The sequence below is a fragment of the Mycobacterium sp. ST-F2 genome (assembly GCF_001905655.1).
Lineage (GTDB): Bacteria > Actinomycetota > Actinomycetes > Mycobacteriales > Mycobacteriaceae > Mycobacterium.
This window is the reverse complement of record NZ_JMHT01000053.1, coordinates 1-57,671: the sequence shown is the minus strand read 5'-3', so window position 1 is coordinate 57,671 and position 57,671 is coordinate 1. Positions and strand designations below refer to the sequence as shown.

The 57,671-nt window shown below is 67.2% G+C and carries 48 protein-coding genes, 2 tRNA genes and 1 pseudogene (1 of these 51 running past the window's edge); 12 read left to right on the top strand and 39 right to left on the bottom strand.

The genetic code is table 11. The features are described 5' to 3' along the window. The 3 genes from EB75_RS18950 to EB75_RS18940 all read left to right on the top strand — a co-directional run. A protein-coding gene (locus EB75_RS18950) for a helix-turn-helix transcriptional regulator (RefSeq protein ID WP_073696868.1) crosses the window boundary here: on the top strand, window positions 1-648 show its end. The gene continues 1,953 nt to the left of window position 1, outside the view; the window shows 648 of its 2,601 coding nt (coding positions 1,954-2,601); its start codon lies off the left edge, out of view; it ends in the stop codon at window positions 646-648. A 70-nt stretch (window positions 649-718) separates the two neighbouring features. Then, window positions 719-916 (top strand): hypothetical protein, encoded by a 198-nt coding sequence (locus EB75_RS18945; RefSeq protein ID WP_073696867.1) that lies wholly within the window; start codon window positions 719-721, stop codon window positions 914-916. After that, a complete protein-coding gene (locus EB75_RS18940; protein WP_073696866.1) occupies window positions 913-2,145 on the top strand; it encodes a cytochrome P450 in 1,233 nt (410 codons plus the stop codon). Before EB75_RS18945 ends, EB75_RS18940 begins: the two co-directional genes overlap by 4 nt. Here EB75_RS18940 and EB75_RS18935 read toward each other — a convergent pair. From EB75_RS18935 to EB75_RS18900, 8 genes are all read right to left on the bottom strand, one after another. Then, a complete protein-coding gene (locus EB75_RS18935; protein WP_073696865.1) occupies window positions 2,142-2,978 on the bottom strand; it encodes a DegV family protein in 837 nt (278 codons plus the stop codon). The two genes, EB75_RS18940 and EB75_RS18935, sit on opposite strands and share 4 nt — an antisense overlap. Before the next feature lie 2 nt (window positions 2,979-2,980). Further along, window positions 2,981-3,724, bottom strand: a complete 744-nt coding sequence (gene octT, locus EB75_RS18930; RefSeq protein ID WP_073696864.1) for a diglucosylglycerate octanoyltransferase — start codon at window positions 3,722-3,724, stop codon at window positions 2,981-2,983. Next, a complete protein-coding gene (gene gpgP / locus EB75_RS18925) occupies window positions 3,714-4,382 on the bottom strand; it encodes a glucosyl-3-phosphoglycerate phosphatase (protein ID WP_073696863.1) in 669 nt (222 codons plus the stop codon). Before gpgP ends, octT begins: the two co-directional genes overlap by 11 nt. Beyond that, window positions 4,379-4,801 carry a ribosome silencing factor gene (gene rsfS / locus EB75_RS18920; protein WP_073696862.1) on the bottom strand — a complete coding sequence of 141 codons (423 nt, stop codon included), beginning with the start codon at window positions 4,799-4,801 and terminating at the stop codon, window positions 4,379-4,381. The genes gpgP and rsfS overlap by 4 nt, the downstream gene beginning before the upstream one ends. After that, window positions 4,798-5,412, bottom strand: a complete 615-nt coding sequence (nadD, locus tag EB75_RS18915; protein ID WP_286150249.1) for a nicotinate-nucleotide adenylyltransferase — start codon at window positions 5,410-5,412, stop codon at window positions 4,798-4,800. Before nadD ends, rsfS begins: the two co-directional genes overlap by 4 nt. A 70-nt stretch (window positions 5,413-5,482) precedes the next feature. Continuing rightward, window positions 5,483-6,925, bottom strand: coding sequence for a vWA domain-containing protein (locus EB75_RS18910; protein ID WP_073696861.1), 1,443 nt, complete (start codon window positions 6,923-6,925; stop codon window positions 5,483-5,485). A gap of 6 nt (window positions 6,926-6,931) precedes the next feature. Then, on the bottom strand, window positions 6,932-7,822 hold the full coding sequence (locus tag EB75_RS18905; RefSeq protein ID WP_073696860.1) for an AAA family ATPase: 891 nt from the start codon (window positions 7,820-7,822) through the stop codon (window positions 6,932-6,934). A gap of 12 nt (window positions 7,823-7,834) precedes the next feature. Further along, window positions 7,835-9,082 (bottom strand): glutamate-5-semialdehyde dehydrogenase, encoded by a 1,248-nt coding sequence (locus EB75_RS18900; RefSeq protein WP_073696859.1) that lies wholly within the window; start codon window positions 9,080-9,082, stop codon window positions 7,835-7,837. 143 nt (window positions 9,083-9,225) lie between these two features. Here EB75_RS18900 and EB75_RS18895 point away from each other — a divergent pair, with 143 nt between their 5' ends. Both EB75_RS18895 and EB75_RS18890 read left to right on the top strand, forming a co-directional pair. Then, window positions 9,226-10,086, top strand: a complete 861-nt coding sequence (locus EB75_RS18895) for a ribokinase (protein ID WP_073696858.1) — start codon at window positions 9,226-9,228, stop codon at window positions 10,084-10,086. An 87-nt stretch (window positions 10,087-10,173) separates the two neighbouring features. Then, complete coding sequence (locus EB75_RS18890; protein WP_073696857.1) at window positions 10,174-11,424, top strand: cytochrome P450; 1,251 nt, start codon at window positions 10,174-10,176, stop codon at window positions 11,422-11,424. Here the strand turns inward: EB75_RS18890 and EB75_RS18885 are convergent. Then, complete coding sequence (locus EB75_RS18885) at window positions 11,400-14,093, bottom strand: helix-turn-helix transcriptional regulator (RefSeq protein ID WP_083612413.1); 2,694 nt, start codon at window positions 14,091-14,093, stop codon at window positions 11,400-11,402. The two genes, EB75_RS18890 and EB75_RS18885, sit on opposite strands and share 25 nt — an antisense overlap. A gap of 265 nt (window positions 14,094-14,358) precedes the next feature. Here EB75_RS18885 and EB75_RS18880 point away from each other — a divergent pair, with 265 nt between their 5' ends. Both EB75_RS18880 and EB75_RS18875 read left to right on the top strand, forming a co-directional pair. Next, window positions 14,359-14,565, top strand: coding sequence for a hypothetical protein (locus EB75_RS18880; protein WP_142239699.1), 207 nt, complete (start codon window positions 14,359-14,361; stop codon window positions 14,563-14,565). Window positions 14,566-14,670: 105 nt separating this feature from the next. Then, window positions 14,671-15,807, top strand: coding sequence for a DUF2306 domain-containing protein (locus EB75_RS18875; protein ID WP_168176070.1), 1,137 nt, complete (start codon window positions 14,671-14,673; stop codon window positions 15,805-15,807). A gap of 72 nt (window positions 15,808-15,879) precedes the next feature. Here the strand turns inward: EB75_RS18875 and EB75_RS18870 are convergent, their stop codons facing one another. Both EB75_RS18870 and EB75_RS18865 read right to left on the bottom strand, forming a co-directional pair. Beyond that, window positions 15,880-18,381: a CocE/NonD family hydrolase gene (locus tag EB75_RS18870; RefSeq protein ID WP_073696853.1), complete on the bottom strand. Its 2,502-nt coding sequence runs from the start codon at window positions 18,379-18,381 to the stop codon at window positions 15,880-15,882. Between the two features lie 127 nt (window positions 18,382-18,508). After that, complete coding sequence (locus tag EB75_RS18865; protein WP_073696852.1) at window positions 18,509-20,551, bottom strand: NAD(+) synthase; 2,043 nt, start codon at window positions 20,549-20,551, stop codon at window positions 18,509-18,511. A gap of 58 nt (window positions 20,552-20,609) precedes the next feature. On the opposite strand from EB75_RS18865, the gene EB75_RS18860 reads away from it, so the two are divergent. After that, a complete protein-coding gene (locus EB75_RS18860) occupies window positions 20,610-21,452 on the top strand; it encodes an NAD-dependent protein deacetylase (protein ID WP_073696851.1) in 843 nt (280 codons plus the stop codon). Here the strand turns inward: EB75_RS18860 and EB75_RS18855 are convergent. The 19 genes and pseudogenes from EB75_RS18855 to EB75_RS29370 all read right to left on the bottom strand — a co-directional run bounded on the left by EB75_RS18855 (window position 21,428) and on the right by EB75_RS29370 (window position 45,074). After that, window positions 21,428-22,735, bottom strand: a complete 1,308-nt coding sequence (locus EB75_RS18855; protein WP_073696850.1) for a protoporphyrinogen/coproporphyrinogen oxidase — start codon at window positions 22,733-22,735, stop codon at window positions 21,428-21,430. The genes EB75_RS18860 and EB75_RS18855 overlap by 25 nt on opposite strands. Window positions 22,736-22,739: 4 nt before the next feature. Then, the gene (locus tag EB75_RS18850; RefSeq protein ID WP_073696849.1) at window positions 22,740-23,363 is read right to left on the bottom strand and encodes a PIG-L deacetylase family protein; all 624 of its coding nucleotides are present in this window, start codon (window positions 23,361-23,363) and stop codon (window positions 22,740-22,742) included. Between the two features lie 130 nt (window positions 23,364-23,493). Continuing rightward, a complete protein-coding gene (proB, locus tag EB75_RS18845) occupies window positions 23,494-24,615 on the bottom strand; it encodes a glutamate 5-kinase (RefSeq protein WP_073696848.1) in 1,122 nt (373 codons plus the stop codon). Next, entirely contained in the window at window positions 24,612-26,072 is a 1,461-nt protein-coding gene (gene obgE, locus EB75_RS18840) for a GTPase ObgE (protein ID WP_073696847.1), read from the bottom strand. Before obgE ends, proB begins: the two co-directional genes overlap by 4 nt. 110 nt (window positions 26,073-26,182) lie before the next feature. After that, window positions 26,183-26,440: a 50S ribosomal protein L27 gene (rpmA, locus tag EB75_RS18835; protein ID WP_020102180.1), complete on the bottom strand. Its 258-nt coding sequence runs from the start codon at window positions 26,438-26,440 to the stop codon at window positions 26,183-26,185. Window positions 26,441-26,458: 18 nt separating this feature from the next. Further along, the gene (rplU, locus tag EB75_RS18830) at window positions 26,459-26,782 is read right to left on the bottom strand and encodes a 50S ribosomal protein L21 (RefSeq protein ID WP_020102181.1); all 324 of its coding nucleotides are present in this window, start codon (window positions 26,780-26,782) and stop codon (window positions 26,459-26,461) included. A 192-nt stretch (window positions 26,783-26,974) separates the two neighbouring features. Continuing rightward, on the bottom strand, window positions 26,975-30,037 hold the full coding sequence (rne, locus tag EB75_RS18825; protein WP_073696846.1) for a ribonuclease E: 3,063 nt from the start codon (window positions 30,035-30,037) through the stop codon (window positions 26,975-26,977). A 340-nt stretch (window positions 30,038-30,377) separates the two neighbouring features. Beyond that, complete coding sequence (gene ndk / locus EB75_RS18820; RefSeq protein ID WP_029119385.1) at window positions 30,378-30,788, bottom strand: nucleoside-diphosphate kinase; 411 nt, start codon at window positions 30,786-30,788, stop codon at window positions 30,378-30,380. A 49-nt stretch (window positions 30,789-30,837) separates the two neighbouring features. Beyond that, on the bottom strand, window positions 30,838-31,203 hold the full coding sequence (locus tag EB75_RS18815) for a DUF4233 domain-containing protein (RefSeq protein ID WP_073696845.1): 366 nt from the start codon (window positions 31,201-31,203) through the stop codon (window positions 30,838-30,840). Further along, the gene (folC, locus tag EB75_RS18810) at window positions 31,200-32,636 is read right to left on the bottom strand and encodes a bifunctional tetrahydrofolate synthase/dihydrofolate synthase (protein ID WP_073696844.1); all 1,437 of its coding nucleotides are present in this window, start codon (window positions 32,634-32,636) and stop codon (window positions 31,200-31,202) included. Before folC ends, EB75_RS18815 begins: the two co-directional genes overlap by 4 nt. Beyond that, the gene (locus tag EB75_RS18805; RefSeq protein ID WP_073696843.1) at window positions 32,633-35,302 is read right to left on the bottom strand and encodes a valine--tRNA ligase; all 2,670 of its coding nucleotides are present in this window, start codon (window positions 35,300-35,302) and stop codon (window positions 32,633-32,635) included. Before EB75_RS18805 ends, folC begins: the two co-directional genes overlap by 4 nt. 120 nt (window positions 35,303-35,422) lie before the next feature. Then, window positions 35,423-36,049, bottom strand: coding sequence for a DUF937 domain-containing protein (locus EB75_RS18800; RefSeq protein ID WP_073696842.1), 627 nt, complete (start codon window positions 36,047-36,049; stop codon window positions 35,423-35,425). Between the two features lie 98 nt (window positions 36,050-36,147). After that, window positions 36,148-37,407 (bottom strand): saccharopine dehydrogenase family protein, encoded by a 1,260-nt coding sequence (locus tag EB75_RS18795; RefSeq protein ID WP_073696841.1) that lies wholly within the window; start codon window positions 37,405-37,407, stop codon window positions 36,148-36,150. Between the two features lie 71 nt (window positions 37,408-37,478). Beyond that, a complete protein-coding gene (locus tag EB75_RS18790; RefSeq protein ID WP_073696840.1) occupies window positions 37,479-39,458 on the bottom strand; it encodes a S9 family peptidase in 1,980 nt (659 codons plus the stop codon). A gap of 287 nt (window positions 39,459-39,745) precedes the next feature. After that, window positions 39,746-39,967 (bottom strand): annotated as a pseudogene (locus EB75_RS18785) (transglycosylase family protein); the annotation flags it as partial. Window positions 39,968-40,935: 968 nt separating this feature from the next. Then, the gene (mobA, locus tag EB75_RS18780; RefSeq protein ID WP_073696838.1) at window positions 40,936-41,511 is read right to left on the bottom strand and encodes a molybdenum cofactor guanylyltransferase; all 576 of its coding nucleotides are present in this window, start codon (window positions 41,509-41,511) and stop codon (window positions 40,936-40,938) included. A gap of 28 nt (window positions 41,512-41,539) precedes the next feature. Then, entirely contained in the window at window positions 41,540-42,619 is a 1,080-nt protein-coding gene (locus EB75_RS18775) for a 2-oxoacid:ferredoxin oxidoreductase subunit beta (RefSeq protein ID WP_073696837.1), read from the bottom strand. Continuing rightward, window positions 42,616-44,571, bottom strand: a complete 1,956-nt coding sequence (locus EB75_RS18770; RefSeq protein ID WP_073696836.1) for a 2-oxoacid:acceptor oxidoreductase subunit alpha — start codon at window positions 44,569-44,571, stop codon at window positions 42,616-42,618. The genes EB75_RS18775 and EB75_RS18770 overlap by 4 nt, the downstream gene beginning before the upstream one ends. Before the next feature lie 350 nt (window positions 44,572-44,921). After that, window positions 44,922-45,074 carry a hypothetical protein gene (locus EB75_RS29370; RefSeq protein WP_155910649.1) on the bottom strand — a complete coding sequence of 51 codons (153 nt, stop codon included), beginning with the start codon at window positions 45,072-45,074 and terminating at the stop codon, window positions 44,922-44,924. Between the two features lie 238 nt (window positions 45,075-45,312). Here EB75_RS29370 and fdhD point away from each other — a divergent pair, with 238 nt between their 5' ends. Continuing rightward, on the top strand, window positions 45,313-46,137 hold the full coding sequence (gene fdhD, locus EB75_RS18765) for a formate dehydrogenase accessory sulfurtransferase FdhD (protein WP_073696835.1): 825 nt from the start codon (window positions 45,313-45,315) through the stop codon (window positions 46,135-46,137). Window positions 46,138-46,196: 59 nt separating this feature from the next. Here fdhD and clpX read toward each other — a convergent pair whose 3' ends face one another. The 5 genes from clpX to EB75_RS18740 form a co-directional block, all read right to left on the bottom strand. Then, on the bottom strand, window positions 46,197-47,477 hold the full coding sequence (gene clpX, locus EB75_RS18760; RefSeq protein WP_073696834.1) for an ATP-dependent Clp protease ATP-binding subunit ClpX: 1,281 nt from the start codon (window positions 47,475-47,477) through the stop codon (window positions 46,197-46,199). Between the two features lie 339 nt (window positions 47,478-47,816). After that, window positions 47,817-48,470 (bottom strand): RsiV family protein, encoded by a 654-nt coding sequence (locus tag EB75_RS18755; protein ID WP_073696833.1) that lies wholly within the window; start codon window positions 48,468-48,470, stop codon window positions 47,817-47,819. Window positions 48,471-48,515: 45 nt separating this feature from the next. Further along, the gene (locus EB75_RS18750) at window positions 48,516-49,637 is read right to left on the bottom strand and encodes a BTAD domain-containing putative transcriptional regulator (RefSeq protein ID WP_073696832.1); all 1,122 of its coding nucleotides are present in this window, start codon (window positions 49,635-49,637) and stop codon (window positions 48,516-48,518) included. A gap of 19 nt (window positions 49,638-49,656) precedes the next feature. Then, a complete protein-coding gene (locus tag EB75_RS18745; RefSeq protein ID WP_142239698.1) occupies window positions 49,657-50,121 on the bottom strand; it encodes a hypothetical protein in 465 nt (154 codons plus the stop codon). Window positions 50,122-50,147: 26 nt separating this feature from the next. Further along, a complete protein-coding gene (locus EB75_RS18740) occupies window positions 50,148-51,356 on the bottom strand; it encodes a hypothetical protein (protein ID WP_073696830.1) in 1,209 nt (402 codons plus the stop codon). A 181-nt stretch (window positions 51,357-51,537) separates the two neighbouring features. Here EB75_RS18740 and EB75_RS18735 point away from each other — a divergent pair, with 181 nt between their 5' ends. Together EB75_RS18735 and EB75_RS18730 are read left to right on the top strand one after the other, a co-directional pair. Further along, complete coding sequence (locus tag EB75_RS18735) at window positions 51,538-52,713, top strand: hypothetical protein (protein WP_142239697.1); 1,176 nt, start codon at window positions 51,538-51,540, stop codon at window positions 52,711-52,713. 199 nt (window positions 52,714-52,912) lie between these two features. After that, window positions 52,913-53,884, top strand: a complete 972-nt coding sequence (locus tag EB75_RS18730; protein WP_073696828.1) for a hypothetical protein — start codon at window positions 52,913-52,915, stop codon at window positions 53,882-53,884. A gap of 57 nt (window positions 53,885-53,941) precedes the next feature. Here the strand turns inward: EB75_RS18730 and EB75_RS18725 are convergent, their stop codons facing one another. The 4 genes from EB75_RS18725 to EB75_RS18710 form a co-directional block, all read right to left on the bottom strand. After that, window positions 53,942-54,577 (bottom strand): ATP-dependent Clp protease proteolytic subunit, encoded by a 636-nt coding sequence (locus EB75_RS18725; protein WP_073696901.1) that lies wholly within the window; start codon window positions 54,575-54,577, stop codon window positions 53,942-53,944. Window positions 54,578-54,588: 11 nt separating this feature from the next. Further along, window positions 54,589-55,182 (bottom strand): ATP-dependent Clp protease proteolytic subunit, encoded by a 594-nt coding sequence (locus tag EB75_RS18720; protein ID WP_142239705.1) that lies wholly within the window; start codon window positions 55,180-55,182, stop codon window positions 54,589-54,591. Window positions 55,183-55,366: 184 nt separating this feature from the next. After that, window positions 55,367-56,887, bottom strand: a complete 1,521-nt coding sequence (gene tig, locus EB75_RS18715) for a trigger factor (RefSeq protein WP_073696826.1) — start codon at window positions 56,885-56,887, stop codon at window positions 55,367-55,369. A 38-nt stretch (window positions 56,888-56,925) separates the two neighbouring features. Further along, window positions 56,926-57,002, bottom strand: a tRNA-Pro gene (locus EB75_RS18710). Between the two features lie 122 nt (window positions 57,003-57,124). Here EB75_RS18710 and EB75_RS18705 point away from each other — a divergent pair. Further along, window positions 57,125-57,198, top strand: a tRNA-Gly gene (locus EB75_RS18705). Window positions 57,199-57,671: the final 473 nt, after the last annotated feature.

Sequence of the window (57,671 nt, the reverse complement as noted above, 5' to 3'; positions counted from 1 at the left end):
CTGTTCCTCGCAACCGAAGTGACGCTGACCCGGGCCTGGGTGGCGGCCACCGAGGGCTCCCTGACTGAAGCCGTGCAGTTGACGCACACGGCGGCGGCGGACGCGGCCGAGGCAGGACAGCCGGCATACGAAGTGCTGGCGTGGCAGACCGCGGCGCAGTTCGGCGACAGCTCCGGCACCGACCGGTTGCTCGAGCTCACGAACATCGTGGAAGGACCCCGCGCCAGCTTGGCGGCCCGGTTCGCATCCGGTCTGCGCGCCGACGACGGTGATGAACTCTGCTCGGTATCACAAGGTTTCGAAGACATCGGCGACCTCATCGCCGCCATCGACGCCGCCGCCCACGCCGCACTCGCATACCGCAGCCACGACCAACGCGGCTCGGCGCTCACCTGCTCGACCCGCGCACAGGCACTCGCTCAGCGCTGTGGCGCCGCCACCCCCGCACTACGTCAAGCCGCCCAACCATTGCCTCTCACCGACCGCGAACGGGAAATCGTCGCGCTCCTCGGCCAAGGCCTGCCCAGCCGCGCCATCGCCGAACGCCTCACCCTGTCCACCCGCACCGTCGAAGGCCACATCTACCGCGCCATGGCCAAAACCGGCACCACCAACCGCGACGAACTCGCCGCGCTGCTGCGCCGGTAGGACCGGCCGCACGCAATTCGAGTACCCGTCTACTCGCTCCCCTCGCCTGCGCCACGCGCACGCTCATGACATGGCCACGTCAACTTCCCGCGAGCAGGCATTGCGCCGGCTACCGCTGTCCTACTCACTGGCTCTCCGGTTACGTGACGCCCGCGTAGCGGCGGACGTGATCGGCGAGTACGTCGGCGTCGAACCATCGGCACTGGCCGGCATCTACCGCATCGGCGAGGCGAAACTCGCTGCGGCACAACACGAGGAGTCCGCATGACCGCCACCATGTCCGGCCCAGTCAGCGTCTTCGACGCCGACCTGCCCACCATCGATTACACCGACGCCACCAGCTGGGACGAGGTGCACGATATCCTCGCCGCCGCGCGGCGACGATCGCCGATCGCGATGGGACCACACGGACCCGAATTCCTCACGTACGACCTCGTCCACACCACGTTGCGGGACCCGCGGTTCGCCGAGCCGAAAGCGATGGGCCTGGAACCACAGGGCATCACCTCCGGCGAGTTGTGGGACCGCGTCACCCACAGTCTGTTGGCCATGGACGGCGACGAACACCACCGGCTGCGGCGTCTGGTGGCCAAGGCCTTCACACCGCGGGCTGTCGCCAGGCTCCAGCCCACCATCGCCTCGGTGATCAACGAACTGGTCGACGCGGTCGCCCCGATCGGCCGCTGCGACATCGTCGCCGACATCGCCCGGCAGTACCCCATTCCGGTCATCTGCACCCTGCTGGGCGCGCCACGAGCGGACTGGGAACTGTTCTCCGACTGGGCCGATGACTTCATGAAGCTGGTCGCGTGGAACATCGTCGAGGACGAACCGGTGGTTCTGGCCGCCTGGCGACATCTCGACGACTACGTCGATCGCATGGTCGACACCCGGCGCCAGACCCTGACCGACGATCTGATCTCGGACCTGATCCGTGCCGAGGACCACGGCGACCGCCTCACCCACGACGAACTGCTGATGCTGGCGGCCGGGATGCTCGTCGCCGGCACCGACACCACCCGGAATCAGTTGGCGGCGGCCCTTTACGTCTTCAGTGAGCATCCCGAGCAGTGGTCGACGCTGGCCGAACATCCAGATCTGGCCCACCAGGCCGTCGAAGAGGCGCTGCGGCACTCGCCGATCGGCATCGGTCTGCCCCGCGAGGCCGTCGTCGACGTCGAACTCGACGGGTTGCTCATCCCCGCCGGAACCCAGATCATCGCCAATTCCGCTGCCGGGAACCGGGATCCGGAAATCTTCGACGATCCGGACCGATTCGACATCGAGCGCGACAACCCGGCCGCCGCGCTGTCCTTCGGCAGCGGCGTGCACTACTGTCTCGGCTCCCACCTCGCCCGCCTCGAACTCACCGAGGCGTTGACGGTCATGGCCAAGCGCATGCCCGGCTTGCACTTCGACGGGCCGGCGGTCTGGAAGAGCTTCCTGGGAGTGACCGGTCCGGCCACGTTGCCGGTCGCATTCGAACCGGGCAACTAGTCCTGCGTGTTGACGATCACGCCGACGGCGCCTGAGCCGACGTGTACCGCCAGCACCGGCCCCATGTCGGTCACCACGAGTGATTCGACCTGGGGTAGACGGGATGTCAGCGCGGCGCCGATCGCAGCGGCGTCGTCATGATTGTCGACGTGGTGCACGGCGATGGAGGCGGGCCGGTCACCGACCAGCGTGACCACCCGCTCGATCATCGCGGCGTGCGCCTTGGCGACGGTCCGAATCCGCTGATCGAGCACCAGCCGGCCATCGATGTCCAACTGCAGCAACGGTTTCAGCGACAACGCGGTACCGAGCCAGGAGGCCGCCGTGCCGATCCGGCCGCTGCGGCGCAGGTTGTCCAGCCGGTGCACGACGATGAAGCCGTGCTGCCGTGTGGACTCCGCGCGCGCCTGCGCCTCAACGGTGTCCAGATCGGCTCCGGATTCGGCGGCCCGGGCCGCGGCCAGCGCGACGAAGCCGACGCCCATCGCGGCGGACCGCGAATTGATCACGCGCACAGACGAACCCAGTTCTCGTCCGACGGCGGCCGCGGAACTGAAGGTGCTCGACAGGCCGGCCGACAGATGCACGGCCACAACGCCGTCGCCGCCGCTGTCGGCCAGTGCCTGCTGGTAGATGTCGGTCAAGTCGCCGGGCGCCGCGCCGGATGTCGACACGTGCGAACGGTCCTGAATGTCCTGCGGAATCGGGTCGACGCCGTCCAGGTAGTCGATGCCGTCCTGCAGCACATGCAGCGGAACCACCCGAATGTTCCAGCGCTTCAACTCATCTGGGTCAAGCCGAGCCGATGAGTCGGTGACCACCACCACTGCCATGGCTAGTCGTCGGTCCGCTGCGACACCACACCGGCCTCGGCCAGCCCCTTGAGCATGAGTTCGGCGACGGCACGGTGCGCCTCGAAGTTCCAGTGGATGCCGTCCGGATTCGCCCGGCCCGACATCACCTCGTCACCGACGGCGGCCTTGAGGTCGACGACCGGAATCTGCTTCGCGTCAGCCCAATCGGTGATCGCCGACACGGTGGCGTCGCGCCACCGGTGCGAGCTGCCGTAGGTCTCCGCGATGTGCACCGACGGAATGGTGGCGACAAACGGAATGCCGGGGCGGTTGAAATCGATTGCCCCGCGGGTCTCTTCGAGATATTCGACCGTCAGGTGCGCCGGCAGCGCGGGCCGCGCGATCGGTGACAGCCGCGGCTGCAGCCAGCCATAGCCGTCCCGCACGATGCGGCGCAGCCACGGGGGGCGCACATAGCGGATCAGTTCCCGCAGCGCTGTCGGCAACGGCGACGGCAGCGAGTCCATGCCGCAGGTCGCGAAGATCACGGCGCCGGCCTTGGGCAGCGCCGCCCACGACCGCGGGTCCTGGGTCGCGGCCCACCACACGTCGCGACAGGTCCAGCCGATGCGGCCGATCAGTTCCAGGTCCCAACCGAGTTGGGAGGCAACGATGTTGGGCCAGATGCGCGGATCGTCGGACGGCAGCCCCCCGGTCGGCCCGTAGTAGGACAGCGAGTCGCAGAAGACGAGGAGGACGGGCTTCGTCGGCGTGTCAGAGGACATCGTTCGCCACCTGAGCCGAGGCGTTCCACACGTCCAGACGCCACTTCACCGGATCGTCGTCGGCCAGTCCGGCACTGTGTCCCGACAGCTGCACCCAGCTGGCATTGCCCATGCCACCGAGTATCGGCCAGTTGTCCACCGGCAGGTCCAGCAGGGCCGCGGTCAGTGCGGCGATCAGTCCACCGTGCGCGACGAGCACGACAGGACGGTCGACCTCGTCGACACCCCACTCGGGCAGGTTCCGGAGCTGCTCGGCCACCACCGGCAGGGCGCGGTTCGCCACGTCCACCCGGCTCTCGCCGTTGTGCGGCGCCCAACGGGCATCGTCACGCCAGGCCAGCCGGGCACCGGGCGCGAGGGCGTCGACCTCGTGGTGGGTCAGGCCCTGCCAGTCCCCGAGGTGCGTCTCGCGCAGCCGCTCGTCGATGGACACCGACATCCCGGCCTGGTCCCCCAGCGTCGTCGCGGTATCGAGTGCGCGGCGCAGGTCGGAGGACACGATCACCAGCGGCTGCCGCTTGGCCAGCACCTCGGCGGCGGCGACCGCCTGCGCCCGGCCCAGATCACTCAGGTCGGTGTCGAGCTGGCCCTGCATCCGGCTGGTGGCGTTGTACTCAGTCTGGCCGTGACGCAGCAGCAGGAGACGCCGGTTCCTCACTCTCGGCCCTCGGCGGACTCATCCGACTCGTCGTCACCGTCGGGATTCACCGGCAGCTCACCATCCAGGTCGACCTCGATGGCCGGACAGTCCCGCCACAGCCGGTCCAGCGCGTAGTACTCGCGCTCCTCCTGGTGCTGGATGTGCACCACGATGTCGACGTAGTCGAGCAGGACCCAACGGCCCTCGCGGGCGCCCTCGCGACGGGCCGGCTTGTGGCCCGCCCAGCGCATCTTCTCCTCGACCTCGTCGACGATGGCGTTGACCTGGCGGTCGTTGGAGGCCGAAGCGATGACGAAGTAGTCGGTGATGACCAGCTGGTCCGACACGTCGATGACGCTGATGTTCTCGCCCAGCTTGGCGGACGCCGCGCGGGCGGCGACCGTCGCCATGCTCAGGGCTTCGGGGGTGGCCGTCATGAATTCTCCTGCTTGTTCGTGGCTTGATAGAGCCCACGTTTGGATACGTATTGGACGACGCCGTCGGGCACCAGGTACCAGATGGGCCGGTTGGCCTGGGCGCGGCGACGGCAGTCGCTCGATGAGATGGCCAGCGCCGGCACCTCGACCAGGGTCAGGGCGTCGGGCGGCAGTTCTTTCTGCGCTTCCTCGATGTGCTTGCCGTCCAGCTCGTAACCGGGCCGGCTGACTCCGATGAATCGGGCTGTGGAGAACAGCTGCTCCCAGTTCTGCCAGGACAGGATCGAGGCCAGCGCGTCGGCGCCGGTGATGAAGAACAGGTCGGTGTCGGGGTTCTGCCGGGCCAGGTCGCGCAGGGTGTCCTTGGTATAGGTGGGGCCGCCGCGGTCGATGTCGACGCGGCTGACCGAGAAACGCGGGTTGGCGGCCGTCGCGATGACCGTCATCAGGTACCGGTCCTCGGCGGCGGTGACGTGCCGGTCCCGCTTCTGCCAGGGCTGCCCGGTGGGGACGAACACCACCTCGTCGAGGTCGAACAGGTCGGCGACTTCACTGGCCGCGACGAGGTGTCCATGGTGGATGGGATCGAACGTCCCACCCATCACCCCCAGCCTGCGTCGAGTCACGATTGGCCAGCTTACGGCAGTGTTCGGAGCCAACTCGGGGGCAGGACCTCGCGGGCTAGACCGGCAGCAGGTTGTCGATCACCGACGCGAGCTGCTTGGCGGACCGGCATTCGTGCATGGTGATGACGTCCTGGTACTTGGCCGTCGCCGAGTCGCCGCTGCCCCACAGGTGCTTGGGCTCGGGGTTGAGCCAGTGCGCGTGGCGGCTGGCGCTGACCATGTGCGCCAGCAGGTCGGCCTGCGGGTTGCGGTAGTTGTTGCGGCCGTCGCCGAGCACCAGCAGGGCCGTTCGGGGCGAGAGCGCATTGGGCCACTTGTCCATGAACGAGACGAAGGCGTGGCCGTAGTCGGAGTGCCCGTCGCGGGTGTAGACGGCCGCCTCGCGGGTGATCTTCTGCACCGCGACGGCCAGGTCGGCGTCCGGCCCGAAGAGCTCGGTGACCTCGTCGGTGGTGTCGATGAACGCGAAGACGCGCACCCGCGAGAACTGCTGACGCAGCGCGTGCACCAGCATCAGGGTGAAGTGGCTGAAGCCCGCGACGGAGCCGGAGACGTCGCACAGCACCACGAGCTCGGGGCGGGCGGGGTGCGGCTTCTTGAGGACGACGTCGATGGGCACGCCGCCCGTCGACATCGACTTGCGCAGCGTCTTGCGCAGGTCGATCTGCCCGGCGTGGGAGCGACGCCGGCGTGCCGCCAGCCGGGTGGCCAGCGTACGGGCCAGCGGCGCAACGACATTGCGCATCTGCCGCAGTTGATCGCCTGACGCCCTGAGGAATTCGACGTTCTCGGCCAGTTGCGGGATGCCGTAGGTCTGCACGTGGTCGCGGCCGATCTGCTCGGCGGTGCGCCGCTTGGTCTCCGACTCGACCATGTGTCGCAGTTGTGAAATGCGTTTGGCGGCAATCGCTTTGGCGATCTGCTCCTGCGTGGGCGTGGGCTCGTCGCCGTACGGTGCCAACAGGCCGGCGAGCAGCTTGCCTTCCAGCTGGTCCAGGCCCATGGCCTTGAGGGCCTGATACGACGAGTACGACGGGCCGCGGCTCGAGTTGTACTTGCCATAGGCGTCGACGATCTGCGCGATCATCGCCATCAGGCGATCGTCGAGGTTCGCCATGTCCGCGTCGGACAGCAGGTCGATGAGTGCCGAGCGCATGCCTTCGACATCCTCGGGCGGGATCCGGTCGGGCCGGTTCTCCGGATCCTCGTCGTCGTCGAGCTCCAACACGGCCCGGTCCCCCATGGCCGCGGGGAACCACAGGTCGAACAGCGCGTTGTAGGTCTCGCGATGGTCGGGCCGGCGCAATACGGCGCACGCCAGGCCCTCACGCAGCACCATGCGGTCACCCAGCCCCAGGGTGGCCATCACCCGGCCGGCGTCGACCGTCTCCGACGGCCCGACGTTGATGCCCACCTTGCGCAGAGCTTCGACGAAACCGACCAGATGGCCCGGAATGCCATGCGGGGCAAGCGGTTGCGCAGGGGTTCGGGCTGTCATGACTGCCTAGTTCAGCTTCAACTCGCCGATGGCACGCTGCTGATCCGACTGGTGTTTGAGCACCACACCGAGCGTCGCGGCGATCATCTCGTCATCGATGGTGTCCATCCCCAGCGCCAGCACGGTACGGCCCCAGTCGATGGTCTCGGCGACCGACGGCAGCTTCTTGAGCTGCATGCCGCGCAGCACGCCGATGATCCGCACCAGCTCGTCGGCGATCTTCTCCGGCAGCTCGGGCACGCGGGACAGCAGGATGCGCCGCTCCAGGTCGGGGTCGGGGAAGTCGATGTGCAGGAACAGGCACCGACGCTTGAGCGCCTCGGACAGTTCGCGCGTGGCGTTCGACGTCAGCACCACCAGCGGCGTCTGCTGGGCCTTGATGGTGCCCAATTCGGGGACGGTGACGGCGAAGTCGGACAGGATCTCCAACAGCAGGCCTTCGATCTCGATGTCGGCCTTGTCGGTCTCGTCGATCAGCAGCACGGTGGGTTCGGTGCGGCGGATGGCCGTCAGCAGTGGCCGGCTCAGCAGGAATTCCTCGCTGAAGACGTCCATCTTGGTCTGGTCCCAGTCGCCCGACTGCTGGCCCGACTGAATCCTCAAAATCTGCTTGGCGTGGTTCCACTCGTACAGCGCGCGGGCCTCGTCGACGCCCTCGTAACACTGCAGTCGCACCAGTTCCGATCCGGTGCACTGGGCGATGGCCCGGGCCAGTTCGGTCTTACCGACACCCGCCGGTCCTTCGATCAGCAGCGGCTTGCCCAGCCGGTCGGCCAGGAAAACCGCTGTGGCCGTTGCGGTGTCGGGCAGGTATCCGGTTTCGGCGAGTCGCTTGGCGACATCGTCGATGGCGGCATTTTCGCCGAACAGCGGCACCGACCGAGCGGGTGTACTCAAGTTGTTCTCCTCTTACACGGGCCGGGTCTGGCCGTCGCCCCACACGATCCATTTGGTGGATGTCAGTTCCGGCAGGCCCATCGGGCCGCGGGCGTGCAGCTTCTGGGTCGAAATACCGATCTCGGCGCCGAACCCGAACTGCTCACCGTCGGTGAAGGCCGTCGACGCGTTGACCATCACTGCGGCGGCATCCACATGCTCGGAAAAGCGCTGGGCCGCAGCAAGATTGGTGGTGACAATCGCCTCGGTGTGCCCGGTGCCGTACTCGTTGACGTGGCTGATCGCGCCGTCCACCCCATCGACGACGGCCACCGCCATGTCCAGCGACAGGAATTCGGCGCGCAGCTCGTCCTCGCTCGGGTCCAGGTGCACCGTCACCCCGGCGTCCTGCAGGGCGGTCACCAGCCGGGGCAGCGCGGTGTCGGCGATGGCCCGGTCGACCAACAGGGTCTCGGCCGAGTTGCACACGCTGGGACGACGGGTCTTGGAGTTCAGCAGGACGCTCTCAGCCATGTCGAGGTCGGCCGCTTCGTGAACGTAGACGTGGCAGTTGCCGACGCCCGTCTCGATGGTCGGCACGGTGGCGTCGCGCACCACGGCGTCGATCAGGCCGGCACCGCCGCGCGGGATCACCACGTCGACCAGACCACGGGCCTGGATGAGGTGGGTGACGCTGGCGCGGTCCTCGCTGGGCAGCAGCTGTACAGCGTCCTCGGGCAGGCCCTCGGCGGCCAGCGCCGACCGCAGGGCGGCGACCAGAGCTTCGTTGGACCGGGCCGCCGACGAGCTGCCACGCAGCAGCGCCGCGTTGCCGGACTTCAGGGCCAGGCCGAAGGCGTCGACCGTCACGTTGGGACGGCTCTCGTACACCATGCCGACCACGCCCAGCGGCACCCGCTGCTGACGGATCTGCAGGCCGTTGGGCAGCGTGCTGCCGCGCAGGACCTCACCGACCGGGTCGGGCAGGCCGGCGACCTGCCGCAGCCCGGCGGCGATGCCGTCGAGTCGCTGCGGGTTAAGGGCCAGCCGGTCGATCATCGCCTCGGCGGTGCCTGCCGCGCGTGCAGCCTCGATGTCCCCGGCGTTGGCGGCCAGCACCGCATCGGCGGCGGCCAGCACGGCGTCCGCGGCGGCGTGCAGCGCGCGGTTCTTGGCTTGGGTGGTCAGTGTCGCCAGCGCGCGGGATGCGACCCGGGCCCGCCGGGCCGCGTCATGCACCTGCTGGCGCAGATCGGTGTCCGTAGCTGCGTGCACACTCATCAACCCAGGGTAACGAGGTATCCGCGGTTCGGGCCGGTCGGGGCCGACTCCCGATTTGCGCCACTCTCCCCCGCAAGCGGGAGGTACCCCCACATCGCGGCTCGTCCCTCGCCGCTTGATCGTCGTGCCGCTACGGTGGCCCGGTGACTCGCATCACTGTCGTGGGCAGCGTCAACATGGACCTGGTGTTCGGTCTGGCCGAACTTCCCGACCCCGGGCAGACGGTCCTGGCTTCGTCGCTGCATTCGGAGCCCGGCGGCAAGGGCGGCAATCAGGCCGTAGCCGCGGCCCGTGCAGGCGCCGACGTCCAACTCGTCGCCGCGCTCGGGGCTGACGCGACCGGCACCGCGCTGCGAAAGCACTTGGAGGACAACGGTGTCGGCCTGGTCGGGACGGTCAGCCTGCCCGTTCCGAGCGGCACCGCGGCGATCATGGTCGGCGAGAATGCCGAGAACATGATCGTGGTGGCGCCGGGTGCCAATGCGCACCTGACCTTGGACTCCGCCCACGTTCGCGCGGTGGTCGCCGACTGCGACGTGCTGTTGCTGCAGCTGGAAATCCCGCCGTCCACCGCGCTGGCCGCGGCGCGGCTGGCCAGAGACGCCGGCGCGACGGTGGTGCTCAACGCCTCGCCCGCCGGCACCGACCCGCTCGCCCTGGCCCAGTTGGCCACCGTCACCGATGTGGTGATCGTCAATGAAGCCGAAGCCGCGGGGTGGCATTGGCCCGTCGCGCATCTGGTGATCACGCGCGGTGCTCGCGGTGCCGTCCACCGCACCGCCGACGGCGAGACAACGGTCCCCGCGCCCGAGGTCGAGGCTGTCGACACCACCGGCGCCGGGGACGTGTTCGCCGGCGTCCTGGCCGCCGGTTGGCGTGCCGACCCGCACCACGCCCTCCGGCGGGCGGTGACGGCTGGAGCGCTGGCGACGCTGGTCCCCGGCGCCGGGAACTGCGCACCGTACGACGAAGCCATCGAGGATGCGCTGGGATCGGCCGACTGACGTCAGTTCACGGCGTGCGTATTTGACGCGCAGATCTACGCCACTTAGCCGATGATGTGGCGGCCGCGACGCCGGATAGTCGATGCCATGACGACTGCAAGCGGCATCCCGAGCGTCTTCGACGTCGCGCTACCGACCATCGACTACACCGCCGCGCAGGGCCCCGACGAAGCGCAGGCCATCCTCGCGCCGGCGCGTGCGCAATCGCCGATCGCCATGGGGCCGCACGGGCCGGAGGTGCTGACCTACGACCTCGCGCACGAGGTGCTGCGGGACCCGCGGTTCCGGATTCCCCAGGGCATGTTCCTGGTCGCCCAGGGCATCACCTCGGGCCCGGTGTGGGACCGGGTCAGCTCATCGATCATCAGCATCGACGGCCCCGAGCACACCCGCCTGCGTCGACTGATCGCGACGGCCTTCAGCCGCCGCGCCATCGAGCGCTTGCGCACAACGGTCGTGGACGTCGTGAGCGAGCTGATCGACCGCCAGGTCATGCGCGGGCATTGCGACGTGGTGACCGATATCGCGCGGCAGTACCCCACCCCGGTCATCTGCGCCCTGCTCGGAGCCCCCGCCGAGGACTGGGAACAGTTGTCGGCCTGGGTCGACGACTTCATGCACGCCTTCGACTGGCATGTCGCCGAGCACGAGACCGCGATCCTGACCGCCTGGCAGGCCCTCGACGACTACATCGACGACATGGTCGCCCGGCGTCACGACCACCTCACCGACGACCTCCTCTCGGACCTCATCCGCGCCGAGGAAGACGGCGACCGCCTGAGCGCCGACGAGCTCCGGATGCTGTCCACCGGCTTGCTCGCCGCGGGTACCGACACCACCCGCAACCAGGTCGCCGCCTCGGTCCAGGTCCTGTGCGAACACCCCGACCAATGGGCCCTGCTGGGAGCGCATCCCGACCTGGCCGGCCGCGCCGTCGAAGAGACCATGCGTCACTCACCGATCGTCATCAGCTCGCTGCGGATGGCCCGTGAGGACGTCGAACTCGCCGGAATGCTGTTCCCCGCAGGAACTTTCCTGCAGGTCAACACCGGCGCGGCCAACCGCGATCCCGCCGTGTACGACGATCCCGACCGCCTCGACATCACCCGCCAGGATGCTCCCGCGATGCAGACGTTCGGCGCCGGGATGCACTACTGCCTCGGTGTGCATCTGGCCAAGATGGAACTGGCCGAGGCGCTCGCGCTGATGACGCAGCGTATGCCGGGCGCCCGCGTGACCGGGCCGGTGCCGTGGAAGCCGTTGGTGGGCCTGAGCGGACCACTCACCCTGCCTATCGCCTTCGACCGCGTCGATCAGTCGTGGCGGGCGGCTTCCTGAGCGAGCTGCATGCGCGACGTGATGCCGATCTTGTTGTAGATGTGCGTCAGGTGGGCTTGCACGGTTCGCGGCGACACAAACAACCGCGCGGCAATGTCCTTGTTGCCCAACCCTTCCCGAACCAACCGCACGACGTCCAGTTCGGCCGGCGTCAAGGACGCCCAACCACTCGACGGCCGGTGACGTTCGCCGTGACCCCGCTGTGCGTACGCGAGTGCCTCTTCTGTCGACAACGCCCCGCCTTCGGCCCACGCGACGTCGAACTGCTTCTCCCCCAGAACTTCTCGCAGCTCGTGAATCGAGCGGCGGTACCCGGCGTCGAGCACTTTGAATCTGACTTCACCCGTACGCCGCCGAACCGCATCCGCCGCGCCGAGCAGGCGACCGGCGTCCAGGTGCCTGCCGGCGCCGGCCGCAACATCGGCCAGACATTCCAAGGTCGACGGAACACCCAGCAAGGTCCCGGTGGCGGTGGCGATCGAAAGCGCTTCGCGCGCATCACGATCGGCCTGCCCCAGCGCTCCCTCGGCGATGGCCACACGCGCTCGGCTCGTCAGCGCCACTGACAAGTAGCACCCCTGCGACACAGCCACGACGTCGTCGGCCCACTGCCGCGCCGCGGTCACATCGCCGCACACCAACGGCGCCAGCGCCGCATGGGAATAGAGCGAGGAAATCAATTTATGCAGGCCGGTGTGCCTGCGCGCCGTTTCGAAGGACTGCCAGGCGGCCGCCGCATCTCCTCCGGACAACCAGGCGAGCGCCGACGTGGTGTGACTTGCCCCTTCGTAGATGTCGCCGGACTCCGCTGCGATGCGCAGGTGAAGGTCGGCCGTGTCGCGCGCGGCGACGACGTCACCGAGCCAGGCTTGTCCGAAACCCAGCATGAGCACGTTGTACAGCTTGAGTGTCAAGTCGCCGACCACGTCGGCTTCGTCGATCACTTCACGGTTCAGCGCGAGCCCGCCAACCAGGTCTCCCTGGAGGCTGAGGGCCCAGCCCGTTGCCCATCGCACCTGACGAGATCCGAACCGATCGCCGATGGCGTCGACTATCGGGCGAGCCTCATCGGCCACGACCAGTACCCCGTTGGGGTCGCCGGCCGCCATGGCCGCTACGGCCTGCATCCCCAGAATCTCGCTCAGCCGCCAGGAGTCGCGGAGATCGCGGGCCAACTGCGCGGCTTCAACCAGGCACGGGCGAGCTGCCTCGGTGTTGTACGCCACGACCGCCGCATACGCAATGAGTGCCCGGATCAGAGTGGCCGGGTCGTTCAGTCCACGCGCCACGGTCAACATCTCGGTGACCTCTTCGACATCGATCGGCCCCCAGACCCACCCCCGCAGCACGCACCGGTCCGCGACCGCCCGGGTACGTACGATCGAACTCACGCTTGCGTGGTTCGCCTTGTCGAATGCCACATCGAGCCAGGCCAGCCCCTCGCGTAGTCGGCCGCGCGACAACCACAAGGGGTGCAGCGACGACGCCATCGCCAGAGCCCATTCTGCATCGGCGTTCTCCAGGCTCCAGCCAAATGCGCCGCGCAGATTGTCGATCTCCTGCTCGGCTCGGTCCAGCTGCTGACCGGTGAGTGTCGGTTCGTCGAACGCTCTCACCATCGCGGCGTAGTGATCGGAGTGCCGAATGCGAACCGACTCGGCTTCACCGGACTCTCCGAGCTGTTCCAGCGCGTACTGACGGATGGTTTCGAGGAGGCGGTATCTCGTTCGCGGGCCGGTGTTTTCGGCGACCACAAGCGATTTGTCCACCAGCAGCATGAGCTGATCGAGCACCTGATCGGGCTCCAATCCATCGCAGCCCGCGACCGCTCGAGCGGCATCGAGATCGAATCCGCCGAAGAAAACACCGAGCCGGCGGAACAGAATTCGCTCGACATCGGTGAGCAGCGCGTGCGACCAGTCGACCGAGGCGCGCAATGTCTGTTGCCGATGCACGGCGGTGCGCGAGCCTCCGGTGAGCAGCCGGAATCGATCGTGCAGGCCATCGAGAATCTCAGCGAGGGACAAGGCACGAACTCGGGCCGCTGCCAACTCGATTGCCAACGGAATGCCGTCGAGGCGACGGCAGATCTCGGCAACGATCGGTGAGCTCTCGTCAGTGAGCGCAAAATGGGCCATTGCCAACCGGGCGCGGTCGGCAAACAGCGCGACCGCGTCATCATCCACCGACAGCGACGGGACCTGCCACACGGCTTCACCGGCGATATTGATCGGTTCACGGCTGGTCGCACAAACTTTCAGAGCGGGTGCACTCGCGAGTAGTAGCACGACCAAGCGGGCACAAGCATCGAGGACGTGCTCGCAGTTGTCCAGCACCACCAGCATGCTTCGGTCCCGCACAAAAGCCAGCACCCTGTCGGTCGGAGATTGCCCCGGTTGATCGACCAACCCGAGGGCACGGGCGACGGTCACCGCGACCAGATCCGGGTGCATGATCGGGGCCAGATCGACGAACCAGACACCGTCCTCGAATGCTGATACAGCCGCCAATTCAACTACCAACCGGGTCTTGCCGACACCGCCGGCGCCGGTGAGAGTGACGAGCCGACTGACGGCGATGGCGGAGCGCAAGTCATCTATTTCCGATTCGCGCCCAACAAAATTCGTCAACTGCGGCGGGAGATTGTGCGCCTTTCCGGGATCAGCCATGATTGCCCTCGACGCCTGCAAGCAGCAACGTCATGGTTCCAGTCGGCAGCGGTACGGTCACATCCAGATTGCTCCCGTCGATCTCGCTCATGCTAACCGCCATCGGGCAACCACATGCTCGATCACTCAGCATCTACGCGTACGCATCAGCCAATGGCGTAGATGACTCTCGCGGGCCGGGCACCCCGAATTGCGCATGACGGCCGATGGAGTCTTCACCGCTGCGCGGGACAGTAGGAGTCACCACTTTCAAAGGAGCACTCCGATGAGCCAAACTCAGACCGCCACAATGCAGTTCGGTATCGCCGCGACCCGCCCGGCACTGGCCCACTGGTGGACCGGCGTGGAACACACGATCGCTGCCGCCGCGCATTGGCTGCTCACCTCGCCGACGCCGGATCCGGCACCCCGTACCGTCCACCACAGCTACCTGGAACAGGCCTGCATGGCACGCGAGATGGACCGGCTCTGACGCCCCGGGTACGCGCGCGACAGCCATGATTCAGCAAATACGTCCAGTTGGCCGAGGGTGGCCCTACAATCTGACCTTCAAATGGACGGCCACAAAGGAATCACGGTGTCGCGGAGGTTCTTTCTGCTCACGGTCGCCATCGCCGTCGGCTATGTGCCGCTCGCTCTCAACTACACCTGGCCACTGTTCGCCCCTCAGATGTCGCACTGGCAGGACGCAGTCAACACCCTCATCAACGGCCGCAGCTACGCGGTCGGTGCCGGGTCCGTCGAATCCGTCCGCCACGGCGCCTACACCGAGCATCGCGTGGTCCTCATGGTCCACACCACGTTGGCCGCACTTGCCCTGACGCTGGGCCTGTTTCAGTTCTCGCCGCGGCTGCGCACCCGTCGGCCGGCGGTACACCGGTGGACAGGTCGCGTGTATCTCACGCTGATGTCCGTCAGCATGTTGACCGCGTTGGTGTTTCTGTACATCACGCCGCCCGCGCAGCACTTCATCGGACCGGCATTCGAAACCCAGTTGCGCGCCTTGGCAATCGGCACGCTCGGCAGTGCCTGGTACGCGGTCTACGCGATCCGACGCCGCGACCTCGTCACCCACCGTGCCTGGATGACCTACGGCATCGCGCTGATGATGACGGCGCCGTTGCTCCGGGTGATCTGGATCGGCATCCAGCCCCTGATCCCGCAGCACGATCTGCTGACCAACATCGGCGTGGGCTCCATCGTCCTCGGCGTCGTCGCACCCGGCAGTGCCGTCTTCGCCTTCATGCTGACTCAGCGCGCGCAGCCGGACTCGCAGGTCAGTTCCTCTCCGGCATGGAAGTACGGCGCCGCGGTGGGTTTGGCCATCGTCGGGTCAGTGGCCTACGCCGCCCTGGTCGTGCGGCTGCCGGCGCCGATCCCGCACTCCCTGGCGCTCTTTCATCTCGTACCGGCCTGGATCACCCTCGCCCTCGCTGCCCGCGGGGTGTTTCGCGCCCGCGCCGCGGGCGATACGGTGCGCGAACGGCAGTGGCGCTGGCTCCTCTGGGGCTTCGCCGCGGCGCCGACGGCCGCGAGCTTGTACGCACAGATCGTGCCGCCGGTCTTCACGACGGCCGACGCTGTCCTCGCCGGCGGCATGGACGGCCCCGTCATCCCGATCACCGTTGCCTTCGCGCTGGTGGTGCATGCGGCGGCACGGACTCAGCACAGGGCCGACGACCTCGACGAACCCAACGTCCTCGCCGCCGCCTGAGCGGCCGTTGACGCTGCGTGCACGCACCAACTCACTCGCACAAGTGCGCCCTCAGCGCGGAGTCAACACAGCTCAGGCAACCGCCGCCGGCGCCGGGCCGACCGGCACCACACCGGTCCCGACGGTCGGCAGTGTGACCGACACCGAGGACACGTTGATGAACCCGACCGAGGTGAAGCTCTGGTACGGCGTGGTCGAGCCGACCAACTGCAGTGTGAGGCCGTCACCTGGTTTGGCCGTGTAGACGATGTCCTCCAGGTTGACGGTCACGTGGCGCGACTGCCCGTCGAGCTTCACGGGAATGGGCGTCACCACATTGCCGACCACCCGCCCCGTGGCATCGTCGACGATCTGGGCGTAGACGTACCGGCTGGTCCCGACCCCGGTGTAGTTGACCGTCAGCGTCGGCGCTCCGACCAGCTGGGTGGTCCCCGTCGTCGGCAAGGCCAGCGGGATGTTGATCGCGTTCTGCGCCTTGGTCGGGATCGGCAGCGACTTGTCCAGCCCCAGTGGATTTCCGAGTGGGCCCGAGCCACCGACGATCGGCACGATCGGCATGAATCCACCGGCCCCGGTGTCGGTGATGGGGGTGCCGTAGAAACTCGGGACCGTCGGCATCACGTTCGACGCGTAGAACTGGCCGCGCTGATCGACCCATTGGAAGACCGGCCCGGTGTTGACCGAGGTGTTGCCCTTGACGTAACGATTCAGCCAATTGAGCGTCTCGAGGGTCAGGAGCTGGCCCTGGATGGGGCTCTGCGGATCCAGGCAGACACCGTGGCCGCCGCAGAACCAGACCATCTTCACCGGCACCGGATTGCCTTGTGCGTCAACGTTGTCGGACAGCAGCTGGACATTGGTGATCGCCTGCCGGAGCGGGAACAGGTCATCGACGGTGCCCTGGACGACGAGGGTCGGCGCGGTGATGTTGTCGACCAAGGCGCCAGGGCTGCTCTGCCTCAGCAGCTTCTGCTGATAGGGGGTGAGGATGCCCAGCAGATCGCCCAACAGGACACCGGCGTAGAGCTCCGGATTGACCCGCGCGCCGGTGCGCAGCAGGCCCAGCACCAACATCGACGACCAGGACGTCTTGAACGCCCCACCGGGGTACAGCGAATCGTTCAGCGAATTCCAGGCGACGGTCGGCACGATCGCGTCGACGCGCTTGTCCGTGGCGGCCACCAGCCACTGGATGCCACCGCCGTATGACGGACCGATCATCCCCATCCGCGGATCGTGCGTCGCGACATCGTCGGCCTGAACTCCCGGCTGGCCGGCCATCCACGTGATGATGGACGAAACGTCCTTGGCCTCGAAGTTCACGTTGTCGAGCTCAACGAGGCCTCCCGAGGCGTACTCGCCCCGCGGGTCCCAGCTGACGACGTTGTAACCGCTGGCCCGCAACGTACCGATGCCGAACGGGCCCTGCCCATACGGGTTGGTGTCGCCTGGATTGGTCAAGCCGGGGCCGTCCAGGACCGTGGGCGCGACGTGCCCGGCCTGCAATCCCAGCGCCGGGAAGAAGTTGACGCTGATCGGAGTGCCGCCGAACGACGTGATCTTGTACGTGTAGGCAACCGTGGCGCCGTCCGGAACCAGCTGGTCGATGTCGACGTTGACGGGCACCACGACCGATGCGCCGATGAGCGGTGTCAACAGTCCAGCGACCATCGGAATCTGCCGCACGTTCGCCAACACAGCCGGGACCAACGAGCCGATCAGTGGAATCTGCTTCAGTGCGGTGACGAACTCCGTCTTCTGGGTCACGCGCACCTTGAACTGCTCGGGGGTGCCCGAGGTGACGTCGGTGTAGTTGGGCAGATAGCTGAAATCGCCGGTCTTGAGTATCCGCACCTTGCCGGGTGCGCCGCCGATGACGCTGTAGGTCACCGGCCCACTCACTGGCGTCCCGATCGAGCCGTGGATGATGCCGTTGTCGAACAGGACGACGGGACCGGGGTCGGTCAGGGTCGAGACCGCGTTGGTGGCCGTCAAGCTGACCGGGGCTGTCGGGCTGACCGCTGACGTCGGCGTGACGCCGAGGGTCCGGTCGACGCCCAGTTCGCGACGGGACGCGGCCAACAGCACCCAGGCCCCCTGCGACTCGACCGGGCCGGTGGGTGACGAGCCTACGAGCGGCTTGGTCGTGGTCGGCACCGCTTTGATCACGGCCGACACCACCGCCGCGACCGGCGCGGCAGGTGCGGACACCTCAACTGTCGGTTTCGGCGCGACAGCCGTCAGCATCGAGGCCGGGCGCTCCGCAGAGGCGCGGTGCCGTCCGCCGGTATCACCGACATCGGAGTCGTTGTCCGGCAACGACATTGATTCGGCCCGGACCGGCGCCTTCGGTTTCTTTGTCTTGGGCGGCTTGGAAAGCTTGGGCTTCTTGGCCTGCTCTGCCTTGCCCTGACCGCCTGCCGGCACGCTGTTCGCGGTGTCGTGGGAGACACTCGTCGTCCCCGAGGCGCCCACGTCGGCGTAGGCCACCCCGCCGCCGATGACGATGACCGTTCCCACCCCGAGGGCGACGGCCAATCCTCCAACCCGACCGACATAGCGCGCTGCAGACATCACAACCTCCCCGACAGTTGGCGACAACTATCAGGAAGCTATCGGAAACGACGACCGCCTATTGACGCTTTGGTCGAAAAAACATACCGATCGTCGGTTTTTCTCGATACCGTCGAAAACGGCCTGTTCAGCCCTCCGGAACGTGGCGCTCGATCTCGTCGAGCCAGATGCGCGCAGACATGTCCGACGGCGCCCGCCAGTCCCCGCGCGGAGACAACGCGCCACCTGCGGACACCTTCGGCCCGTTCGGCAGCGCCGACCGCTTGAACTGACTGAACGAGTAGAAGCGCTGGACGAAGACTTTCAGCCAGTGCCGGATATCGGACAGCGAGTAGGCCACGTGCTCGTCGTCCGGGAAGCCCGCGGGCCAGTCGCCGGCGTCGACGTCCCGCCACGCATGCCACGACAGGAACGCGATCTTCGACGGCCGGAACCCGTACCGCAGCACCTGATATAGCGAAAAGTCCTGCAGCGCATACGGTCCCACCTTGGCCTGGCTGCTCTGGACCACCTCACCATCAGCCGCCGGTACCAGCTCCGGAGTGATCTCGGTGTCCAGCACCGACTGCAACACATCGTTGACGTCGTCGCCGAACTGCCCGGAGGAGATCACCCACCGGATCAGGTGCTGGATAAGGGTTTTCGGCACCCCGCCGTTGACGTTGTAGTGCGACATCTGGTCGCCGACGCCGTAGGTGGACCAACCGAGGCCGAGTTCGGACAGGTCACCGGTGCCCAGCACGATGCCGCCGCGTTGGTTGGCCAGCCGGAACAGGAAGTCGGTCCGCAGCCCGGCTTGCACGTTCTCGAACGTCACGTCGTACACTGCCTCGCCGCGCGCGAACGGATGCCCCATCTCGGTGAGCATCAGCCGCGCGGTGTCCCGAATATCCAACTCGGAGAATGTGACTCCGAGCGCCTTGGCCAGGGCGGTGGCGTTGTTCTTGGTGCGGTCGCCGGTCGCGAAGCCCGGCATGGTGAAGGCCAGGATGTCGCTGCGGGGCCGGCCTTCCCGGTCCATCGCCTTGGCCGCGACGATCAGCGCGTGGGTGGAATCGAGCCCGCCGGACACCCCGATCACCACGGTCGGGAAGTTCAATGCCCGCAGGCGCTGCTCCAGACCGGACACCTGGATGTTGTAGGCCTCGTAGCAATCCTGTTGCAGCCGTTGCGGATCCGACGGCACGAACGGGAACCGTTCGATTTCGCGGAGCAGACCGATGTCACCTGCCGGCGGCGACACCGTGAATTCGATGCGCCGGAAGTCCGAGGTCCGGTCGGCGAACTGGCGGCGGTTGTCGTCGAACGTGCCCATCCGCAAGCGCTCGGAGGCCAGCAACTCGGTGTCGACATCGGCGACCGACCGGCGTTCTCCACGCGGGAACCGCTCGGATTCGGCCAGCAGCACACCGTTTTCGTAGATCATGGTCTGGCCGTCCCAGGCCAGGTCCGTGGTCGACTCGCCCTCCCCCGCGGCCGCATAGACATAGGCCGCCAGGCACCGCGACGACGCCGAACGGGCCAGCAGTTTGCGGTCGTCGGCCCGGCCGATGGTGATCGGGCTGCCCGACAGGTTGGCCAGCACCGTCGCCCCGGCCAGCGCGGCCGTCGCACTCGGCGGCACCGGCACCCACATGTCTTCGCAGATCTCCACGTGCAGAACGAAATTCGGCAGATCGGATGCGGCGAACAACAGGTCGTTGCCGAACGGCACGTCGACACCGTTCAGCCGGATGGTTCCCTCCACGTCCGCACCGGCGGCCACCTGACGCGCCTCGTAGAACTCGCGGTAGGTCGGCAGGTACGACTTGGGCACCACGCCGAGCACCGATCCGCGGTGGATCACCACGGCGGTGTTGTAGATGCGGTGCCGGTGCCGCAGCGGTGCGCCGACCACCAGAACCGGCAGCAGCTCGGCCGAGGCCTCGACGATCGACGCCAGCGCCTCGGTCACCGACTCCAGCAAGGTGTCCGACAGGAGGATGTCCTCGATCGAGTACCCCGACAGCGTCAGCTCCGGGAACACCGCCAGCGCAACGGCGTCGTCGTGGCAGTCACGGGCCAGGCTCAGCACCGACTCCGCATTGGTCGCAGGGTCCGCGAGCGCGGTGTGGTGCGTGCATGCGGCCACGCGGACGAATCCGTGCCGGTAGGCGGAGTAGAAGTCCACGTCACGATTGTCGCACCGTCACGTCGTGTAACTCGGTAGACGGCCTACCCTCGATGACGTGCAGGCTCCTGAACTGGTCAATCTGCTGGCCGATCGCCGTCTCGCCGTGCTGACCGGCGCGGGCATCTCCACCGATTCGGGTATCCCGGACTACCGCGGGCCCGATTCACCGCCGAGCAACCCGATGACCATCCAGCAGTTCCTGTCCGGCCCCGCCTTCCGGCAGCGGTACTGGGCCCGCAACCACATCGGCTGGCGACACATGGCCGCTCGCCTGCCCAACGCCGGTCACCACGCCGTCGCCGCGCTGGAACGTGCCGGGCTCGTCACTGGCGTCATCACGCAGAACGTCGACCTGCTGCACACCAAGGCCGGCTCCCGGACCGTGGTGAATCTGCACGGCACCTACGCGCAGGTCGTCTGCCTGAGCTGCGGGCACACCGTGACCCGCGCCGCGCTGGCCGAGGAGCTGGAACGACTCAACCCCGGCTTCACCGAGCGGGCCACCCAGGTCGGCAGCATCGGCGTGGCACCCGATGCCGACGCAACGGTCGAGGACACCACGACCTTCCAATACCTGGACTGCCCCCGCTGCGGCGGCATCCTCAAGCCCGACATCGTGTACTTCGGCGACAGCGTGCCGAAAGACCGGGTGCAGCAGGCCTATTCCCTGGTCGACGACGCCGACGCGTTGCTGGTCGCCGGATCGTCGCTGACGGTGTACTCGGGCCTGCGCTTCGTGCGGCATGCGGCGGCCACCGGTAAGCCCGTCGCGATCATCAACCGCGGCGCCACCCGCGGCGACGAGCTGGCCGCGGTGAAGATCGACAGTGGGTGTTCGGAAATTCTCGGCCTGCTGGTCGGCGAATTGGCGGCTCAGAACCTGTCCGGGTGCCAGTAGACGTCCTCGGGTGTACCGGACAACGCGTTGTCCACGGCCTCCCGGCCCTGCATGTAGCCATAGTCCTGGTTCGACGACTCGTAGCGCCAGCCACCGAACCGGCCGCGGCTGTACAGGCCGTGTGCGCGTAGCCGCTCGTCGACTGCCCGCACAATGTCGTCGCGTCCCAGGGTCGGTACCGGATAGCCCATCGGGACCTCCTGCACGAACCGGCTGACGACATACTCCGACTCGGCGCCCAGCGCCCGCAGCGACTCCTCCGTGCGGCGCACCGCGTCGGCGGCCGTCAGTGTTTGCCCCGGTAGCTGCGGCACTTCACACAACACATTCCAGCGGCCGGGACCGGCATTGGCGGGGTCGTAGTTGTTCAGCACCGTGGCCCGGTACCACGGCACCCCGAGGTCGGGGCAGTACAGCCAGGTCTTGTCGGCCAGCTCGGCCGGCGCCGGACCGCGGTAGCCCAACCCGACCGCGTAGATACGACTGGCACACAAAGTGTTTCGCTGGGGCGTCCCCTCGCTGCCGGCGCCGCCCAGCCAGCCCCAGGCCGTCGTCAGCGGTGCCGAGCTGACGCAGTGCTCGTACCGGACGGTGGAGCCGTCGTCCAGCGTCGCCGTCCGTCGGGGCACGTCGATGGCGACGACGCGGGTGTTCAGCCGCAGCGTCTCCGGCGCCAGCATCCGCTCGTACACGCCCTGCCACAGCGCGCCGGTGCCGCCTATCGGGTACGGGAAGCTGCCCGCTGGTCCGGTCGACGAGCCGGCCAGACCGAGCCGCGGCACATTCGGCGCGGCACTGCCGCTGCGCAGCGACGTCCATTCGTGGTCGATCTGCTCGAGCGGGGCCGTCCACATCTTGTAGTTGTAGGGGCCGAAAAACTCGTCAAAAAGTTTGCCACCGAAATTGTTGCGGTAATAGTCGGCAAGGTTGCCCAGCGGCGCGTCCGGGTACAGGTCGGTGGGCAGCTCGGTGAGTTGCTGCTGGATGGGCGTGGGGACGAGGCTCTGCGGTCCGCTGCCGTCCAGCCACACCCAGCCGTTGCGGGCGACGTCGTTCATCTTCACCCCGGAGGCATCGACCGCCTGGTCGAATGCTGGGAAGTGGCTGTGCAGTACATGTCCGCCAAGATCCCAGGTGAAACCGTGTGCGTCGCGGACCGATGCGGCCATGCCGCCGACCTGGTAACCCGCGTCCACCACCAGGTGGTCGATGCCGAGTTCGGTCAGGCGGACGGCAGCGCCGAGCCCCGTCGGCCCGGCGCCGACAATCAGAAAGGTTGGCACCGGGTCAGAAATCGACGACCAGTCGGGCCGGCTCGAATCCCTCGGCGAACGCACGGCGGCACAGGAAGCCGTAGTGCTCAGCGGAACTACGCACCCAGGAGGCGCTGACTTTTTCGCTGGCCTCGGCCTGCGACACGTGCGACATCAGGGCTTCGACCTTCTTGTCCAGCGAGTCGGAGATGTCGACGAACGCCGTCGGATTGAAGCCGATGGCCGACGGTCCGCCGTACGTCATGATCGACGACACCCACCGCGCCGCGCCGAGCGTGCAGCGGGAGACCACTCGGTGATCCTGGTGGCTGTCATTGGCGGTATGAGTGTAAACGATTGTGGCAGAAGACTTTTCGATGGCGTCCTCGATCAGGTGCACCAGCTCGAACTCCTGCAGCGAGACGCGGCAGTCACCGAAACCCTGGCCCCACAACAGCTCGTGGACGCCCAGCACCTCCACCGCGCGCAGTTGCTCACGCACCCGCTCCTGCGAGTCGCCCGGCCCCTCTTCGCCACGGGTGACCACCAGCATGGTGACCCGGTCGCCGGCCGCTACATGCTTTGCCAGCGCACCACCGCAGCCCAACTCGATGTCATCGGGATGGGCGCCGACCGCCAGTACGGACTGTCTTGCCATCGCCCCCTCAATTCTGTTTGCTGCATCGGTATCCAACGCAGCATAACCCCAATTTAATGGGCCAGCCTTACTCGGCGGCTAAAACACCGACGGAGGCGCCGATTCTAGCCAAATACACACAAAGCCGAGGTCAAATTGCGACAAGGTCGTCAGCGTGCACCGCAGGCCGGCGCAATTCGACGGGTAACTCGGGGGTGGACCGGCCGATGATGCCCGCGAGCTCGGCATCGTCATAGGCCACGACGCCCCGGGCCACCGCTTTGCCGTCCGGTCCGTGCAGTTCGACGACGTCGCCACCGTGGAACCGGCCCGAGACCGCCGTGATGCCGGCGGGCAACAACGACTTTCTTTGCCGGACCACGGCACGCACCGCGCCCGCGTCCAGGGTCACCGTCCCCGTCGTCTCCGCCGCATAGCGCACCCAGAACCGCCGGGCCGACATGCGTTCGGGACGCGCCGCGAACACCGTGCCCACCGAGGCGTCGGTCAGCGCGGCAGCAGCATCACTGGCGGCGGCCAGCAGGACCGGCACACCGGCATCTGCAGCGAGCAGCGCCGACGACAGTTTTGACGCCATGCCGCCCGTGCCCAGCCGGCTGCCTCCCGTTGCCGACACGCCGTCGAGGTCCCCGGACACGGCGACCTCGGGGATGAAGCGCGCATCGCCCTTGCGGGGGTCGGAGTCGTACAAGCCGTCGATGTCACTCAGCAGGATCAGCGCGTCGGCGCCGACAAGCTGCGCCACCAGGGCCGACAGCCGGTCGTTGTCGCCGAACCGGATCTCGTTGGTGGCCACGGTGTCGTTCTCGTTGACGATCGCCACCGCATGCAGCGCCCGCAGCCGGTCCAGCGTGCGCTGGGCGTTGTTGTGCTGCGCCCGCTGGGCGATGTCGTGCGCGGTCAGCAGCACCTGACCGACGGTCCGGTCATACCGGGCGAACGCCGCGCTCCACGCGTTGACCAGGGCGACCTGTCCGACGCTGGCCGCGGCCTGCTTGGTGGCCAGGTCCGTCGGGCGCTTGGTCAGGCCGAGCGGCTCGATGCCGGCGGCGATGGCACCGGACGACACGATCACGACGTCAGAGCCGGCCTTCATGCGCTTCTCGATGGCGTCGGCCAGCGTGGCGAGCCGGCCCGCGTCGAACATGCCGTTGGGGGCGGTGAGCGCGGTGGTCCCGATCTTGACGACGACGCTACGTGCGGTGCGCACGGCCTCGCGATGCGCCGAGACCGTTCCGGAGCCGTGCGTCACAGGTCTTCCTCGGGATCCTCCGCTGACCGGCGGCGTTCCTTGCGGGCCGCCTTGCGTTCCGCGGCGCCGACGCGGTCGTTCTGCTCCAGACGGATATCGGTACCGCGACCGGACATCTGCATGTCGACGCCCGCGGGAGTCTGCGGCTCCCAGTCGAAGGTGACGTCGCCGATGGTGACGGCGCAGCCCGCGCGGGCACCCTTCTTGAGCAGTTCGTCCTCGACGCCGAGGCGCGCCAGGCGGTCACCGAGATAACCGACGGCCTCGTCGTTGTCGAAGGCCGTCTGGGCGATCCAGCGCTCCGGCCGGGTGCCGCGCACGATGAAGCCGCCGGAACCGTCCGATTCGACGGTGAAGCCGGTCTCGTTGACCGCGACGGGCCGGATGATCGGGCGACGGGGCGCCACCACGGGCTGCGCGGCCCGGTACGCCGCGACCATGTCCCACAGGGCAAAGGTCAACGGGCGCAAGCCGTCTCGGCTGACCGTCGAGATTTCGTAGACGGGCCAGCCGTACTTGGCGGCCACCTCTTCCTTGACGAAATCAGCGAGCTCGCGGGCATCGGGCACGTCGATCTTGTTGAGCAGCACCGCGCGGGGCCGCTCGGCGAGGTCACCCAGGGTCGAATCCCCTTGCAGCGTCGGCGTATACGCGGCCAGCTCGGCCTCCAGCGCCTCGATGTCGGAAATCGGGTCACGGCCCGGTTCCAGCGTCGCGCAGTCCACCACGTGGACCAGCACGGCGCAGCGTTCGATGTGCCGCAGGAAGTCCAGGCCCAGTCCACGGCCCTCGGAAGCGCCGGGGATCAGGCCCGGGACGTCGGCGACGGTGAACGTGTTGTCACCCGCCGAGACCACTCCCAGGTTCGGCACCAGCGTGGTGAACGGGTAGTCCGCGATCTTCGGCTTGGCGGCCGAAATAGCCGACACCAGAGACGATTTGCCGGCCGACGGGAAACCGACCAGGCCGACGTCGGCGACCGTCTTGAGCTCGAGGGTGAGATCGCGAATCTCGCCCTTCTCCCCCAGCAGCGCGAAACCGGGCGCCTTGCGGGCCCGGGAGGCCAGCGCGGCGTTGCCCAGCCCGCCGCGGCCACCGGCAGCGGCCTCGAAGCGGGTGCCGGCACCCACCAGGTCGGCGAGCATGCGACCCTGGTCATCGAGCACAACGGTGCCATCGGGCACGTGAACCTCGAGATCGGCCCCGGCGGCGCCGTCGCGGTTACTGCCGGCACCCGGCTTGCCGGAGGGGGCGTCGACGTGCGGACGGAAGTGGAAGTCCAGCAGCGTGTGCACCTGCGGGTCGACGACCAGCACGATGCTGCCGCCTTTACCGCCGTTGCCGCCGTCAGGCCCACCGAGAGGCTTGAACTTCTCCCGGTGTACCGATGCACATCCGTTGCCGCCGTTACCGGCGCGCGCGTGGATCACCACACGGTCTACGAACCGGGGTGCCATCTGACGTCCTCTCACTCACGAAACACTTCCCGTCGCTTCGCTCGCCCCGGGAAAAAGAAAAGCTGCCACGAGGCGAAACCTCGTGGCAGCTTCACACCTCGTGAAAAAGGTTAGGCCTCGACCGGGACGATGTTGACCGTCTTGCGACCACGCTTGGAGCCGAAGAGCACCGAGCCGGCGGCCGTGGCGAACAGAGTGTCGTCGCCACCGCGACCGACATTCACGCCCGGGTGGAAGTGGGTGCCGCGCTGGCGGACGAGGATCTCGCCGGCCTTGACGACCTGGCCGCCGAAGCGCTTGACGCCGAGCCGCTGGGCGGCTGAATCGCGACCGTTACGAGAGCTGGACGCGCCCTTCTTATGTGCCATGTCTGTTCGCTCCCTTACTTACTTGATGCCGGTGACCTTGACGACCGTCAACTGCTGACGGTGGCCCTGGCGCTTGTGGTAGCCGGTCTTGTTCTTGAACTTGTGGATACGGATCTTCGGGCCCTTGGTGTGCTCGAGCACCTCACCGGTGACAGCGACCTTGGCCAGCGCGTCGGCGCTGGTGGTGACCTTCGCACCCTCGACCACGAGAGCGACGGGCAGCGACACCGAGGCGCCCTGCTCAGCGTCGAGCTTCTCGATCTTGACCACGTCACCGACGGCAACCTTGTACTGCTTGCCACCAGTCTTGACGATTGCGTACGTGGCGTTATCGGCTGCCATCGTTGGTGTTCCTCTGTTCTTCGTTTCGTCTACTGCGGGGCGCGCGCCACCCGAAGGCTGCGTGCGCGGGTCTTAGGTTGGAGCGGCGCGGGCGTCCGCAGCTCTCCATGTCGCCGGTGTCGGCCAGGCGACAACTGGTCAAGGGTACGTGACCAGTTAATCGAGGGTCAAACCGCGTGGACCCTCACGGCATCAGCCATCGACACCTCCGACCGGCGGACCGGCGGGACGGGCCGCCGCGCGGCGCCGCTGCCGGACGACGGGAGCCCGGGTGACGACCACTGCAGCGGGCTCATCAGCCTCGTCGTCGTCCTCGTCCTCGTCGTCTTCGTCGTCCGCATCCTCATCGTCTGCGTCGTCGTCTGCGTCGTCGTCATCCGCGTCGTCGTCTTCGTCGGCGTCGTCCTCGTCGAGGTCCAGATCGTCGTCATCGTCCGAGTCGTCGTCGCTGTCCTCGAAGTCCTCGTCGAGCTCGACTTCGAGCTCGTCCTCATCCGAGTCCTCATCGTCCTCGGCTTCGGCCTCGTCAACCTCGTCGGTGTCCAGCTCGGTCACGACCTCGTCGGACTCGATCACGCCGTCGGCGGAGTCGTCGGCAAGCCCCTCGGCGTCCTCGACGACGTCCTCGTCGAGTTCGTCCTCGTGCTTGCCGTTGGCCGCCGCCATGGCCTTGAACATCGGGTGCTCGCCCTGCGGATGCGAATGCACCTTGGCCAACTGCGGCTCTTCTTCGGGGCGCGGGGCGACCTTCTTGGCCCGCTTGCTGCGGCGGCCACCGCCGCCACCGGCGCCACCGGCCGCCTCGGCCTTGCGGTTGTTCGCGGCCGCGGTGTCCACCGGGTCGGCGTGCAGCATGATGCCGCGGCCGGCGCAGTGCGTGCAGGTCGTGGAGAACGCCTCGATCAGTCCGGTGCCGAGCCGCTTGCGCGTCAGCTGCACCAGACCCAGTGAGGTCACCTCGGACACCTGGTGCCGGGTCCGGTCCCGGGCCAGTGCCTCGGTCAGGCGGCGCAGCACCAGGTCCCGGTTGGATTCGAGCACCATGTCGATGAAGTCGATCACCACGATGCCGCCGATATCGCGCAGCCGGAGCTGGCGCACCGTCTCTTCGGCCGCCTCGAGGTTGTTGCGGGTCACGGTCTGCTCGAGGTTGCCCCCGGAGCCGGTGAACTTGCCGGTGTTGACGTCGATGACCGTCATGGCCTCGGTGCGGTCGATCACCAGGGTGCCGCCCGAGGGCAGCCACACCTTGCGGTCCATCGCCTTGGCCAGCTGCTCGTCGATGCGGTACACGGAGAACACGTCGGGGCCGGTACCGCCACCCGCCGGCTCGTACTGCGACATGCGCGAAAGCAGTTCCGGCGCAACAGAATTGACGTAGGTGCTGATGGTGTTCCAGGCCTCGTCACCCGACACCACGAGCTTGGAGAAGTCCTCGTTGAACAGGTCGCGGATCACCTTGACCAGCACGTCGGGCTCTTCGTACAGCGCCACGGCGGCGCCGGCGGCCTTGGCCTTGATAGTCGTGGCCTCGGCGTCGATCTGGTTCCAGCGCTCCTGCAACCGGTTGACGTCCGCGCGGATGTCCTCTTCCTTCACGCCCTCGGACGCGGTGCGGATGATCACACCGGCGTCGGCAGGCACGACCTCCTTCAGGATTTCCTTCAGGCGCTGACGCTCGGTGTCGGGCAGCTTACGGCTGATCCCCGTCGACGATGCACCCGGCACGTACACCAGGTAGCGACCGGCCAGGGAGATCTGCGTGGTGAGGCGGGCACCCTTGTGCCCGACGGGGTCCTTGCTGACCTGCACGACGACGTAGTCGCCGGGCTTGAGCGCCTGCTCGATCTTGCGGTTGTTACCGCCGAGGCCGGCGGCCTCCCAGTTGACCTCACCGGCGTACAGGACGCCGTTGCGGCCACGGCCGATGTCGACGAACGCCGCCTCCATGGAGGGCAGCACGTTCTGCACGATGCCGAGGTAGATGTTGCCGACCAGGGACGCAGACCCCGCCGACGTCACGAAGTGCTCGACCACGACGCCGTCTTCCAGCACGGCGATCTGCGTGTAGCGGGCGCCCTCGTGCGGCGGCTCGGTGCGGATCTTGTCGCGCACCACCATCACGCGCTCGACGGCTTCACGCCGCGCCAGGAACTCGGCCTCACTCAGGATCGGCGGCCGGCGGCGACCCGCGTCACGACCGTCGCGGCGGCGCTGACGCTTGGCCTCCAGCCGGGTGGACCCGGTGATGCCCTGGATTTCGTTGTTGTCCGACTTGGCGCGGGGGGCACGCTCGTGGACGACGGTGTTGGGCGGATCGTCCGGCGAACCGGCCTCGCCATCGGCATCGTCACCACCGGCAGCGCCCGACTTGCGGCGACGGCGACGGCGGCGACGGCGGCTGGCACCGTCGGACGCGTTCGCGTCGTCGTCGCCGGATTCGTCGTCGGCCTCGCCGTCGGTGTCCTCGTCACCCTCGGTCGAGGCGTCCTGCGCTTCGCCTTCGGCGTCGGTATCGGTGGCGTCGTCACTGCTCTGTTCGCCCCGGCCGCGGCCACGGCCACGGCGACCACGACGGCGACGACGGTTCGCGGGCCGCTCGCCGTCTTCGTCGGTGCCGTCCTCGCCACCGTCGTCGGCGCCGTCGGCTCCGTCGTCGGCGCTGTCGTCGTCGGCAAAGTCATCAGGCGCGGCGGGCGGCCGGAACGTCACGGGCTGCGGTGCCACGAACAGCGGCAGGTAGTCGGCGGGCTCGGCGGCGGGGGCCGTGGTCGGCTCCAGCAGCAGCCGGGACTCGGGCTCGCCGGCGTCGGACTCCACGTCGGTGGCCTCGGCCTCAGCCTCGCGGGCGATCTCGACAGCTGCTTCGGCGACGTCGACGGCTTCGACGGCAACCTCGGCGGACTCCTCGTCAGAGGCGTCGGCGGATGCTTCTACAGCTTCGGTGGTGACCTCGACCAGCACCTCGGCGACGGGCTCGGCAGCCTCGGCGGGCGCCGCGGTTTCCGGCGTGACGGGGGCGTCACCATCGAGACCCAGCAGCTCGCGGACGCGCTCGGCCTCGGCGCGGGTCACCGTGGAGGCGGGGTTGCGGGGCCTACCGTCGACTCCCGCCAGCGTCTCGGTGATCTTCTTGCTGGTGGTCCCGAGGATCCGGGCCAGCGAGAAAATCCGCAGGCGCTCAGGGAGCTCTATCGGCTCCGCCGCGCTGCTGACGTCTTCGGATTGGGCTTCAAGTTGGGCATCGTCGGCCACGTATTCTCCTCAAGCCCCCGGGCGCGTCGTGCGACGCGGCCACGCGAGGGCTTCTTGTATTGGCTCGGGGAACTTCTCCCGAGATTGTTGTGGTCTCGCACCTAGCGGCCCACGGGGAGCCCTCGGTGCCTGGCTGAATGATGGCTGGACGGTCGGCGCCGCACCTGGATTTCTCCGGGTGGTCGCGTCGTCTAAGTCTTCATCCGGGCGTCCGCTCCTGGTATGAAGCAGGTCACCCGTAGGCCAGTATCCCACATCGTCGGCCAATCTCCGACGAGGTGCCGCCGGTAGCTCAGCTACCGGCGGCCCACAGTGTCAATTACCAGGTCCAATTGCCGGCTCAGCCGGCGGGAAACCACAGGGCGATTTCGCGGGCCGCGGACTCGGGGGAATCCGAGCCGTGCACCAGGTTGTCCTGGGTGATCAGGGCCAGGTCACCGCGAATGGTGCCGGTCGCGGCCTTCTCCACCGGATCGGTGCCGCCGGCGATCTGCCGGAAGGCGGCGACGGCGCGGGGGCCCTCGACGATGGCGGCCACAACGGGGCCGGAGGTGATGAATTCCAGCAGGTCACCGAAGAAGGGCTTGCCCTCGTGCTCGGCGTAGTGCTTGGTCGCCAGCTCCACGCTGACGGTCTTCAGCTCGAGTGCAGCAAAGGTCAGGCCCTTGCGCTCGATCCGGCTGATGATTTCGCCGATCAGGTTGCGCTTGACGCCGTCGGGCTTGATCAAAACAAGGGTCTGCTCAGTCACGGCGGACAGCGTACTAGTCAGTAACCGAGTCCTGCGATTCGGGCGGAAATCACTGCTGACCGGGCAGCAGGCCGCGGTCCTGGCGGCGCTTGACCTCGGACTTCAGATACAGGATCAGCAGCCACACGAGCAGGAAGATGATGCCGACGATGCCGATGGTGACGTCGATGAACGCCCCCGCGATCAGCACGAACTGAACCCCGATGTTGGCCCACAGCGCCCAGGATCGGCCCTGCATCCCGGACATCAGGCCCAGCACGATCGCCATGCCGATGAGGTAGCCGCCGCTGAGCGGCGTCAGGCCGCCGTGGAACACCGACACCACGGGCAGCGCCAGCAGCACCACGATCACTTCCAGGATCAGGGTGCCGGCCATCACGCCGCGGAAGCTCTTCCAGGGGTCGGGGGCCGTCATGCCGGGTCCTTTCCGAACAGCGTGCGCGCCGCGCCGGCCGTCACGACCGAGCCCGTGATCACCATGCCCGCACCCGAGAAGCCGTCGGACGAGCCGTAGTCGTTGCCCGACTCCTCCACCAACGCGGTCGCCGCCTCGATGGCGTCGGGCAGGTTCGGAGCGGTGATGACGCGCTCCGGGCCGAAGGTCTCCTCTGCCAGCGACGCCAGGGTGTCGGTGTCCATGGCCCGTGGCGAGCCGTTGTTCGTCACGACCACGAGGTCGAACGCCGGCTCGAGCGCGGCCAGGATGCCGGCCACGTCCTTGTCCGCCATGACGGAGATGACGCCGACCAGGAACCGGAATTCGAACTCGGTGTCCAGCGCGTCGGCGAGGGCGGCGGCACCGGCCGGGTTGTGCGCGGCGTCGATGAACACCGTTGGGGCACTGCGCATCCGCTCCAGCCGGCCGGGGTTGGTCACCGATGCGAAGCCCTCACGCACGGTGTCGACGTCGAGCTGACGGTCCGCGCCGGCGCCGAAGAACGCCTCCACCGCGGCCAGCGCCAGGACGGCGTTGTGCGCCTGATGCTCGCCGTGCAGCGGCAGGAAGATGTCGGTGTAGATGCCACCGAGGCCCTGCAGTTCCAGCAGCTGCCCACCGACGGCGACCTGCCGGCCGCGGACGGCGAACTCGGAGTCCTCGCGCGCCACCGCGGCGTCGGCCGTAACCGCCTGTGCCATCAGCACTTCCATGGCCTCGGCCGGCTGGCGGGCGATCACCGCGACGGTGCTGGGATCGGTGCCGGCGGGCACCAGGTCGGGCTGCTGGCGGGCGATGATGCCGGCCTTCTCCCCCGCGATGGCGGCGATGGTGTCACCGAGATAGTCGGTGTGATCCAGGCCGATCGGGGTGATGACGGCGACCGGGGCGTCGACGACGTTGGTGGCATCCCACCGTCCGCCCAGCCCGGTTTCGATGACGGCGACGTCCACCGGCGCGTCGGCGAACGCCGCGAACGCCATGGCGGTGAGCACCTCGAACTTGCTCATCTTGGGTCCGGGCTCCCCGAGTTCACCGGCTTCGGACTGCCGGTCGACGATCTCCACGAACGGCTCGATCTCGGCGTACGTGGCGACGTATTGCGCTGGGCTGATGGGCTTTCCGTCGATCGCGATGCGTTCGGTGGCGGCCTGCAGGTGCGGGCTGGTGGTGCGGCCGGTGCGCCGCGAAAACGCTGTCAGCAGCGCGTCGATCATGCGGGTGACCGAGGTCTTGCCGTTGGTGCCGGCCACGTGGATGCTCGGGTAGCCGCGTTGCGGCGAGCCGAGCATCTCCAGCAGCGCCTCGATGCGCACCGTGCTCGGCTCGATCTTGGTTTCCGGCCACCGCTGGTCGAGCAGATACTCGACCTGCAGCAGTTCGGCAATCTCGTCGGGCGTAGGGGTGCTCATGCGGACGGCAAGCCGGCCAGCCGGGTATTGATCCGGTCGACCTCTTCCTGCGCCAGCTGCTGACGCGCCTTGATCTTGGCGACCACGTCCTCGGGCGCCTTCGCGAGGAACGCCTCGTTGCCCAATTTGCCTGCGGTCTGGGCAAGTTCCTTCTGTGCGGCGGCCAGGTCCTTCTCCAGCCGGCGGCGCTCGGCTGCGACGTCCACGGTGCCCGAGGTGTCGACCTCGACCACGACAGTGCCCTTGGACAACCGGACCTCCACCGACGCGGAGGGGTTGAAGTCACCGGCCGGCTCGGTCAGCCAGGCCAGCGACGTCACGGCGGCCACCTGGGCATCCAGGTCGGCGTCGCTGATGCCCACCAGGCGCGCGGGCACCTTCTGCCGGTCGTTGAGGCCCTGGTCGCTGCGGAATCGGCGGACCTCGGTGATCAGCTTCTGCATGTCGGTGATCCGGCCGGCGGAAACCTGGTCGAGTTCGACGCCCGAAGCCTGTGGCCACTCGGCGATGACGAGCGACTCGCCACCGGTCAGCGACTTCCACAGCGCCTCGGTGACGAACGGCATCACGGGGTGCAGCAGCTTGAGCAGCACGTCGAGCACCGCCGCCAGCACGGCCTTGGTGTGCTCGGTGCGCGAACCACCTTCGAACAGTTGGGCTTTCGCGAGTTCCAGGTACCAGTCACAGAACTCGTCCCACGCGAAGTGGTACAGCGCCTCGCAGGCGCGGCTGAACTCGTAGCGCTCCAGCGTGTTGTCGACCTCGGCGCGAACCTCTTCGAGCCGGCCCAGAATCCAGCGGTCGGCGTCGGTGAGCTCGGCGGCATCCGGCAGCGCAGCCGGAGCCGCACCGTTCATCATCGCGAAACGCGTTGCGTTGAACAGCTTCGTCGCGAAGTTACGGGACGCGCGGGCGTGGTCCTCACCGATGGACAGGTCGCCGCCGGGGCTGGCACCGCGGGCCAGGGTGAAGCGCAGCGCGTCGGCGCCGAACATCTCGACCCAGTCCAGCGGGTCGATGCCGTTGCCCTTCGACTTGCTCATCTTCTGCCCGAACTGATCGCGAATCAGCCCGTGCAGGAACACGTTCTCGAATGGGACCTTCGCCCCGGCCAGCACGGGGTCGTCGGCCACGAAGGTGCCGAACATCATCATGCGGGCCACCCAGAAGAACAGGATGTCGTAGCCCGTGACCAGAACCGTTGTCGGATAGAACTTCTCGAGCTCCGGCGTCTTGTCCGGCCAGCCCATGGTCGAGAACGGCCACAGCGCCGAGGAGAACCACGTGTCGAGCACGTCGGGGTCCTGCTCCCAGCCGGCGGGCGGCTCCTCGTCCGGGCCGACGCAGACGGTTTCGCCGTCCGGGCCGTGCCAGATCGGGATGCGGTGACCCCACCAGAGCTGACGCGAGATGCACCAGTCGTGCATGTCGTCCACCCACGCGAACCAGCGGGGTTCCAGGCTGGTCGGGTGAATCACGGTGTCGCCGTTACGGACTGCGTCACCGGCAGCCTTGGCCAGCGACTCCACCTTGACCCACCACTGCATGGACAGCCGCGGCTCGATGGCCTCACCGCTGCGCTCGGAGTGCCCGACGCTGTGCAGGTACGGCCGCTTCTCGGCGACGATGCGGCCCTCGGCGGCCAGCTTCTCGCGCACCTTGACGCGGGCCTCGAAGCGGTCCATGCCGTCGAACTCGGTCCCGGTACCGGCGATGGCGCCCTTGGTGTCCATGATCGTCGGCATCGCCAGGTTGTGGCGCAGGCCGATCTCGAAGTCGTTCGGGTCGTGGGCCGGCGTGACTTTGACTGCGCCCGTGCCGAATTCGGGGTCGACGTGCGTGTCGGCCACGATGATGATGTCGCGGTCCAGGAACGGGTGCGGCAGGGTCTTGCCGACCAGTGCGCGGTAGCGCTCGTCGTCGGGGTGCACCGCGATGGCGGTGTCACCGAGCATGGTCTCGAGTCGCGTGGTGGCCACGACCAGGTGCGGCTCGGCGTCGTTCATCGAGCCGTACCGGAACGAGACCAGCTCGCCCTCGACGTCGTCGTACTTGACCTCGAGGTCGGAGATCGCGGTCTCCAGCACCGGCGACCAGTTGACCAGCCGCTCGGCGCGGTAGATCAGGCCGGCGTCGAACAGCCGCTTGAAGATGGTGCGGACCGCGCGCGACAGGCCCTCGTCCATGGTGAAGCGGTCGCGGCTCCAGTCGACACCGTCACCGAGGCGGCGCATCTGGCCACCGATGGTGCCGCCGGATTCGCGCTTCCACTCCCAGACCTTCTCCACGAAGCCCTCGCGGCCGAAGTCTTCCTTGGTCTTGCCCTCGGCGGCGAGCTGCTTCTCGACCAGGGTCTGTGTCGCGATGCCGGCGTGATCCATGCCGGGCAGCCACAGCACCTCGTAACCCTGCATGCGCTTCCGACGGGTGAGCGCGTCCATCAGGGTGTGGTCGAGCGCGTGGCCCATGTGCAGGCTGCCGGTGACGTTCGGCGGCGGCAGCACGATGGAGTAGGGCGGCTTGTCGCTGGTCGGGTCGGCGGTGAAGTACCCGGCGTCGACCCAGCCCTGGTACATGTCAGCTTCTACCGCGCTCGGATCCCAGGATTTGGGCAGGGCATCGGCCGCATTCACGGTCGCGGGATCAGGCGTATCGCTGGCAGTCACCGGCCAATTCTAGGTAAACCCCGTGAGCAGACGTAAACGTGGCCAGTTGAGCGTGCGTCCACGCAGCCTCACACTCGCAAAACTCCTGCGCCGACGCACGATCAACCCAACGGAACAGACCTACTTCTTGTTGCCGAACAACCCGCCCAGGACACTGCCGAGCACGCCGCCCGCGCCCTGGTTGCCACCGCCGCCGAGGACGCTGCCCAGAATGCTGCCGAGCGGGTTGTCGCTGGAGTTCGTGTTGCCGCCGGCGTTGTTGCCGCCCAGCGCACCGCCGAGGATGTTGCCCAGGACGTCACCCAGGCCGCCGCCGGACGCCGCGGGAGTAGATGCTCCCCCGCCGCCGAGCTGCTTGCCGATGTAGGCCAGCACGATGGGCGCCAGGATCGGCAGCAGTTTCTGGATCAGGTCACTGTTGCCGGCGCCGCCGCCGGCCAACACGGACGCGACCTGGCCGCTGTCGTTGCCGCCGAAAATCTTCGCGATGGCGTCGGCGCCCTGGTCCTGGTTGACCTGGTCGACGGTGACGCCGCCGTCGAGCAGCCCGCTCGCCGCGTGATCGGCGGCTTCGCTTTCGAGGCCGGCCGCGGTATCGGGGTGGTCCTGCGCGGTCTGCTGTACACCGCCCAGCAGCAGTGGCACCAGTTGTTGTACGGCGCTGTTCACCTCCCCTTCATCAGCGCCGAGTTTGGCCGCAATCTCTTGTGTCGGAATCTGATTGAGCAGTTCGTCAAGACCAGCCATGGCATGTTCCCCTCGTCACCGATGTGTGTGAAGCGCCTCGCCGCCGACACTAGCCGGGCCGGCGACGAGACACAGCACTTCGGCGCTTGCTGCGCGAATCAGCGCCCCAGCGCCTCGGTTTCGAACGTGACGCCGGCGGCCGGCAGCCGGGTCAGAAGCACGTCGCCCATCGCCGCGGCCGGCGTCAGGACGCCCTTCAAGTCCGACAGTCGATCGCGGTCGAGGGCCAGGGCCAGCCCGCTCTCCCCGAGCAGCACCGCGGTGGCCTTGTAGCCCGGATCACCCTGCTGGGCCATGACGGAGCGGTACCGGGCACCTGTCGTGGTCCGGGTATAGGTCTCGACGCGGTAATACCCCTTGTCGCGGGCCTGCTCGCTGGGCCCGGTACCGGGCTTCGGCACCACCCGCTCGATCAGGCCGCGGGGCAGCTTGTTGAAGAAGCGACTGCCGAGGCTCATGACAGCCGCGTTGGCGGCGGTGCCCAGCGCCGAGGCCACCGGCGCGATGGGCGACGACCCCAGGCTCATGTGCTCCGCGTACCGCAACCGGCGGCCGTATTCCCAGTCCAGGAGCGCATTGCTGCGCCGCACGATGCGGGTGTTCGCCACTGCCATCACGAAGGCACCGGTCCAGGTCCCGGCGAGTTCCGGGGCGATGTCCCGGCCGCGCCGCCATGGGGTGTCGGTCTGGTGGCCGAGGTCGGGCTCGGCGCCGCGATCAGTGGTCAGTGTGTAGGGATCCAGCATGGTCCGGCGTAATTCCTCGTCACCGGACGTCAATGTGAACAGCTCGAGCATCGAGGCGACCGTGCCACCGGACACGCCGCCGGAGAATCCGCGCAGCACGTAGTCGGTGTCGGTGAGCTCGCCGGCGCCGTCGGCCTGGGCGGCCTTGTACAACGCGTAGACGGTGAGATCCGAAGGGATGGAATCGAATCCGCAGGAGTGCACGATGCGGGCGCCCGTGTCGGCGGCCTGCTTGTGGAACAGGTCGATGCTCTGGCGGATGAACAGGCTCTCGCCGGTGAGGTCGGCGTAGTCGGTGCCGGCGGCGGCGCACGCCGCCACCAGCGGCAGCCCGTATTTGAGGTACGGCCCGACGGTCGTGACGACCACCCGGGTCCGTTCCGCCATGGCATCAAGACTCTGCTGCGATGAGGCGTCGGCCTGGATCAGTCCCCAGCCCTGTCCAGCCGCGCCGAGCGAGTCGCGAACCGCGGCCAGCTTGTCCATCGAGCGGCCGGCCAGCGCGATCCGCGCCGGTCCGCCGTGCTGGGCCAGATATTGGGCGGTGAGCTTCCCGACGAAGCCGGTGGCGCCATAGAGAACGATGTCGAATTCGCGCTGCGGTGCGGTCATGCTGCCAACCTAGCCGTACGACGATCAAGCGGCGAGGAACGAGCCGCGATGAGGAGTGCGGCAAATCAGACTCAGCCGAGGGTCTCCGGCAGGTCGATGTGCTCCTCCCGCACATGCTCGGACAGGAACGCCGTCACCACCTGGTACCAGATCTTGGCGTGTTGCGGCGCGGCGATCCAGTGCCCTTCCGACGGGTAGTAGAGGTACCGGTGCACGGTGCCACCGGTGTCGTCGGCGGGCAGGCCCGACCGGGTCAGCAGGTCGTTCCACAGCCGCAGCCCCTCTCCGATCGGGACGCGATAGTCCTTGTCGCCGTGGATCACCAGCATCGGGGTCGTGATGTTCTCGACGTGGCGGTGCGGCGAATTGCGTTCGGCCATCTCGGATGTCATCTCGCGTGCCCACCAGTAGGCGCCGTCGGTGGTCGGCCCGAACTGGTCCAGCGCCCACAGGCTGGCGTGGGTGACGATCGCGGCGAACCGGTCTGTGTGTCCGGCGATCCAGTTGGCCATGTAGCCACCGAACGAGCCACCCATGGCCGCGATGCGGCCGGCGTCGATCCGCGGGTGGGCGCAGGCCGCGTTGACGGCCGCCATCAGGTCGGTGTACGGCGCGAAACCCCAAGCACCCCAGCCACGTTGAATGAAGTCCTGACCGTATCCGGTGGACAGTGCCGGGTCCGGCATCAGCACCGCGTAGCCGAGTGCGGTGAGCAGCCACGGATTCCACCGCCAATGCCAGGTGTTCCAGCTCCCCAGCGGTCCGCCGTGCACCCACAGCAGCAGCGGTGCGGGAGTGTCACCTGCCGGCAGTGTCAGCCACGAACGGACGGGCGTGCCGTCGTCCGCGGTTGCCGTCAGCTCGACCAATTCACCTGGTAATTCGGGAAATTCGATGCACGGAAGCACGGTGACGGATCCGTCGGCGTCGACCCGGACCGGATGTGGCGGGGTCAGATAGTTGCTGCGCAGGGCATAGAGCGCGCCACCCGCGACAGGTCGGACATCGCCGTACGCGAAATCGTCGTCGGTCAGGCGAGTCACCGCGCCACTGTCCGGGTCGACGGCGAAGATCGGTGCGCGGCCGTTGTCGTCCGCGGTCACCAGCAGCGTCTGGCCGTCGTGTGACCACGCCACCGATGTCGGCCAGCGATCCCACGCCGCGGTGAGCTCCACGAGTTCTCCGCCAAAGGTCTGACGGCACAAGGTGATCCGTGGTGCCTGCGTCGGCGTCGAGTGCGTCTCCCGGAGGAACGCGACAGTCGTGCCGTCGGGCGAGATCGCCGGGCTCCCCAGGTCCGCGTCCGCATCGTCGGCGATGACCGCGCGCTCGCCGGTGCCGATGTCGATGCGGACCAGCACGCTGCGCAGCGCCGCCCCGGGCGCGGGTACCTCCCAGGACACGACGGCGAAGGTCCCGTCGGCGCTGACGGCGACCGTGGCCTCGTTGAGCGCCATCCCCGGCTGCGGCGTGATGTCATGGGCCGCACCGGATTCGACACGAAGCAGGTGCGCATGATCCGGGCCCAGGTCGTGATCCCAGTGCCGCACCGGGTAGCCGGTGTGCAGGATCGCCGACACCTTCTTGTCTTTGCGCAAGGTGCGCAGTCGCTTGTCGTCGTCGGGCGATCCGGCCGACGGGAGCATCGGTGCCGTGACCAGCACGACGTCGGCCGAGCGGGCGGTGTGCACCCCGCTGACGCCGCCCGGAAGCTCGAGAATCCGTTGCGCTTCACCACCATTCGCCGGCAGCTGCCAGAGGGCGGCGGGTGGATCGTCGTCGGAATCGGCGGCTCGTGCCGCGACGAACAGCAGGTCGCCCGCCGCGGTGAACGTCGGCTGCGACTCCCCTTTGGCGCCGTAGGTCAGCCGGCGGGCAGCCCGCTGACCTACGGGGTCGACCTCCCAAGCCGCGGTGACAAATTCGGTGCCCTTGTCGTTCAGCTCGCTGATCATCGTGATGACGCGACGGCCGTCCGGAGAGACGGCGAGCCCGGATACCCGGGGCAATGCGAAGTAGGCGTCGAGATCGTCAAACGGGGTTCCGGCCATGCTCCACTGGTAGCACACACATCGGGGCGCCGGTTTCATCATGTGACGGATCGCCCGGGCAGTCCGGCGCTCCGACAGAGTACGGCCAGATCGTCGCGCCAGAGACCCACGCCGAGAAGGACCAAGTGGTCGCGAGAAGCGACCGACGAGCAACCATTTGGTCCTTCTCGACGGGTTCTCGGTTGACGGGGCCGGACCCCCGACAACGACGAAGGGTGTCGGACCGTGTGGTCCGACACCCTTCGTCGTCTGGCTCGAGCGTCTGTGACGCTCGTAGCCCCGGGAAATTAGCCCCGACGACCGCAGACCGGCCAAGCGCCCATGCCCTGACGGGCCGCGACGTTCTCGGCAACTCGAATCTGCTCGTCCTTGCTGGCGGTGTGGGGCATGCCCGTGCCGCCGTTGGCGCGCCAGGTGCTGGCACTGAACTGCAGCCCGCCGTAGTAACCGTTGCCGGTGTTGATGGACCAGTTTCCACCCGACTCACAGGCTGCAACGGCGTCCCAGTTGTGGCCGCCGTCCGCATTCGCGGTACCGGTACCGATGACCATGGGGGCAACTGCAACAGCCCCTGCAACGGCAACCAGCCCAAGCGTTGTGCGGATGTTCTTCACTTCGTTCCTCTCGCCGAGCGCGCGCCAAACATCGCCCGCGCATAGGCGGTGCGAACTGCTGCCTGCCGGGCAGGCGTTAGGGGGCTGAATCGTGCCGTCTCGGTCAGACACGACAGCGGGGGCGGTTTGATCGGTCCGGGCTCAAGGCCGGCGGACGCTACGGGCAACAGGCCATCTGCTCTGGTCCCACCGCGATCCCGCTCACACGCAGGTTCATGGTTTTTCAGTTGTTTGCTCTCGTGGAGCAGTGAAATGACCGTAGCAAGGTTTTGCGCTTCTATGTCTAACCCATCCCAGCCAGATAACAGGCAGATCACGACCGAACCTGAGAGGAACATAAGCAGGTCACGCGATATATAAAGCCCCGCTAACAAATCACAGTTCGGCAACATTTCGTGATAGAGGTCACCATGAAATTGTGGCCTGGCACACAAAATTCAATTCACACTGGTCACAGTCGTCGCAGGTCAGCGGCATATTTCGCCAGCGTCAGCGATAAACCTCCGGCGTGTCGCCGGGTGAAATCCGGGCCCGACTCCGGCACCGTTCGCTACCGACGGGTGCGTCAAACGCCCATTGCATCGGGAGCACGCCTCGACACTGGCATCAATCAGCACTTTTCGTCGCAACGATGCGTCGCGTTCAAGCGCCGTTCACCCGCCGCCAACCACCACCAAGGTCTAAATACGTTGTGTTGCAACATGTTTGGAATTAGTGGTCGAATAACCCCGGCAATCGACATGAATTGCCGTCATGAATTCGCGAATTAGTTTCCCGACCGATAAATCCAACTCATCGAAATTCGTCACGCAACAAAAAATCCAGAAATGCGCGGCCCACCGCCCGGCCCTTTGCTGACAGACTCAGGCGAAATCGTCCGGACTGTTGACGTTGACCAGCGCGCGCTGCCGGTCCATCACCACCCGCTGGGTGTCGACGGTGTCGACGAGGGCCCGCATGCTGCGCCGCCCATGAGCCACCAGCTCGTCGGCCCGGGTGGCCAGGGCGGTGCGGTAGATCCCCGCCAGATAGTGATTCCGGCCGTCCCAGGGCAGCACGACGTCGGCGTCCACTCGCGCCGCGTGTTCGGCCAGCTCGTCGATGAGCTCGACGGTCAGGTAGGGCATGTCCACAGCGGACACGAACGCGCGCTGATACCCGGCGTCGGCCGCGGCGCGCAGTCCGCGCGCGGTGGCCAGCAGGGGTCCGACGCCAGGGGTCGCGTCGCGCAGCACTTCCGCGTCCAGATCGGGCAGCGCCTGGCCGCGGGCGGCGATGACGAACACCTGCGCACAACGCCCTCGCAGGGTGGCCACGACCTGTTCGACGAAGGTGGTCTCCCCCGCCGGCCCGCGGAATCGCACGGTCGCCTTGTCGCGCCCCATACGACGAGACGCCCCGCCGGCCAGTACAACTGCGGCCAGCGGGGCGTCTTGCATCAAAACGGGGTCAATGCGACGAGCGCTCTTATTCGACGGTCCAGGTGTCCTTGCCACGCAGCAAGGATTGCAGAGCAGCGGTGTCGTGCGCCTTGGAATCCATCGCCGTCTTCACCTGCAGACGCGCTTCGTCGTCGTAGGTCGGCCGGTTCACCTGACGGAAGATGCCCATCACGGTGTGCTCGAGGTTCTGCTCGGACAGGCGCGACAGCGCGAAGGCGTAGGCCGGGTCGTCGATGTTGGCGTTGTGCACCACGATGTCCGACGGGTCCACGTCAGCGGTCTTGCCGATCTCCAGCCCGTAACCGGACTTGGTGACGCAGAACTCGCCCTCGGCACCGAAGACGATCGGCTGGCCGTGCACCAGGTTGATCAGCCGGTCTTCGGCGCCTTCCTTGCGCAGCGGGTCGAACGAGCCGTCGTTGAAGATCGGGCAGTCCTGCAGGATCTCGACGATGGCGGCACCGCGGTGGGCGGCCGCACCCTTGAGCACCTCGGTCAGGCCCTTGCGGTCGGAGTCCAGCGCGCGGCCGACGAAGGTGGCCTCGGCGCCCAGCGCCAGCGACACCGGGTTGAACGGCTGGTCCAGCGAGCCCATCGGGGTCGACTTGGTGACCTTGCCGACCTCGGAGGTCGGCGAGTACTGGCCCTTGGTCAGACCGTAGATCCGGTTGTTGAACAGCAGGATCGTGATGTTGATGTTGCGGCGCAGCGCGTGGATCAGGTGGTTACCACCGATCGACAGCGAGTCACCGTCACCGGTGACGACCCACACCGACAGGTCCGGACGCGCCAGCGCCAGGCCGGTGGCGATGGTCGGGGCACGACCGTGGATCGAGTGGAAGCCGTAGGTCTCCAGGTAGTACGGGAACCGGCTGGAGCAGCCGATGCCGCTGATGAACGCGATGTTCTCGCGGCGCAGGCCCAGCTCCGGCAGGAAGTTGCGGATGGTGTTGAGGATGACGTAGTCACCGCAACCCGGGCACCAGCGCACCTCCTGGTCGCTGGTGAAGTCCTTGCCCTTTTGCGGCTGGTCCGTGGTCGGAACCAGGGCATTCTTGCTGAGGGCTTCGGTCAGGCCCAGATCAGCACCGATCAGATCCGTCATGCGTTTGCTCCCACACCGGTCTCCACGGTGGCGGCTGCCAGCCGTGCGAACTTGGCCTTGTCAGTTTCCTTATCGCGCAGCGATCCGTCCAGCGCCGCGCTGATGATGCCCTCGACCTCATCGGCCAGGAACGCCATGCCCTCGACCTTGGTCACCGACTGCACGTCGACCAGGAACTTGCCGCGCAGCAGCAGGGCCAGCTGGCCGAGGTTCATCTCGGGGACGACGACCTTGTCGTACTTGCGCAGGACCTCTTCGAGGTTGGCCGGGAACGGGTTCAGGTGGCGCAGCTGAGCATGCGCAACCTTGATGCCGTTGCGGCGGGCGCGGCGGCAGGCCTCGCCGATGGGGCCGTACGAGCTGCCCCAGCCGAGCATCAGCAGTTCGGCTTCGCCGCTCGGGTCGTCGACCTCGAGGTCGGGCACCTTGATGCCGTCGATCTTGAGCTGACGCAGCCGGACCATCAGGTCGTGGTTCTTGGGCTCGTAGGAGATGTTGCCGGAGCCGTTGGCCGCTTCCAGACCACCGATGCGGTGCTCCAGGCCCGGGGTGCCCGGGATGGCGAACTGACGACCCAGCGTCTCGGGGTCACGCGCGTAGGGCTGGAACGGCTCGCCCGCCTCGGCGAACGTGTGCTCGATGGCCGGGTAGCCGGCGATGTCCGGGATCCGCCACGGCTCCGAGCCGTTGGCGATGGCGCCGTCGGACAGGATGATCACCGGCGTGTGGTAGGTGATCGCGATCCGCGCGGCCTCGACCGCGATGTCGAAGCAGTCCGACGGGGAGGCGGGCGCCAGCACCGCGACGGGCGATTCGCCGTTGCGGCCGTAGAGCGCCTGCAGCAGGTCGGCCTGCTCGGTCTTGGTCGGCAGACCGGTGGACGGGCCACCACGCTGGACGTCGATGACGATGAGCGGCAGCTCGGTCATGACCGCGAGGCCGATGGCCTCGGACTTCAGCGAGACACCGGGGCCCGAGGTGCTGGTGACGCCGAGCGCGCCGCCGTACGAGGCGCCGATGGCCGAACCGATGCCGGCGATCTCGTCCTCGGCCTGGAAGGTCATGACGTTGAAGTGCTTGTACTTCGACAGCTCGTGCAGGATGTCCGACGCCGGGGTGATCGGGTAGGTGCCGAGCACCACCTGGATGTCGGCCAGCTGACCGGCGGCAACGATGCCGTACGCCATGGCCGTGTTGCCGGAGATCTGGCGGTACTCACCCGACTTGAGCTTGGCCGGGGCCACCTCGTAGGTGGTACCGAACGCCTCGGTAGTCTCGCCGTAGTTCCAGCCGGCCTTGAGCGCCAGCACGTTGGCCTCGGCGATCTCGGGCTTGCGGGCGAACTTCTCGCGGATGAAGGCCTCGCTGTGCTCCAGCTCGCGCCCGTACATCCAGGACAGCAGGCCGAGCCCGAACATGTTCTTGGCGCGCTGACCGTCCTTCTTGGTGGCGCCGATGGCCTCGACGGCGGCCAGGGTCAACGTGGTCATGGCGACCGGGATGACGACGAACTCGGAGAGGTCGTCGTTCTCGAGCGGGTTCTCCTCGTACCCGACCTTGGCCAGGTTGCGCTTGGTGAACTCGTCGGAGTTGGCGATGATCATGCCGCCGCGGGGCAGGTCGGCAACGTTAGCCTTGAGCGCGGCCGGGTTCATCGCAACCAGCACGTCGGGGCGGTCACCGGCGGTGAGGATGTCGTAGTCCGCGATCTGGATCTGGAACGACGACACACCGGGCAGGGTGCCCTGTGGTGCGCGGATCTCGGCGGGGTAATTCGGCTGCGTCGCAAGGTCATTGCCGAACAGAGCGGCTTCCGATGTGAACCGGTCACCGGTCAGCTGCATGCCGTCGCCGGAGTCACCGGCAAAGCGGATGACGACCTTCTCGAGCTTCTGCCGCGAGGCTGCGCCGCTCCCGGCGCCGGTGCCGTTGTCGCCGTCGTTAAGACCCACGACGCCTGCCTTTCACACTCTGATTCGGAGTCCGTCGCACTGTTTGCGTGAAGGCCGCATAGCGGTGGTCACGACCGCCAGTCCGGCGTCGCCAAAATTTTGCTGTCACTGCTAGTACCGATTATTGCACTTCTCTTAGGGTGGACTGACCCGGACGCGCCGCCAGAGGCCATGTTTCGTCCCGATAAACCCGCAGGTCCATGCCTTGCAGATCGTAGCCGTCCGAGCATTATGTGGTGTTGGTCACGTCCCGGAGGATGGAATTCCTAAGAAAGCAGTTACCGACCGGTAGCCGTCCGCGCTAGCGCTCGGCCGCACCGGAAATGCCAGGCGGCACAAGCGATTAGGCGTCAGTCCGGTTGGCCGTCCGGACGGGTGTCCAGGCGGCGGCCGTGCCAGCGCAGACGAAGCAGCATCAGCTGCCGGTGCGCCTGGAACCCCAACGACAGCGGGTCGGCCCAGGCGCGGCGACCCGGCGTACTGCGACCGGTATCGGTATCCATAGGCACCATTGTCCAGACGCTCGGCAACCGCGCACGTCCCGCGACGGGGCGGCAACATGTCGGTCTGGTGAAGAATCGCGACATCGTTGGGCGGTCCCGCTGTTGCCGGCGGCGATAGTCGCCGACTATCACCGCATTTGAAATGCCGATTGCGGACGACCCTCCGCACACCTTCCTATCGTCGGTCGCGCGATTAGATTGAAGTGATGAGCAAGGCTGCGGCGATCAGGCTGGAACCATGGGTCGGGTAACCGCACGCCGCCGGGCCGAACACGTCACCTCCGATGGCTCGGTGTCGCGGCCCGAGACCCTGGCCGTCGAGGAACCACTCGAGATCCGGGTCAACGGCACTCCCCTCACCGTCACCATGCGGACGCCAGGCGCGGATGTCGAACTGGCCCAAGGGTTTCTGCTCACCGAGGGCGTGATCGCCCGCCGCGACGACATCGCCCGGGTCGCCTACTGCCGCGGCGCCACCGAAGACGGCGCCAACACCTACAACGTGCTCGACGTCATTCTGGCACCGCATGTCCCGCCACCGTCGGTGGACGTGACACGCAATTTCTACACGACGTCGTCGTGCGGCGTCTGTGGCAAGGCCTCCATCGACGCCGTCCGCACCGTCAGCCACTACTCCCCCGGCGACGACCCCACGAGCATCACCTCGGACGCGCTCTCGGCGATGCCGCAGCGGCTGCGCCAGGCGCAGAAGGTGTTCAACAGCACCGGTGGCCTGCACTGCGCCGCGCTGTTCAGCGCTGACGGTGAGATGTTCGTCGCGCGCGAGGACATCGGTCGCCACAACGCGGTCGACAAGGTGATCGGGTGGGCGCTCGAGAACAACCGCATTCCGTTGGCCGGCACCGTCTTGCTGGTCAGCGGTCGGGCGTCGTTCGAACTCACGCAGAAGGCCGTCATGGCCGGCATCCCCGTGCTGGCCGCGGTGTCGGCCCCGTCGTCCTTGGCGGTCGATCTGGCCAGCCAGGCCGGACTCACCCTCGTGGCGTTCTTGCGCGGCGAGTCGATGAACGTCTACACCCGTCCGGACCGGTTGATCCGGTAAGACCACATAGGACAAAAGGAATGGCCCCCGCCGCGGCGGGGGCCATTCCTTTTGGCGAACTAAGCGCTCTTGTCGCGACGCTCGGACCGCGGTGCCTTGCGCGGCACGATGGTCGGCAGCACGTTGTCCTGGACGGTCTCCTTGGTGACGACCACCTTGGCGACGTCATCGCGGCTCGGGATGTCGAACATCACCGGCTGCAGGACCTCTTCCATGATGGCGCGCAGGCCGCGGGCACCGGTGCCGCGGTGGATGGCCTGGTCGGCGATGGCGTCGAGGGCGTCGTCGGTGAACTCCAGCTCCACGCCGTCCATCTCGAAGAGCCGGACGTACTGCTTGACCAGCGCGTTCTTCGGTGTGGACAGGATGGACACCAACGATTCCTTGTCCAGGTTGGTCACCGACGCCACGACCGGGAGACGGCCGATGAACTCGGGGATCAGACCGAACTTGATCAGGTCCTCGGGCAGCACCTCGGCGAAGTGGTCCTGGGTGTCGATCTCGGCCTTCGAGTGCACCTCGGCGCCGAAGCCCAGGCCGCGCTTGCCGACGCGGTCGGACACGATCTTCTCCAGGCCCGCGAAGGCACCGGCCACGATGAACAGCACGTTGGTGGTGTCGATCTGGATGAACTCCTGGTGCGGGTGCTTGCGCCCGCCTTGCGGCGGCACCGACGCCTGCGTCCCCTCGAGGATCTTCAGCAGGGCCTGCTGGACGCCCTCGCCGGACACGTCGCGCGTGATCGACGGGTTCTCGCTCTTGCGGGCGATCTTGTCGACCTCATCGATGTAGATGATGCCGGTCTCGGCTCGCTTGACGTCGTAGTCGGCGGCCTGGATCAGCTTCAGCAGGATGTTCTCGACGTCCTCACCGACGTAGCCGGCCTCGGTCAGCGCGGTGGCGTCGGCGATGGCGAACGGCACGTTGAGCATCTTGGCCAGCGTCTGCGCCAGGTAGGTCTTGCCGCAGCCGGTAGGTCCGAGCATCAGGATGTTGGACTTGGCGAGCTCGACGGGCTCGGCCCGGGAGTCGCGCGACTTCTCCTGCGCCTGGATGCGCTTGTAATGGTTGTAGACCGCGACGGCGAGGGTCTTCTTGGCGTTGTCCTGACCGATGACGTAGCCCTCGAGGAAATCGCGGATCTCCTGGGGCTTGGGCAGCTCGTCGAGCTTGACGTCGTCAGCGTCGGCCAGCTCCTCTTCGATGATCTCGTTGCAGAGGTCGATGCACTCGTCGCAGATGTAGACGCCAGGTCCAGCAATCAGCTTCTTGACCTGCTTCTGGCTCTTGCCACAAAACGAGCACTTCAGCAGGTCACCGCCGTCTCCGATGCGCGCCATGGGGTGAGGCCCTACTTTCTCCGGTCGCCGTCAGTCGTTACACCAGATAGTGGGTTATTTCGGGTGTGAACCCGACGCTACCCGTTCGCTCCGTCGCGGTGCGACCGAAAGGGTCGAATCGCTCCGGTGGTATTTATCCGTGTGCTGGAGAACATAGCCCGATCGGTCGCTTGCCACCCGTCGGCGCGCTGACCGTGATTCTGGCGTGTCTTTCCGGCACCCGCTGGCGCCGGCGCGGCAGGCCGCTGATCAGGGCTGTTCACCTGTACGCAACCCTACCGTGTGCACATCGAGGCCGCCGACGCATTTCGCGGCCAGCGCAAGCGCAGGTCCCGCGGCCTAACCCTGCAGGCGCCCACCCAGGTCGCCCACCGGCACCGCCACGGTGAGCGGGCCACCGTTGCCGATGAGCTGGCTCTCACCGAAGAAGAACGTGACGGCGTCGTCGGTGACCGCGAAGTTCCGGTAGGAGCCACGGTCCGGTTCGATCAGCGCGGCATTACGTGCCTTCAGCGCGCGCTGCACCACGGGCGTCAGGATCGCGACGGGATCGGAACCCGGACCGAACAACGTGTCGATGGTGATCGGCCCGTCGGCGCCGTGGGTGAACGTCTGGAACCTGATGTCCGGGTGGCCTTCGTGGGCGAGGCCCGTGGGATCCACGATCTTGAGCACCAGGCTCTGGGTACGGGCCGAGCGGTACACCGTCGGCGTCACGGTCTCCTCGTACCCCCGGCCCCGGCCGAACTTGTCCACCCACCCGACGAAACCGTCACGGTCGTGCGCCAGAAAGTTGGCCACGGCCTGCTGATCGGGATAGTCGACCGGGAACGCGGCGGTTCGTTCGTACCCGGTGCCGACCTCGCGGATCCGGCACATGCCGGTGGCGTCGGGCATCCCGCCCAGGGCACTGCACGACGGCTGAGCCGACGCGGCCGGCGCCACGCTCAGCAACGCCACCGCCGCGGCCAGGGCAAGACCAGAAATCTTCATGCAGTGATGGTCGGCGGCCCCGCTTGGCGGTTTCTTGGCACGCGCCTACCCGAGTTCGACGACGAACTCGTGCCCGCCGATGCGGACGTGATCACCGTCGAACAGATTGGTGTTGGCCGTGATTCGGGTGCCTTGCACGTACACGCCGTTGGCGGAGCGCAGGTCCACCATCACCGGGCCGGTCCCGGCATCGACGATGACGGCGTGGTGGCGGCTGACGTCGGCCGCGTCGAGCACGATGTCGTTGTCCGCCAGGCGACCGATCCGGGTTGCCATCGCGCGCAGGGCGAACCAGCGTCCGCTCGTATCGCGTAGCCCGGCTTTCGATGGGGTGGACGTCGTGGCGCCTGACCGGAGCCGACCGATGGTGTGCACCGCGGTCGCTTGCGCAGTCCCCCGCACGTCGAGTGGCTCTTGCCGCAGAATCCGTTGCTGCAGAGCGCTTATCGCCGCACCGGGATCGATCCCGAGGTCGTCGGCCAGGATCGTTTTCACGCGCTGGAACGCATCGAGCGCGTCGGCTTGGCGCCCGCAGCTGTAATAGGCGGTGATCAGTTGCGTCCACAGCGGTTCCCGGTACGGATGCTCCGCCACCAGCGACTCCAGCGGGCCGATCACCAGAGATGCCTGGCCACAGGCAATTTCGGCTTCCGCGCGGGCGGTCTCCACCGCAATCCGGTCGTCGACCAACGCGGCGGCGACGGCGCCGACGAAAGCGAAGTCGGCCAGGTCGGCGAGCACCGGGCCACGCCATTGCGCCAGTGCCGCCGACAGGTGTGCCGCGGCGGGTGAGAACCGACCGTCGACCGCGGCCCGCACACCGGCGACCTTTTCCTTCTCGAACCGGCCCAGGTCGGTGGCGTCCTCCGGCACATCGAGTCGATAGCCGGGTGGCGCGGCAGCCAGCGTCTCCCGCGGCATCCCGGACTCCGCCAGGATCTTTCGGAGATTGGAGATGTAGGAGTGCAGCGCGGTGCGGGCGGCCGCGGCCGGCGACTGTTCCCACACCGCGTCGATCAACGCGTCCACGGACACCGGGCGGCCGCGGCTCAGAAGCAACATCGCGAATACGGCGCGCTGCTTGGGTGCGCCCAACGACACGACGCGGTCGTCGACGGCCATCCGCAGCGTGCCCAGAATGCCGAAATCGATTCCGGTCGGCCGCATGGGCCGAGGGTATCCGGTGCTATGGGCCGATGCGGGCTATTGCCAGTTCCGCAAACGTCTTCAACGTGTCGCAGCGCCACACATAGCTGCCCGTCACGCGGTACAGCCGTTCGCCCGTCAACAGCACGGTGAGAGTGGTCGACGGCGGCGTGACATCGGGTTCATACGTGCAGACTGCCCGCAGGCCCACGCCGTCGACCTCGGTGGCATTGGGCCACCCAGCCACCTCCTTGAATGTCGTTGCGGCTTCCCACGGGAACGCGTCGGCGAATCGAAGATCGGACAGCACGCTGCGCCGGCCCATCGGCTCATCGAATGCCCGGTAGACGCAAGACAATTCGGGCAGCTGTGTCCGGATCGGCTCGGCTGTGGCCGGGCCTTCGAGAAAAACCGCGGCTTCGTCGGTCCTCACCCACGTGCAAGCCTCGGAGGTGCGGGCGTCGTCGGCTCGCGCCGTCGGGGTCAGGGTGACAGCGACGGCCATGCATGCCAGAACCGGCACCCACCGCATCACGACCGGTAGCCCACGCCGAAGGTCAGGGCATCGACGACGTGCCCGTCATTGACGGTGGGGCCGAGCAGCACCTTGGTGGCGTTCGCCGCCGGGTCGTAGGACATCAGTGCCTCCGAGGGGCTGCACCCGGTTGTCGACTTCAAGACCAACGAGCCGCCGGACGCACCGACGACGTCGATGTTGTTGCCCGCCCCGGGCACCTTGACTCGCTGGGTGTGGCCATCGGCCGTCACGCGAGACAGGAACACCACGCCGCAGGCTCCGAGGGATTGCACGAAGGTGCCGCTCGGCAGCTGCCATGCGGCGACGTCGCCGTAGTCACCCTCGAATCCGGGCTCGTTCTTGGCGTTGTTGAGGGCGGTCAGCGCGGTCGGCGCCGATCCGTCGAGCGGCACCTTCCAGAGCTGGCCGGCCGCAGACCGCAGCGTGGAGCAACTGGCGACGAAATCCGTTGGCGCCAGCCAGCGGACGGTCCGGCAGACGGCGTCGGGCATCGGCGCCGGCAGCACGCGCCCGACGGTCCCGTCATTGCCCATGAGCACGAAGCTGTTGTCGGTCCGCGCCGGCTCGTCATGGCCGCGGTTCGACGTCGACAGCACGAGGGTGGTGCCGTCGGGGGTTTCCAGGTAGTCGCCACCGAAACGGCCCGCGCCCGCGGGATTCTCGGTCGGGTAGGTCAATTGCACGTTGCCGGCGAGGTCGACGCGCTGCAAGGTGCCGGGCCGGTCCGGAATGCTGGTGGACAACACGATCGCTTCACCGTTCGGGCGGCTGAAGCGGGCGGACGCCGATGACGGGAACGACGTCTGACTGCCGGTGTGTAGATCGACCACGATCACCGAGTCCCCCGTCGACATCAGTGCGCGTCCGCCATCGCCCGACCAATCCACCAGACGTGGCTTCCACCCCTTGTCGTTGGGCGCGAACGTGGTGATGGCGTATCGGCGCCCCGCCGGGTCGATGAGGAACAGTGTGTTGGCGGTCTTCTCGGGCGGCGCCTCGTCAGGGGCAGGGCGCTCCCCGGGGCGGCGTCCGCGCACGGGGTTCCAGGTGGCCAGGGTCCAGCCGTCGCCGACCTGATCCCAGGGCACCTGCACCGACGCATCTGGAACCGGATTGGCCTGGGCCACCGGAAGACTCACCGTGGCTGCGGTGAGTACGGCAATCGCGAGCGCGGCGACGGCGCGGCGTGAGGGTCGGCTCATGGCGGGTCCTGTTCGAGTGGCCGGAAATGGCGGTCACGTCACAGGGTGCGTCGGGCGTCTTGGCGGATTCTTGGGGCCGGAAGGGCGCCCCACAGATATGGGTAGTCGACTACTCAACGCACAGATTCTGACGGGTTCGAAAATTCTCGTGGCACGCAAACCCCGACGGAAGGACGGACCCATGACTGTCACCGCAGTGGCCTTGCCCAGACGACGGCACGCAATACGCACGGGCGCCGGATGCGCCATCGTGACCGCGTGCGCACTGACGGGCACCCTGATCAGCGACCCGCTTCGCCCGACGCCACAAACCGTCCTCGTCAGCCCACGCTTCGAAACCCGGGCAGTCGAATTCGCCGCGTTCGTCCAAGACCTGACGACGCGTAAGCAGCAGGTGCTCGACCAGCTGACCCGCGCGGCGGCGACCAACACAGGCGCGGTGCCGCTGGCAGCGACACCAGTACCCGCGGCCGCCGTCCCCGGCGCCGACGTGGTTGGCGCCATCGCATCGCGGGTCGGCAGCGCATTCACATACACCGCGCAGGCGTTGGCCTCAATGGCCTTCATCCTCGGGTTCAACCTGTTCACCCAGGGCATCTCGCTGACGTCCCTCGCCTACATCGCGGGTTACCTGATCGCATCCCCGGTGTTGGCCGTGGCGACGTTCCTGTCAGTTCTCACGGGGCTGCCGGTACCCGGGTCGCTGCTGTCCAGTTTCGCCGCCGTCCCAGCGCCAACGGCGGCTGAACCCGTGGTCTCGACGGCGGTCACCACCACGCCGCCTGCCACATTGGCAGCGACACCGGCACCCACGGCAGCCGTCCCCGGCACCAACCCGATCAGCTTCGTCCAGTCAAGGCTGACGCGGGCGAGCCAGGCCTTCGCCGGAGTGTTCCTGTCCGTGCCGTTCGTCCTGATGTCGGGCCTGCAGCTGCCGCGCGCGCTCGCTCCGATCGGGTCGACGATCAGTTGGGCGTTTGCGGCCCTGTCCCCCGTTATTGCCGCCGCGAACTTCGTTTCGGTACTGGTGACAGGCAAACCACTGCCGTATCGGGTCAATCCACTGCCGGTGACGCCACTCGATGCAGCCACCCCGAATCCCAGCGCGGGGATCAAACCATCTGCAGCACAAGATAATTCAGCCGCAGATCCCATCGACACAACCAAGAAGGCCGGCAAGAAGCCCGCGAAGATTGCTCCGAAGCCGCGGCCCCACCGGCCGTCAGCGACAGCTGCGACACCGACGAAGGATGCGGACAGCACCGACAGCACCCAGACCAAGGGCACGTCGGGTGACGACACCCCCAGGCACGCGAAGCCGACAAAGAAAGACCGCCACGCGAGCGCTCCCAAGTAGCCGGGACGCGGCGGGGCGAACGTCAGCGGCCGCCGGCCTGAAGAAGGCCGGCGGTCGCTGCCCGTCCGACAGACAGCGGGTGTCGCGCCTCTGGCCAAATGCAGTACCCGAGTACTGAGTCACAGCCGTTGACGCGCGAGATAATTATCGGACAGTCCGCGTCGACGGCCTTCGCCGACACCCACCTGGGGAGGCAACCATGACCACATACCGCACCTCGGCAATCCACCGCGTCGGCTGCGCCACCATCACCGTCTGCACACTGGCCGCGGCCCAGGTCACCAACCCGCTCATCGCGGCGCCGGCCGTGGCCGCCACGGGACGAATAGACACTACAGCGGTCCAATTCACTTCGCTGTCAACATTTTTGACTGCGACACAGCACGATGTGAAGCAGAAGCTCGCGGTCCACCTTCCGGCCCCGACCCCGACTGCAGCCGACACGGTGGCGTCACCGACACCGGCCGCCGCCATCGCGCCGACGCCCGTGGCAGCGATCGACATACCCAGCCTCATCAGCGGGGCGGCCAACTTGCCCATTGTGGGACCGATTGTGACCGCGGTCGCGGCTATTCCCTCCGTGATCGTTGCCGGGGCTGTCATCTCCGTTTTCATCAGCGGCGTGCTCGTAACAGGATTCCTGTCGTCGATCCCGGGGCTCTACCAGTTCTTTGCACCCGTGCCACAACTCGGCGGCGCACTTGTCGCGGCGCTGAGCTTCGCGGGCGCTCCCATCGTCGCGGTAGGTCTGGTGGTAGGTGGGCTCGTCACGGTCGCGACCCAACTCTTGAAGGCGGCGTTGCCGGCACTGCCGTTGCCGTTCGCGGCCACGCCCGCCGGCGCACCCGCGCCACTTGCCGCGGTGAAGTCCCCCGACACCCCGGCCGCAGGTACATCGACAGACACCACCGCCGATCTGGCGACCGACACCAAGCACCGCGCGCCGATGGGCTCACCGATCAAGCGACCTGCGCCCATGAAACCGAAGGGTGATGCCGCCAACCCGGCGACGGCACTGGCATCGTCCGACGACCAGGGCTCGACGCATACGAAAGATTCACCCAAGCCGGGACGGCAGACAACACCACGAAGCGACGCACCAAGTTCGTCGACGGCACAACACGATTCACCGAAGAGCAAGAAGCCGAAGGGAAACCCTCACAAGGGCTGAACAAACGCCAGCGGCCGCCAGCCTGAAATGGCTGACGGCCGCTGCGCGTCTACAGACCTAGGACTTCTGGGCCGAGAGCTTGCGGTACTCGAGCACCGTGTCGATGATCCCGTACTCCTTGGCCGCAGCTGCGGTCAGGATCTTGTCGCGGTCGGTGTCCTTGCGGATGACGGCGGCTTCCTTGCCGGTGTGCCGTGCCAGCGTCTCCTCCATGAGGGTCCGCATGCGCTCGATCTCGGCGGCCTGGATTTCCAGGTCGGAGAACTGACCCTGGATGACGCCACCGAGCGACGGCTGGTGGATCAGCACGCGGGCGTTCGGCAGCGCCATGCGCTTGCCTGGCGTACCGGCGGCCAGCAGCACCGCGGCGGCCGACGCAGCCTGACCGAGGCAGACCGTCTGGATGTCGGCCCGCACGTACTGCATGGTGTCGTAGATCGCCATCAGCGAGGTGAACGAGCCACCAGGCGAGTTGATGTACATGGTGATGTCGCGATCGGGGTCCTGCGACTCGAGCACCAGCAGCTGGGCCATGACGTCGTTGGCGGACACGTCGTCGACCTGGGCGCCCAGGAAGATGATGCGCTCGTCGAACAGCTTGGCGTAAGGGTCGACGATGCGCTCACCGAGGTGGGTGCGCTCGCTGAACTGCGGCAGGATGTAACGGGCCTGCGGAGCCAGCTCCGGGTTCAGATGCTTGGAGATCACTTCGAGGCTCCCTTGCCGCCGTTGAGGTTTGCACGGGTGATGATGTGGTCGACGAAGCCGTATTCCAGCGCTTCCTGCGCGGTGAACCAGCGGTCGCGGTCGGAGTCGGCCTCGATCTGCTCGATGCTCTTGCCGGTGAACTCGGCGTTCAGCCGGAACATCTCCTTCTTGATGACGTGGAACTGCTCGGCCTGGATGGCGATGTCCGCCGCGCTACCGGTGACGCCACCGAGCGGCTGGTGCATCAAGATGCGGGCGTGCGGCAGGGCGTGGCGCTTGCCCTTGGTGCCGGCGGCGAGCAGGAACTCACCCATCGACGCCGCCATGCCCATCGCGTAGGTGGCGATGTCGCACTCCGACAGCTCCATGGTGTCGAAGATCGCCATGCCGGCGCTGATCGAGCCGCCGGGCGAGTTGATGTACATGTGAATGTCTTTGGTCGGATCTTCGGCCGTCAGCAGCAGGATCTGAGCGCACAGCCGGTTGGCGATGTCGTCGTCGACCTGTGAGCCCAGGAAGATGATGCGCTCGGCAAGCAAACGCTCATAGACCGAGTCCGTGAGGTTGAGCCCCGGTGCGCTTGAACGCATGTCAGTCACGACTGGATACCTGCTTTCTCGAGTTCGTTCACACGACACTAACCAACGGCCGTCGGCCGCGAGTCCCCGACGCGGTCTAGTTCGCTCACAGCGTCACTGACGCCACAGAGCGGACGGTGCCGCAGGCATCACTGAGGACACCTGCGGCACCAGTACCACGATGAGACCTGAGGACTCAGTCCTCGTCCTTCGATTCCTTGGCGGCCTTCTTGGCCTTCTTCTCCTTGGCCGGCTTCTCGTCCTTCGCCTCAGCCTTGGCCTTCTTGGCCTTGGCGGGCTTCTCGTCGTCCTCGGCCGGAGCTTCGTCGGCCGCCGGGGCCTCAGCCGCCGGGGCCTCAGCCTCGGTCTCGTCAGCAACCTCGGCCTCTGCGCCACCGGCCGGGCCGAAGAACTCGGCGGTGTCGACGGTGTTGCCGTCGGTATCGGTGACGGTCGCGCCGGAAACCACAGCGGCGATGGTCATGCCGCGACGGATGTCGGCGAACATGGACGGCAGCTGGTTGTTCTGCTGCAGGATCTGAATCAGCTGCTGCGGCTCGATGCCGTACTGGCGGGCCATCAGCGCGATGCGCTCCATCAGGTCGCCCTGACCGACCTTGACGTCCAGTTCGTCGGCGATGGCATCCATCAGAAGCTGGGTCTTGACGGCCTTCTCGGCGTTGGTGCGGGTGTCCGCGTCGAACTCTTCGCGGCTGCTGCCCTGCTCCTTGAGCTGCTCTTCGAACTTGGCCTCATCGTGGTCCAGTCCGTGGATCGCGCTGTGCACGGTCTCGTCGACGGTGGCCTGGACGATGGCCTCGGGCAGCGGCACCTCGATCTGCTCCAGCAGGGCCTCGACGGCCTTGTCGCGGATCTGCTCGGCCTGGCCGATCTGCTTCACCCGGCGAACCTGGGCGACCAGGCTCTCCTTGAGCTCATCGATGGTGTCGAATTCGCTGGCCAGCTGGGCGAAGTCGTCGTCCGCCGCCGGCAGCTCGCGCTCCTTGACCGACTTCACGGTGACGGAGACCTGGGCTTCCTTACCGGCGTGGTCGCCGGCGGCCAGGGTGGTCGGGAAGTCCTTGGACTCGCCCGCCTTCAGGCCGATGATGGCCTCGTCGAGGCCCTCGATCAGCTGGCCGGAACCGATCTGGTGCGACAGGCCCTCGGTCTTGGCCTCCGGCACGTCCTCGCCGTCGACGGTCGCCGACAGGTCGAGCGAGACGAAGTCGCCGTCAGCGGCCGCACGCTCGACACCGGTCAGGGTGCCGAAGCGGGCGCGCAGGTTGTCCAGCTCGGCCTCGACCTCGTCGTCGTTGACGACGATCGGGTCGACGGTGATCTTGATGGCCTTGAGGTCCGGAAGGGTGATCTCCGGACGGACGTCGACCTCAGCGGTGAAGACGAGCTCGTCGTTGTCCTCGAGCTTGGTGATGTCGATCTCGGGCTGGCCCAGCGGCTTGACGTCCTGGGTGGTGACGGCCTCGCTGTAGCGGGCCGGGATGGCGCTGTTGACGACCTGCTCCAGCACGGCGCCGCGGCCGATGCGGGCCTCGAGCAGCTTGGCCGGGGCCTTGCCGGGGCGGAAGCCGGGCAGGCGGACCTGCTTGGCCAGCTCCTTGTAGGCCTCGGTGAACTCGGGTTGAAGCTCGGTGAAGGGCACCTCCACGTTGATGCGAACCCGGGTGGGGCTCAACTGCTCCACGGTGCTCTTCACAGCGTTACTCCTTGTTTTGTGTACATGCCATCAGTTGGTGGTCGGGGTGACAGGATTTGAACCTGCGGCCTTCCGCTCCCAAAGCGGATGCGCTACCAAGCTGCGCTACACCCCGTGCCTCGTCGCGGTCGCATTACCGCGGTCGAGATACTACGTCCTAGACACGCGACACCATCAATTGGATTGGCGGCCGCTGTCCCGGTACTGTCTGCCGGTACTGTGATCGCAGCAGTGCACGCGGGCGTAGCTCAATGGTAGAGCCCTAGTCTTCCAAACTAGCTACGCGGGTTCGATTCCCGTCGCCCGCTCCATAGGACCGGCCTGACCAGGCCGGTCCTTTGTTTTGCGCGTCGTTCTGCGCCGAATTCACCATCCACCACAGCGGCCACACGGCACCTTTGCACTCGGTGCCGTCGGCGAGCGCGAGACTTCGATAGTTGCCCCGTCAAATGACTTTGCCCGAGCGATTCACGTTCATTATTGACCGGGCGGCTAATTAATTGCCCTGGCCACCGCTTGAATTCGCGCATTTCTGGGAATTTCCTGGCAATTTAGTGCAAATTATCGCAATGCCGCGTGCCGACCGATCGACGAGGTGAATATGCAGGTCAGAATACATACTTTCAGAATGAAAAGACACACTGGCAAATATTTTCCCATCCGAGTCGAGACTCAATGGTGACAGCGGTATAAATGCTCCGATGACCACGTCGATAATCCGATTCGACCGCCGTAAACGGGCTCTTCATGATTGAGGGTGTAGAACGGTCAGCTGCTGTCGGCC

Bases quoted from the DNA above. Each gene is read 5' to 3' on its own strand.
- EB75_RS18945 (WP_073696867.1), top strand. From the start codon at position 719: ATGGCCACGTCAACTTCCCGCGAGCAGGCATTGCGCCGGCTACCGCTG.
- EB75_RS18940 (WP_073696866.1), top strand. From the start codon at position 913: ATGACCGCCACCATGTCCGGCCCAGTCAGCGTCTTCGACGCCGACCTG.
- EB75_RS18935 (WP_073696865.1), bottom strand. From the start codon at position 2,978: ATGGCAGTGGTGGTGGTCACCGACTCATCGGCTCGGCTTGACCCAGAT.
- octT (WP_073696864.1), bottom strand. From the start codon at position 3,724: ATGTCCTCTGACACGCCGACGAAGCCCGTCCTCCTCGTCTTCTGCGAC.
- rsfS (WP_073696862.1), bottom strand. From the start codon at position 4,801: ATGACGGCCACCCCCGAAGCCCTGAGCATGGCGACGGTCGCCGCCCGC.
- EB75_RS18910 (WP_073696861.1), bottom strand. From the start codon at position 6,925: ATGACAGCCCGAACCCCTGCGCAACCGCTTGCCCCGCATGGCATTCCG.
- EB75_RS18900 (WP_073696859.1), bottom strand. From the start codon at position 9,082: ATGAGTGTGCACGCAGCTACGGACACCGATCTGCGCCAGCAGGTGCAT.
- EB75_RS18890 (WP_073696857.1), top strand. From the start codon at position 10,174: ATGACGACTGCAAGCGGCATCCCGAGCGTCTTCGACGTCGCGCTACCG.
- EB75_RS18885 (WP_083612413.1), bottom strand. From the start codon at position 14,093: ATGGCTGATCCCGGAAAGGCGCACAATCTCCCGCCGCAGTTGACGAAT.
- EB75_RS18880 (WP_142239699.1), top strand. From the start codon at position 14,359: ATGAGCCAAACTCAGACCGCCACAATGCAGTTCGGTATCGCCGCGACC.
- EB75_RS18870 (WP_073696853.1), bottom strand. From the start codon at position 18,381: ATGTCTGCAGCGCGCTATGTCGGTCGGGTTGGAGGATTGGCCGTCGCC.
- EB75_RS18850 (WP_073696849.1), bottom strand. From the start codon at position 23,363: ATGGCAAGACAGTCCGTACTGGCGGTCGGCGCCCATCCCGATGACATC.
- obgE (WP_073696847.1), bottom strand. From the start codon at position 26,072: ATGGCACCCCGGTTCGTAGACCGTGTGGTGATCCACGCGCGCGCCGGT.
- rpmA (WP_020102180.1), bottom strand. From the start codon at position 26,440: ATGGCACATAAGAAGGGCGCGTCCAGCTCTCGTAACGGTCGCGATTCA.
- rplU (WP_020102181.1), bottom strand. From the start codon at position 26,782: ATGGCAGCCGATAACGCCACGTACGCAATCGTCAAGACTGGTGGCAAG.
- EB75_RS18815 (WP_073696845.1), bottom strand. From the start codon at position 31,203: ATGACGGCCCCCGACCCCTGGAAGAGCTTCCGCGGCGTGATGGCCGGC.
- folC (WP_073696844.1), bottom strand. From the start codon at position 32,636: ATGAGCACCCCTACGCCCGACGAGATTGCCGAACTGCTGCAGGTCGAG.
- EB75_RS18800 (WP_073696842.1), bottom strand. From the start codon at position 36,049: ATGGCTGGTCTTGACGAACTGCTCAATCAGATTCCGACACAAGAGATT.
- EB75_RS18795 (WP_073696841.1), bottom strand. From the start codon at position 37,407: ATGACCGCACCGCAGCGCGAATTCGACATCGTTCTCTATGGCGCCACC.
- EB75_RS18790 (WP_073696840.1), bottom strand. From the start codon at position 39,458: ATGGCCGGAACCCCGTTTGACGATCTCGACGCCTACTTCGCATTGCCC.
- mobA (WP_073696838.1), bottom strand. From the start codon at position 41,511: ATGCAAGACGCCCCGCTGGCCGCAGTTGTACTGGCCGGCGGGGCGTCT.
- EB75_RS18775 (WP_073696837.1), bottom strand. From the start codon at position 42,619: ATGACGGATCTGATCGGTGCTGATCTGGGCCTGACCGAAGCCCTCAGC.
- EB75_RS29370 (WP_155910649.1), bottom strand. From the start codon at position 45,074: ATGGATACCGATACCGGTCGCAGTACGCCGGGTCGCCGCGCCTGGGCC.
- fdhD (WP_073696835.1), top strand. From the start codon at position 45,313: ATGGGTCGGGTAACCGCACGCCGCCGGGCCGAACACGTCACCTCCGAT.
- clpX (WP_073696834.1), bottom strand. From the start codon at position 47,477: ATGGCGCGCATCGGAGACGGCGGTGACCTGCTGAAGTGCTCGTTTTGT.
- EB75_RS18755 (WP_073696833.1), bottom strand. From the start codon at position 48,470: ATGAAGATTTCTGGTCTTGCCCTGGCCGCGGCGGTGGCGTTGCTGAGC.
- EB75_RS18750 (WP_073696832.1), bottom strand. From the start codon at position 49,637: ATGCGGCCGACCGGAATCGATTTCGGCATTCTGGGCACGCTGCGGATG.
- EB75_RS18745 (WP_142239698.1), bottom strand. From the start codon at position 50,121: ATGGCCGTCGCTGTCACCCTGACCCCGACGGCGCGAGCCGACGACGCC.
- EB75_RS18740 (WP_073696830.1), bottom strand. From the start codon at position 51,356: ATGAGCCGACCCTCACGCCGCGCCGTCGCCGCGCTCGCGATTGCCGTA.
- EB75_RS18735 (WP_142239697.1), top strand. From the start codon at position 51,538: ATGACTGTCACCGCAGTGGCCTTGCCCAGACGACGGCACGCAATACGC.
- EB75_RS18730 (WP_073696828.1), top strand. From the start codon at position 52,913: ATGACCACATACCGCACCTCGGCAATCCACCGCGTCGGCTGCGCCACC.
- EB75_RS18720 (WP_142239705.1), bottom strand. From the start codon at position 55,182: ATGCGTTCAAGCGCACCGGGGCTCAACCTCACGGACTCGGTCTATGAG.